This is a genomic window from Kribbella sp. NPDC026596, from assembly GCF_040638415.1.
GTDB lineage: Bacteria > Actinomycetota > Actinomycetes > Propionibacteriales > Kribbellaceae > Kribbella.
In genome coordinates this window covers 1-56,624 of record NZ_JBEZYF010000024.1, presented here as the reverse complement: position 1 = coordinate 56,624, position 56,624 = coordinate 1, and the positions used below count along the sequence as shown (strand labels likewise).

The window sequence follows — 56,624 nt, the reverse complement described above, 5'->3', positions numbered from 1 at the left end:
TGGGTCTGCGGTACCGGTCGCGCCACCGGCTCGGGCGGCATAGCCGTCCATTCGGTGGCCGGGGGGCGGGGTGACGTCCAGGGACGTCGCGGCCAGGAGGAGGTCGGTCACGTAACGGCTCCAGTCGCGGCCAGGAGGAGAACGGTCACTTGCGGGCTCCAGCGGTCGTACCGGTACTGATCTGACGGTGGAACGCTCGGCTAACCGCCAGCACCGGAGTAGTGAAATGGTCAATCCGGCCAACAGCCCCGAGAAGTCCCAGTGGTACCCCTGCGTGACCGCGATATTCGCCAGCCCCTGAGTCACCAGGTAACGCTTCTCGTCGGTGTTCAGTACCAAGGGAAGCAGGTACTCGTTTCACAGGCCCAGGAACTGGAATTCCGATACTAACCAGTCCGGGCCTGGCCAGTGGCAACATCGACAAAGTCGACTAGACCACTCCTCCGGGTCTACGGAGCCGGAATTGCGCCCGCCAACCGGGCGGTGATGTCCATCGGGTTGGTGATGGCGTTGCCCACAACTACGGCGTGGGCGCCGGCTTCGCAGACGGCGCGGACGTGTTCGGGGGTGCGGATTCTGCCTTCGGCGACGATGGGGCAGTCGAGTTTGGTGGCGAGTTGGCGGACGAGGTCGACGTCGGGTTCGGTCGGCGTACGGCCATTGGTATAGCCGGACAGGGTGGTCGCAACCAGGTCGGCGCCTGCGGCCCGGGCGGCCAGGCCGGCGTCGAGGGTGTCGACGTCGGCCAGGACCGGTGCGCCGAGCTCGTTGTGGATCCGGCGGATCTGCTGGTCCAGCCGCTGCCCGTCGGGTCGTGGTCTGAGCGTGCCGTCCAGGGCGATCAGGTCGGCGCCGGCGGCGACGAGGTCGACGGCGGACTCGTACGTCGGGGTGATGAAGACGCCGGCCGGATCACCGAGCTTGTGCAGGCCGATGATCGGCAGGCTGGTCACGGCCCGGATCGCGGCGATGTCGTCCGGTCCGTTGGCCCGGATGGCACCGGCACCACCGGCCTCGGCGGCCTGGGCCATCAGCGCCATCGCGGCGGGCGAGAAGAACGGGTTCCCGGAGCCTGCCTGACAGGAGACCACGAGTGTGCCGCGGGAAAGAGAGCTCATCGGTGGTGCAGCACAATCAGGTCGGCGTACGGGCCGACAGGCCCGGTCGCGAGTCGCTCCGCGCCGTCGAGCGAGTTCCCGGCGGCCGGCGTCAACTGCGCTCGGGGCGTCAGAGCCGCGCGTACGGGGGTCAGCAGTTGCTCGCCCGCGCCCGCGAACAGCCCGCCGACGCAGGCGACCGGCACAGGTCCCTCGCCGGCCAACTGCGCCACCGCGGCCTCGATCGTCTCCGCGATGTCCCCGGCCGCGCGTACGACGAGATCAGTGGCGACCAGGTCACCTTCCGTGGCACATCGCAGTACTTCGGGCGCGAAGCGGGCGACGTCATCGACCAGCGTCGAGGAGCGGTAGAGCGTGACTGGATCGAGCGTGGTCTCCGCGAGCTTGGTCACCGGACCGCGTCCGTCCCGCGCACGCTGCACGGCGACCAGACCGGCCCGGCCGATCGCGAACGCGCTGCCCGCGTCGCCGAACAGGTACCCGTGTCCGTCCAGCTTGCGCCAGGTGCCGTCCCGATCCACCGCGAGGCAGACCAATCCGGTGCCTGCGGCAACCACTACGCCGTACCCGCCGGGCAGCGCGCCGGCGTGCGCGGTCACCATGTCCTGGGTCAGCCGTACCTCGTCGGCGTCGAGCAACGCGCCGATCTCCGCGGCGAAAACCTCAGCTGCACCCGGCGCGGGCGGATAACCGGTCAAGCCGAGGGCAACCACCTCGACCGGCCCGCTCACCTCCGCCTCGGCCGCCGCGGCGCCAATGGCAGCCAGCATGTGGCGCGGAGCGTCCGGACCGTGGGTGTAGCCGGGTCCGGCGCCAGTACGACGCGATGGGAGGACTCGGAGTCTGAGGGCGGACTGTCCGCCGTCGATCGCGATGCGGGTCATGCGGTGATCCAGTGTGAGTAGTCCGACCAGGAATAGTGCAGCATTCACTGTTGCCCAGGAGACGCGGGCGGTAAAGCACCTTCAGTAGACCACTCGGCCGGTATGGCAGGCTGGCCGGAGATCCTCGGGAGGGAACGCTATGCGCTTTGGGCTCAAGGTCAATCCGGCCGGCTGGGACGATGCGTCGTCCTGGGCGACGATCGCGGAAGAGGCCGGCTTCGACGGGCTGTGGACCGGCGACAACCTGCGCAACCCGCGTGATCCCGCGATCGCGGTGCACGACGGGCCGACCATCATCGCCGGCTGGGCGGCGACGACGCGGCGGATCCGGGTCGGGCTGCTGATCGCGAACATGGTGTTCCGGCAACCGACCGTACTGGCCAAGCAGGCGACCACCCTTGACCACATCTCGGGCGGCCGATTCGACCTGGGTATCGGCTCCGGCGTCTGGCCGACCGACCACGGCATGGCCGGTACGCCGATCTGGTCCGCGCGGGAGCGGACCGACCGGCTGGCCGAGTTCGTGGCGGCCGTGGATCGGCTGTTGTCGGGGGACGTCGCCGACCACGACGGGCCGTACTACCCGTACTCGCTGGCCGCGATGACGCCCGGAACGGTGCAGGAACGGCTGCCGTTGATCATCGCCGCTAACGCTCCCCGCGCGCTCGCGGTCGTCGCGGCGCACGGTGACGGGTGGGTGACGTTCCCGGGCGCAGCGACCGAGGAAGAGTTCTACGCGAAATCGGTCGAGCGTGTGCACGCCCTGGACGCGGCCCTCGATGGGCGGACGATCCGGCGGCTGCTGCTCGCGTACGGGCAGATCGATCCGTGGGCGTCGGTGGACGGGTTCGCCCGGCTGGTCGAGCGCTACCAGGGCATCGGGTTCGACGAGCTGGTCGTCTACGCGCCGAAGGACCACGAGCGCGCGGTCTTCGACGCAGTGGCGAACAAGCTCGACGACTACCGCTAGACCACTCGAGGTGATCAGTCCTCGATGTTGGACATGACGTGTTTGATGCGGGTGTAGTCCTCCAGGCCGTACATGGAGAGGTCCTTTCCGTAGCCGGAGTGCTTGAACCCGCCGTGGGGCATTTCGGCGACGATCGGGATGTGGGTGTTGATCCACACGCACCCGAAGTCGAGCCGGCGGGCCATCCGCATGGCGCGGCCGTGGTCGCGGGTGAAGACGGACGAGGCCAAGCCGTACTCGACGCCGTTGGCCCAGCGCAGCGCCTCGTCCTCGTCGGTGAACCGCTGGACCGTGATCACCGGGCCGAAGATCTCCTGCTGGATGGCGTCGTCGTTCTGCCGGAGTCCCGAGACCACTGTGGGTGCGTAGAAGTAGCCGCGTTCACCGACGGCGGCACCTCCGGTGCGGACGGTCGCATGGTCGGGCAGGTTGCGGATGAAGCCGCTGACCCGGTGCAACTGGGCTTCGTTGTTCAAAGCGCCGTACGCGGCGGTGGGATCGTCAGGCATACCCGTGTGGGTGTGGTTGGCCCGATCGGTCAGCGCGTCGACGAAGTCGTCGTGGATACGTGGACCAGCCAGCACGCGGGTCGCCGCGGTGCAGTCCTGGCCGGCGTTGAAGTATCCCGCGTCCGCGATCGCCTGCGCGGCCTTCTCCAGGTCAGCGTCGTCGAAAACGACCACGGGCGCCTTGCCACCCAGTTCGAGATGGGTCCGCTTGAGCTGCCGGGCCGCGCTCGACGCGACCTCCATCCCGGCCCGGACCGAGCCGGTGATCGCGACCAACTGCGGGATCTCGTGGTCGACCAGCGCGCGGCCGGTGTCGCGGTCACCGCAGACCACATTGAGTACGCCGGGCGGCAGGAACTCGTTGCACAGTTCAGCGAGCAGGACGGTCGATGCCGGAGTGGTGTCGCTCGGCTTGAGCACGATCGTGTTGCCGGCGGCGAGGGCCGGCGCGATCTTCCAGACCGCCATCATCAGCGGGTAGTTCCACGGCGTCACCTGACCGACCACGCCGATCGGCTCACGCCGGATCCACGACGTGTGACCGGCCATGTACTCGCCCGCCGACCTGCCCTCCAGCACCCGGGCAGCACCGGCGAAGAACCGCAACTGGTCCACACACGGCGGCACCTCGTCGGTGGTGGTGATGGACAGCGGCTTGCCGGTGTTCTGGCTCTCGACCGCGATGAACTCGTCCGCGCGCCGCTCCATCGCGTCCGCGATGCGCAGCAACGCGAGCTGCCGTTCTGCGGGTGTGGTGTCGCGCCAGGTCTCGAAGGCTCGCGCGGCCGCGGTCATCGCCTGGTCGACGTCTTCCCGGCCGGACAGCGGTGCCCGGGTGTAGACCTCACCGGTCGCCGGCGCGATCACGTCGTACATCGCTCCACTGAGTGCGCCCACCGGCTTGCCGTCGACGATATTGGTGAGGCTCTGCTCCATGACGGTCCTTATCTGCTCGACTGATCGCCGAAGACGCACTCGCCCTCGACGTAAGTGGCCCGCACCCGGGCTTCCGCAATCTCGTCATGCGGTCCGGCGAACGGGTCGCGATCGAGGACAGCCAGATCCGCGAACGCCCCGACCTCGATCCGCCCGGTGTCGTCGGCGTGGTTCAGCCACGCACTTCCCGACGTGTACGCCGCCAGCGCCGTGGCCAGGTCCAGCGCCTGTTCGGGCAAGAAGACATCCATGTCCTGGTCCTGCCGACGATTCACGGCGACGTGTACGGCGGCCAACGGGTCCGGACTCGACACCGGCCAGTCCGAGCCGGCCGCGAGCCGGGCACCCGAGCGGGCCAGGTCGCCGAACGGGTACTGCCACCCCGTCCGCTCCGGCCCGAGGAACGGGATGGTCAGGTCGACCATTTGCGGGTCGTACATCGCCCACAGCGCCTGCAGATTCGCGGTGACTCTGAGCTGCGCGAATCGACCGATGTCGTCGGGGTGGATGACCTGAAGATGAGCGATGTGGTGGCGCAGGTCGCTGTCGCCGTTCTCGGTCAGCGCTGTCTCGAACGCATCCAAACCTTCCCGGACCGCCCGATCACCGATCGCGTGCAGGTGGACCTGGAACCCTTCGGCGTCGAGCCGGCTGACGTGATGGCCTAGCTCGACCGGATCCACGAACGACAGGCCGGCGTTCGCGGTCCGGCAGCCACAGCCGTCGAAGTAGGGCTCGAGCATCCCGGCGGAGAAGTTCTCCGCGACCCCGTCCTGCATGACCTTGACGCTGTCCGCGCGAAACCGCGGGAACTTGACCGCGTCCCGTCGTTCCACCAGCTCCGGGATCTGCTCGGCGCCACGCTCGCGTTGCCACCACAGCGCGCCGACCACGCGTGCGGTCAGGCGGCCTTCGCGCGCGAGTTCGACGTACGCCGGAGTCGCGTCGTCGATGTTGGCGTACGTACCGAGAATCGCGTCCTGCCAGCCGGTCACGCCGAGCGAGTGGAGGTAGGCCTGGGCGTCCAGCAGGGCGGCGACCATCTCGACGTGGGTCGTCGGCGGGACCAGGCGGCCGACGAGATCCATCGCACCCTCGTGCAGTGTCCCGGTCGGCGATCCGTCGGGTCCGCGCTCGATGCGTCCGTCGGCGGGGTCCGGCGTACGGGCGTCGATTCCCGCCAGGGCGAGCGCCCGTGAGTTGACCCACGCGCCGTGGTGGTCGGCGTTCACCAGGAAGGCCGGCCGATCGCCGGTGACCGGGTCGAGGTCGGCCGCGGCCGGTGCGGCGCCCGGGAAATCGGGCTGATGCCAGCCGCCGCCGAGGATCCACGGGACGTCCGGGTGCGTAGCGGCGTATCGCGCGATCGTCTCCTGGTACGCCGGTAGTCCTGACGCCGGTGCCAGGTCGCACCGGGCGCGTTCGAGACCGCCCTGGACCGGGTGGACGTGGGCGTCGACGAAGCCGGGGAGCAGGAGGCCGCCGGCCAGGTCGACCACCTCGGTGCGTGACCCGCGCAGCTCGGTGAGGTCGGTTCCGATCGCGGCGATCCGGCCGGAGCGGACGGCGACGGCCAGGCTTCTCCGGTACTGCGACCCGTCGAAGACCGAGCCGTTGACGAACAGCGTGTCCACTCCGCCGACCTCCCCGCGGTGCTTGTTGCTGGCCCCACCCCACCGCACCGGTCGACTGATTCCGCACCAGATGGCGCCATGAGCTGCTGACATCGACACACTAACGGCTCGGTGGGCACGAAATCACTTGCCTGATTGCATTTTTCCAGGCACGATGGCGGGCAACGGCCAGCCTGAGACGAGGGATACCCCATGCCGTCCGACACGCTCGACGACGCCGACTTCGCCCACCTGCAGCAGTCGGCCCGCGATCACCTGTGGATGCACTTCACGAGGCTTTCGAGCTACCAGTCCGGTGAGGTGCCGGTCATCGTCCGCGGCGACGGCGTCTACATCTACGACGCCCGCGGCAAGCGGTACCTGGACGGTCTGGCCGGCCTGTTCGTCAGCCAGCTCGGCCACGGCCGGACGGAGCTCGCCGAGGCGGCGGCCAAACAGGCCGCGGAGCTGGCGTTCTTCCCGCTCTGGTCCTACGCACACCCCAAGTCGATCGAGCTGGCCGAGCGCATCGCCGGCTACGCACCGGGCGACCTGAACCGGGTGTTCTTCACCAGCGGTGGCGGCGAGGCCGTCGAGACCGCCTGGAAGCTGGCCAAGCAGTACTTCAAGCTCACCGGCAAGCCCGGCAAGCACAAGGTGATCAGCCGCGCGATCGCGTACCACGGCACCAGCCAGGGCGCGCTGTCGATCACCGGTCTGCCCGAGCTGAAGGCGCCGTTCGAGCCCCTGGTCCCGAGCACGTTCCGGGTGCCGAACACGAACTTCTACCGCGCCCCGATCCACGGCGACGACCCGACCGCGTTCGGCCGCTGGGCCGCCGACCAGATCGCCGTCGCGATCGAGAACGAGGGCGCCGACACGGTCGCCGCCGTCTTCCTCGAACCGGTGCAGAACGCGGGCGGTTGCTTCCCGCCACCACCTGGCTACTTCGAGCGGGTCCGCGAGATCTGCGACGAGTACGACGTACTGCTCGTCAGCGACGAGGTGATCTGCGCGTTCGGCCGGCTCGGGCACATGTTCGGCGCCGAACGGTACGGCTACCTGCCGGACATGATCACCTGCGCGAAGGGCCTCACCTCCGGCTACTCACCGCTCGGCGCGATGATCGCGACCGACCGGCTGATCGAGCCGTTCCTGAACGGCGACACCACGTTCGCCCACGGCTACACCTTCGGTGGCCACCCCGTATCCGCCGCGGTCGCACTGACCAATTTGGACATTTTCGAGCGCGAAGGCATCAACGAGCACGTCCGGAGCCGGGAGGGGGATTTCCGGGCGACGCTCGAGAAGCTGCTCGATCTGCCCTTGGTCGGTGACGTCCGCGGCGCTGGGTACTTCTACGGGATCGAACTGGTCAAGGACAAGGCGACCAAGGAGACCTTCAACGACGAGGAGTCCGAGCGCCTGCTCCGCGGCTTCCTGTCCAAAGCCCTCTTCGACGCCGGCCTCTACTGCCGAGCCGACGACCGCGGCGACCCCGTCATCCAACTCTCCCCACCCCTGATCTGCGACCAGCCCCACTTCGACGAAATGGAACAAATCATCCGGGCTGTCCTCACCGAGGCCGAGTCGAAGCTGTAGATACTGGGGTCCAGCCCACGCGTGCTCCAGCGCTCCCACCCACCCAAGGGTGCGCGCTGCCGCGCTTCATCAACCCTGCGGTGCCGTCAACTCGCCGAGCGGCGATCACCGGGGTCCGGGCCCCCGGCGCGGACTGGCTGCCATCAGTCCGCGGGAACGCCACCAGCCCCGGGGTTGCCCGTTCAGTTGGAGGGTTGCCCACTGAGAATCTGAGTGGGCAACCCTCCACCTCGATGGGCAACCCCTAACCTGAGGGCTCCCGCTCGCCGCACGTGCCGGTCCGCGCGGGGCCCTGGGCCTGGGTTTGCGAGTCGGCAGTGGGGGAGGCCGGTGACGTGGTGGTCGCCAGCCCCGCGGCGGCGTACCGATCGACGGGTAGTGGTCGGGTGCCCGGTAGTGCAGCTGAGCGGGGCGATGGTGCGCGTACGCCGTACCGGGGTGCACTACCCGTTCATCGGTACACGCACCCGGGCGCGCGACTGGTGCGCTCGCGCCCGGGAGTGTGACAAGCCCTGGGGGCCGGGGAACGAGGGCGTCGCGCAGGGAGCCGTGGGCTTGGACAGGAACTGGTGGATGGGGACCTGTTGTTTCCTGTCTCAGCCCGCCAGAAGGTGCCCCACACCCGTGCCGGTGCTACTCGATCAGTAGGGTGACCGGGAGGTTTCCGCGGGTTGCGGTCGAGTACGGGCAGGCGCGGTGTGTTGCGTCCAGAAGTTGCCGGCGGGCCGGGTCGTCGAGATGATCCGGCATCTCGACTCGCAGAGTGGCGGCGAGGGCATACCCCGCCCCGTTCGGGACCAGACTGACCTCGGCCGTGACTGCGACGTCCTTGGTGTCGATTCCTCTGCTCTCCCCGATGAGACCCATGGTCGTCGAGAAGCACGCCGCCCAACCTGCGGCGAAGAGTTGCTCCGGGTTGGTGCCTTCACCGGTACCGCCCATCTCTTTGGGCGGTGCGAGCGCGAGATCCAGCCGGCCGTCTGACGTGACAGCCCGGGCATCACGTCCGGATGAGGTGGCGACGGCGGTGTACGTGGGGTTCATAGCTTTGTCTCCGAATCCACAAGGGGTGAACTACGTCGACCATCGCCCGCACATCCCACGGTCTCAATTACCTCTCAGGTGCAACCGGTGATCACCCAAGAGGTAATGGCTCGTCGGGAGATCAGCGTTCTAGCCTTGGGGGATCATGACGACGCAGCAGCTTGACGAACCGCGAACTGTCGGCGAACTCATCCGCTTCTGGCGCGTGCGCAGACACCTGAGTCAGCTCAGCCTCGCGCTGGACGCGGAGATGTCCACGAAGCATCTCGGCTTCGTCGAGACCGGGCGGGCGCGCCCGAGCCGCCAACTGCTGCTCCACTTGGGGCGACAGCTGGATCTCCCGATCGCCGAGCAGAACCGGTTGCTTCTGACTGGTGGATTCGCGCCCGTCTATCCCAACCAGCCGTACGAAGCTGAGGCGATGCGACCGATGCGCGACGCGCTGCGACAGCTGCTCGAGGCACACATGCCGAACCCCGCGTTGATCGTCGACGGACTGTGGAACCTGATCGATGCGAACCCGGCCGCGTCGCTGCTGTGGGACGGAGTGGATCCTCAGCTACTGGTCCCACCGATCAACCTGCTGCGCCTTGCTGTGCATCCGCAAGGGATCCCGAGCATCTCCTCCATGACGGCCGCCTGCAACACTCCACTCATTCAGCGCCTCAAACGGAGGAGTCGTGAAGATGCCGACGAGGCACTCGCTGCCCTTGTGAGTGAAGTGGAGTCCTATCTCCCGGACAAGCCCGTGACAGCCGAGATCCACCAGCCGATGGTGACGATCGACCTCCGCACAAGGCTCGGCGACGTACGGCTGTTCACCGTTATCGCCACCCTTGGGGCTCCGCTCGAGGTGACCGCCGCCAGTCTCGCCATCGAAACGTTCCTCCCAGCCGACGAGCCGAGCGCCGCCCGCCTACGCCAGCTCGCCGCCGCTCCCGCGGGCGACTGACCGAGTCGACGACACAGGCCCTACCTTTTCTTGGCGAGCCACCAGCCGGGCTGATCAAGGCGCAGGCTGTTCGCTCGTCGGTATCCGGATGAGCCGGTGAGCGCGTTCGTGTGTACGTCGTGGCTCCTCGACCCGCAGCTGGCCGAGTACTTGCCGGATGACTCCAACATCATGCGATTCCAGCGTCGCTTCAGCGTGCTCCCGCTGCTCCCTCCGGACGACCCGAGCGAGGGCGACCGCGAGATGATGCGACTCTGCTTGCAACTCTCTCCGCCGGCTGGTGCGCTGCGCGACGAGGATCTGGCGCGTGTGCCGCAGAAGACCACGCTGCACCGCGCGTTCGTCAGCCACCTGCGCTCGGGCAGACACTGGCACTCCCGTACGGGCGTCCTCCGCTCGAACGGTGACACGCCGATCGCATCCTGGTGAGCGCGCGACAGATGAGCGGCAGCTCGTGTCGCGGCATCCGCGCTTGGCGGAAGATTCCGGTCTCCTGGCGCACATTTGTTTCCGCAGACCCGACGTGGCGGGCGAGATGTTGCCTGGCGCAATCACGCCCGCGCGTGGGTTGATCAACCACGTCAGAAGTCGAAGCCTAGGCCCATTCGGTCGAGGGTGCGGAGCCAGAGGTTTCGTTTGCCGTTGTGGGTGTCGGCTCGGGACATGGACCAGCGGGTCAGGTGGATGCCGGCTGCGCGGAGGGGTTCGGGTGGGAAGGGGAGGGGGCGTTCGCGGACCATGCGGAGGGCGGTGCGTTCGGTGTCTTCGGCGTACAGGAGGTCGAGCATGACGTCGGCGCCGAAGCGCGTGGCGCCTACGCCTAGGCCGGTGTAGCCGAGGGCGTAGCCGATGTGGCCGGAGTGGGCCGTGCCGAAGAAGGCGCAGAAGCGGGTGCTGGTGTCGATCACGCCGCCCCAGCGGTGGGTGAAGTGCAGGCCCTCCAACTGGGGGAACGTCGTGAAGAAGTGCCGGCCGAGCATTGCGTGGATCGAGTGACGTTGCTCGAAGGCTGGATCGATGCGGCTGCCGAAGTGGTACAGCGGCAGATAGCCGCCCCACAGGATCCGGTCGTCGCGGGTCAGGCGGTAGTAATGGAAGAGGTTCGACGCGTCGCCCACACCTTGGCGATGTCGCCAGCCGATGGAGGCCAGTTGCGTGGCTGACAAGGGTTGTGTGAGCAGGACGAGGTCATAGACGGGCACGGTGTACAAACGCAGCCGCCGCAGCAGCGGGGGAAAGGCGTTCGTGGCCAGCCCGATCCGATCTGCGCGTACGGTGCCGGTTTCGGTCCACACCTGCTTGCTGTGCATCCGAGTCACGCGGCTGTGTTCGTGGATGCGTACGCCGAGTTCCAGGCAAGCCCGGCGTAATCCCCAGGCCAGGCGGGCCGGCTCGACCAAGGCGGTCCGATGAGGGTCGGACAATGCGCCAAGGTAGGTCGGTGAGTTCAGCTCGGCGCGGGCGGCCTCCTGGTCCAGGAGTGTGACGCCGGGACGCTCCTCGGCCTCCTCGGCCAGTTCGTCCAGGTGGTGCGGTGCTGTGGCAACAGTGAGCTCGCCAGTTCGTTGCCAATCGCAATCAATGCCAAACTGCTCGATGGTGTCACCAATGGCATCGAGGTTGTCGGCGCCCAACTGCTCGAGCTGATCGACTTCGTCCGGCCAGCGGGCCTGGCCGTTGCCGAAGCCGTGGGTGAGGCTGGCGTCGCAGAAGCCGCCGTTGCGCCCGCTGGCGGCGGATCCACAGGTGTCGCTCTCGAGCAGTACGACGTTGAGCGAAGGGTAGCGTTCCTTCGCTCGCAGCGCTGTCCACAGACCGGTGTACCCACCGCCGACCACCACCAGGTCGGCCGAGGTCGGTCCGAGGAGTGCCGGCGCGGCGTCCGGCGCGGACTTGTCATCGAGCCAGAACACCCTCGGCTCGGCGTCTGCGAGTGCTGCCAGTTTCATCGGACCCGTCGGCGCCGGGCGAGTTCGCCGCCTAGTACGAGGACGAGCGCCAGCAGGAACATCGCCGTACCGACGACGTTGATCTGCGGCGGGATGTCACGTTGTGCCGATCCCCAAACGAACATCGGGAACGTCACCGTGGTGCCGGCGTTCAGGTTCGTGATGATGAAGTCGTCGAAGGACAGCGAGAAACTCAGCAGCGCCGCGGCCACGATGCCCGGCAGGACCAGGGGGAACGTGATCCGCCAGAACGTCTGCCACTCGTTCGCGTACAGATCCATCGCGGCCTGTTCGAGCCGGTAGTCCATCCCGGTCAGCCGCGCCTTCACTGTGACGACGACGAACGACAGACAGAACATCACGTGCGCGATCAGCACCGTCCAGAACCCGAGCCGGCCGCCGAGCCCGCTGGAGACGAACAGCGCCAGCAGCGACGACCCGAGCACGATCTCCGGCGTGGCCATCGGCAGGAAGATGAACAGGTTGGTGCCGGACCGGCCGCGGAAGCGGTGCCGCACCATCGCGAACGCCATCAGCGTGCCGAGCACGGTGGCGATCACGGTCGCGAGCAGGCCGATCCGCAGACTGGTGCTGACCGCGTCGCACAGCCCGAACGGCCGGCACGGATGCTGCCAGTTCTCCCAGGTGAACCCATCGAACGTGTACGACAGCTTGCTCTTCGGCTGGTTGAACGACATCAGCATCACGACCATGATCGGCGCGAAGAGGTACAGCAGCACGAGCAGCGCGAACATCATGACCAGGTTCCGCCTGATCCAGCGCCCGGCCCTCATACCAGTTCCTCCGTCCCAGCCCGTCGTACGTAGACCAGCACCAGTACGACGATCGCCGCCATCAGCGTGACCGACAGCGCGGCCGCGGTCGGATACGCACCCGCGGCGAACAGGCGCTGGATGTCGTTGCCGATCATCCGCTGCTTCGGCGTACCGAGCAGCTGGGCGTTGATGTAGTCGCCGGCCGCCGGGATGAAGGTGAGCAGCGTGCCCGCGACCACACCCGGCATCGACAGTGGCAGCGTCACGGTCCGGAACGTGGTGAGCGGATTGGCGAACAGATCGCCGCCCGCCTCGATCAACTTCGGATCGATCCGTTCCAGGCTCGCGTACAGCGGCAGCACCATGAACGGCAGGAAGTTGTACGTGAGCCCGGTGACGACCGCGGTCGTGGTGGCGAGCAGCCGGCCGTCCTGGCCGAGGATGTGCAGCCACTTCAGCGTGTCGACGACGAAGCCGTTGTCGCTCAGCAGCAGCTTCCACGACAGGGTGCGGATCAGGAAGCTGGTGAAGAACGGCGCAATCACGAGCGCCAGCATCAGGTTCTTCCACCGGCCGGCCTTCATCGCGATCGCATACGCCAGTGGATACCCAAGGATCAGGCAGAACGCGGTCGTGATCAGCGAGTACCACAACGACCGGAAGAACGGCCGCGCGTAGTCCGCCATCGCGTCGGCGAAGTTCTGGAAGTGCCAGGTCATCTTGAACCCGGACTCGATCGAACCGTTCGGGTCGTACAGGCTGGCCGCGAGCAACGTCACCAGCGGTACGACGAAGAACAGCAGCAGCCAGAGTCCGCCCGGAAGGAGCAGCAGGTACGCCGTGAACCGCCGGCCGGACCGTTCGGTCTTGGCGGCCGGGGCCGCGGTGGCCGCACCCAGCTGGCCGACCGCGCTCATCCGGCACCACCCGCGTCGTCGACCTTCTCGACCCCCGCCTGCGCATCCTGACCCGCGTCCAGCACGAACGTGTGTGACGGCTGCCAGTGCAGGTCGACCGCGTCCCCGACGGCGAACGTGTCGCGGGCGCCGGTGTTCTGCTCGAAGGTCGTCAGCTCCTGATCCCACGGCAGCTTCGCCAGGTACTGCGTACTGACGCCGACGTAACTCACATCGGTCACGACCGCGCCGCGGAGCTGGTTCGACCCGTTGCTCTGCTCGGTGCCCGCTCGCGCCAGGAAGACCTTCTCGGGTCTGATGCCCATCCAGACATCGCCCTCGGTCACCCGGCACCTGGGCAGCGGCACGGTCACCTTGCGGCCGTGTACGTCGACCACCAGGTTCTGGTCGGCCTGGCCGATGATCGAGGCCCGGATCAGGTTGGACTGACCGAGGAAGTTCGCCACGAACGTCGTCGCGGGCAGGTCGTAGAGCTCGGTCGGCGTACCCATCTGCTCGATCACGCCGGCGTTCATCACCGCGATGGTGTCGGCCATCGTCATGGCCTCCTCCTGATCATGGGTGACGTGTACGAACGTGATGCCGACCTCGGTCTGGATCCGCTTCAGCTCCAGCTGCATCTGGCGGCGCAGCTTGAGGTCGAGCGCGCCGAGCGGCTCGTCCAGCAGCAGGACCTGCGGCCGGTTGATCAGCGCCCGGGCGAGCGCGACTCGTTGCTGCTGGCCACCGGACAGCTGGGCCGGCTTGCGCCTGCCGTAGGTGCTGAGCTCGACCAGGCCGAGCATCTCCTCGACCTTCGGCTTGAAATCCTTGACCCCACGGCGCTTCAGCCCGAACGCGACGTTCTCGAAGATGTCGAGGTGCGGGAACAGCGCATAGTTCTGGAAGACCGTGTTGACCGGCCGTTTGTACGGGCGCAGTCCGCTGATCTCCTGCTCACCCAACCGGATGCTGCCGCTGCTCGGATCCTCCAAGCCGGCGATCATCCGCAGCGTGGTGGTCTTCCCACAGCCGGACGGACCGAGCAAGGCGAAGAAGGTCCCGGCCGGCACGGTCAGATCCAGGTCGTCGACCGCACGATGCGCGCCGAAGAGCTTGCTGATCCCGGTGAGGACCAGATCGTCCGACCGAGGCGGTGGGGTGGCGGAGGTATCAGGCTCAGTCATGGTCAGCCCCCGATCGCGAGGTTGAAGTCGGTTTCGTAGAGGGCCGCCTTGGCCGTGTCCAGTGGCATGAACGCGGTGGTCTTGGCCAGCGTCGCCTCGTCGGGGAAGATCAGCGGGTCGTCGACCACGTCAGGATCGACCGTCTCCATCGCCTTCTTGGCTCCGGTGACCGGGCAGATGTAGTTCACCCAGTCGGCCAGCGTCGCGGCGACCTCGGGCTCGTAGTAGTAGTTCATCAGCTTCTCGGCGTTGCCCTTGTGGGTCGCCTTGTTCGGCACCAGCATGTTGTCCGACCAGAGGTTCAGACCCTCTTCGGGCACCACGAACTTGATGTCCGGGTTGTCGGCCTGCATCGCGATCACGTCGCCGGACCAGGCCTCGCAGGCGGCGATGTTGCCGGCGTTCAGGTCCTGCACGTAGTCGTTTCCGGTGAAACGGCGGATCTGCCCGGTGCCGACGACGTCCTCGAGCTTCTGCAGCGCCTTGCTCCACTCCGCGTCGTTGAACTTCTCCGGGTCGGCGCCGACCAGCTTGAGCATGAAGGACATGGTGTCCGGCATCTCCGACAGCAACGTGATCCGGCCCTTCAGGTCCTCCCGGCTGAGCAGGTCCGCGAAGCTGCCCACTGGCTTGGTGACCTTCGCGTTGTACGCAATCCCGGTCAGACCGCTCTGCCATGGGACGCTGTAATCGCGGTTCGGGTCCCAGCTCGGCGCCTTGAGCTTGGCCAGCAACTGCTGGTCGACGTTCGGAATCTTCGCGTGGTCGAGCTTCTGGATCCAGCCGAGCCCGATCATCCGGGCGGCCATCCAGTCGGTCAGCACGAAGATGTCCCGGCCGCAGGATTGGCAACTGCCGAGCTGGTCGCGCACCTTGGCGTAGAACTCGGCGTTGTCGTTGACGTCGGTGGTGTAGGTGACCTTGATGCCGGTCTGGGTCTGGAACTCCTCCAGCGTCGGCAGCACCGTCTTGCCGTTGACCTTCTCGTCGGACTCGTCCATGTAGCTCGGCCAGTTCGAGAAGTTCAGCGTCTTCTGTTGCGCCGACTCATCGGTGCTGATGCAGTCGCCCGCGGACTGCTTGGCCGCGGGGATCCCGCAGCCGGTGAGGGCCCCGCCCAGCCCGAGGGCGGACAACGACATCCCCTTCAGGACCGCCCGGCGCCGGATAACAGGCTGGTGACGAGGACTCATTGGACCCCCTAAGAAAGCGTCTTTCGCGGGCGATACTGTCAAACCGGATCGATATAGACAAGGGATTCCGAAGTTACTCGGCCATTTCGCAACGAATTCCGCTACGACGACTTGCTTACCCCCGGTGACACTGACAGGATCTCCGCGTGGCAGTGCGAACGGGGAACTCCGACAAGAACCAGACCCTGCTGGATGACACCTCGAAGGCGATCATCGAGCAGCTCCAGCTGGACGGACGGCGCTCGTACGCCGCGATCGGCAAGGCCGTCGGCCTGTCCGAGGCGGCGGTCCGGCAGCGGGTGCAGCGGCTGACCGAGGCCGGCGTGATGCAGGTTGTCGCGGTCACCGATCCGCTCGAGCTCGGTTTCGACCGGCAGGCGATGATCGGGATCAAGGCCGAGGGCTCATTGGAGCCGATCGCCGACGAGCTCGCGAAGATGGACGAGGTCGAGTACGTCGTGATCACGGCCGGCTCGTTCGACCTGCTGGCCGAGGTGCTGTGCGAGAGCGACGAGCACCTGCTGCAGGTGCTGTCGGAGCGGGTCCGGCAGATCGAGGGCGTGAAGGCGACGGAGACGTTCGTCTATCTGAAGCTGGTGAAACAGACCTATTCCTGGGGTGTGCGCTGAACCTCTGGTCCGCTGAGCCCGGCGATGCACGCCCTGCGCTTGGCGGTGACCGAGACGCCGACGTGGTGATCGTCGGCGCCGGGTACACCGGCCTGTGGACGGCGTACTACCTGGCGAAAGCCGATCCGGCGTTGCGCATCGTCGTACTCGAAGCGGAAAGGGCCGGCTTCGGTGCGTCAGGACGTAACGGTGGCTGGTGTTCCGCGCTGTTCCCGGTGTCGTCGCGGCGGTTGGCGTCGCTGCCCGGGTCGAGCCGGGACGCGGCGATCGAGCTGCATCGCGCCATGCAGGCGACCGTCAACGAGGTCGGACTCGTGACCGCCGCGGAGCAGATCGACTGCGATTACCACAAGGGCGGGACGATCGTGCTGGCCCGTACGCCGGTCCAGCTCGCGCGGGCTCGGGCCGAGGTTGCGCGCTCACACGACTGGGGACCTGGTGATCTTCGCTTCCTGGAGCCTGATGAGGTCGCCGCGAAGGTGCGGGCCACAAAGGTGCTGGGGGCAACCTTCACGCCGCACTGCGCGGCGGTCCATCCGGGCAAGCTGGTGCGTGGACTCGCTGTCGCCGTCGAGCGGCTCGGAGTGACGATCCACGAGCACTCGCCGGTGCACACGATCTCGGCCGGCCGCGCGATCACGTCGTACGGCGTGGTGCGGGCGGACGTCGTGGTCCGCGCGACCGAGGGATTCACGCCGGGGTTGGCCGGGGAGTCTCGCGCGGTGGCGCCGGTGTACTCGCTGATGGTCGCGACCGAGCCGCTGTCCGCGGAGGTATGGGATCGCATCGGGCTGGCGGATCGGCCGACGTTCAGTGATCAGCGGCATCTGATCATCTACGGGCAGCGGACCGCGGACGGGCGGCTGGCGTTCGGCGGGCGGGGTGCGCCGTACCACTTCCGGTCGCGGACCAAGCCGTCGTTCGACAGGTCTCCGGCTGTGTTCAAGGGATTGCAGGCGACGTTGCGCGAGCTGTTCGACCTGTCCGGGGTCCAGTTCACGCATGCGTGGGGCGGGCCGCTCGGGATACCGCGTGACTGGTGCGCCTCGGTCGGGCTGGATCGCGGGTCCGGCGTGGCGTGGGCCGGTGGGTACGTCGGGGATGGCGTGAGTACGGCGAACCTCGCGGGGCGGACGTTGACGGATCTGATCCTCGGGCGGGACACGGCGTTGGTCCGGTTGCCGTGGGTCGGGCATCGGTCGCGGCGGTGGGAGCCTGAGCCGTTGCGGTGGTTGGGGATCAATGCCGGGTTGCGGGCGATGACGTTCGCGGACACGGAGGAACGGCTGACCCGGCGCGAGAGTTTGATCGCCCGATGGATGGCGCCGCTGATCGGCGGCTAGTTACTTGATGGCTGCGGCTTCCTTGATGGCTGCGGCGGCTAGGTGGCCGGCTTCGGCGAGGAGAGTCGTGAGGGGGAGGCCGGTCAGCGGGAGGCTGGGGTGCGCCCAGTCGTTGAGGATCGGGTCCTCGGTGGTCAGGTGGCCGGCGAGTTCGGTCCGGCTGAGCTCGAAGACGTGCGCCGGGTTCCCGGTCAGGTCGACCACGGTCTGCATGAGCCGGCCCGCTTGGTCCTCCCACAACACGTCGCCGGCGTCCAGGTGGTCCGGCCGGATCAGCAGCAGCTCGACGTCCGTGTCCAGATCACCGTCGCCTCGCGCGACTGCGCCGTACACACTCGCGTGGACCGCCGGGATCCGCCAGCCGCTGATCTCGTCCGCGAGCCGGCTGATCAACGTACTGCGCAAGTCGGCGAGGAACTCCACCGCCGGGGCGACGAGGTGCTTGCGATTGAGGCGATAGAGCAACGAGTTGCCGAGATCGTCGACGTGGACCAGCCCGGTCGCCGCCAGCCGCTGCAACACCAGCCGCACGCCCGCGACACTGCCCGATCCGGCCAGCTTGTGGATCTGCCGCCCCGACAGCCCTTCCTCGCTCCGCGCGAGCACCAGCAGCACGGGCCCGTCCAGCGACGGCACGACAGTACTGATCGGACTCTTGAGATCCATGGTCAGCCCACCCTAGTAACCACCCGGGTGTGGACAGTAATCACCGTGACGAGTCAGGTTTACAGACCTTTGGGGCGGGCTCGGGAGATGGGGGTGGTGCGGAGTTCGGCGGTGAAGGCGTAGCGGTCGCCGCGGTAGAGGGCGGAGGTGTATTCGAGGACGCGGTCTCGGTTGTCGAAGCTGATCCCGTGCACGGCGAGACACGGTTGGGTGGTGGGGATGTCGAGCCAGTTGGCCGTCTTGGCGTCGGGCATCACCGGTTCGAGTCGCGACGTACCGCTGACCAGGTCGATGCCGTAGCGGTTGCTGAGCAAGTCGTACAGGGAGCCGTTCAGGTCCTCAGCCTGGAGGCCTGGGACGTACGTCGCCGGCATCGTCGTACGCTCGACCACCATCGGGTGATCGTCCGCGAGCCGGAGCCGGGTGAACGCGATGATCGGATCGCCAACCGGAATCCGCAACCGCCGCGCCACGGCCCGCTCGGCCTTCTGCTGCCGGAACTCCAGCATCGTGCTCCCCGGCCGCATCCCCCGCCGCCGGATGTCCTCGGAGAACCCGATCATCCCCAGCCACCGCGCCACCTTCGGCCGCGTCGTGTACGTCCCGCTGCCGTGCCGCCGAACCAGCAACTCCTCGATCACCAGTTCGTCCACCGCACGCCGCAACGTCATCCGCGCCACGTTCCACCGCACCGCCAACTCCCGCTCCGGCGGCAACGCCGCCCCCTCCGGCAAGTTGTCGATCAAACCCAACAACAACGCCCGAACCTCAGCAGCCTTCCCCGGCAACAACCCACCCATTGGTCTTCCCTAACACCCAACCCCTCCCCCCGTGAACCCCTTTCAACCCCAATCGCACTAGACCACCTCGCGCTGGGTCGCGTCCTGAGGGTCAAGCTCGCTCCTCGGAGGAAAACAAGCACACTTGATTCTTTTTCCGAGGCGTGCCAGTGTCGGCTGCACGAGCCTACCGAGGGAGTGCAGCGTGCAATTGGACGAAGTGCTGGCTGATCTGTGGGCCGAAAGTGCCGAGCTGGACCGGTTGGTCGGTGGACTGGCCGCCGAGGCGTGGGCGACCCCGACGCCGGCCGAGGGCTGGACGATCGCGCATCAGATCGCGCATCTGGCGTGGACTGATGAGGCTGCGCACCTGGCCGCGACCGATCCGGAGGGGTTCAAGGCCTCGTTGCAGAAGGCGGCGGCCAACCCGACCGGATATGTGGATGAGGGTGCTGCCGAGGGTGCGGCGTTGCCGCCAGACCAGCTGCTGCCGTACTGGCGCGAGACGCGTGCTGAGCTCGCCGAGGCGCTGAAGAAGGTCCCGGACAAGGAGAAGGTGCTCTGGTACGGGCCCCCGATGAGTCCGACCTCGATGGCGACCGCCCGGTTGATGGAGACCTGGGCACACGGCCAGGACGTGTTCGACGCGCTCGGGGTGCAGCGCCAGCCGAGCAACCGGCTGCGGCATGTCGCGCATCTCGCCGTACGCACCCGCGACTTCGCCTACCTGCTGAACGACCGCACTCCACCGGCCGACCCGTTCCATGTGGAACTCACCGGACCAGATGGCGACACCTGGACCTGGGGTCCGGAGGACGCCGCGCAGCGGGTGAGCGCGCCGGCGCTCGACTTCTGTTTGCTGGCGACGCAACGCCGGCACCGTGACGACCTCGCCGTACGCGCGGAAGGCGCGGACGCCGAGGAGTGGCTCGGGATCATCCAGGCCTTCGCCGGACTGCCGGGGAAGGGCCGCGAAGCCGGGCAGTTCGGATGACCGAGCCCCTCCGCATCGGCAACGCGTCCGGGTTCTACGGCGACCGGTTCAGCGCGGTCCACGAGATGCTCACCGGCGGGCCGCTCGACGTCCTCACCGGCGACTACCTCGCCGAGCTGACCATGCTGATCCTCGGCCGCGACCGGCTGAAGGACCCGTCACTCGGGTACGCGCGAACCTTCCTCAAGCAGCTCGAGACCGGCCTGGGCGAGGCGCTCGACCGCGGCGTGAAGATCGTCAGCAACGCCGGCGGCCTGAATCCGGCCGGCCTCGCACAGGCAATCCAGGAGCTCGCCGACCGCCTCGGCCTGCACCCCCACATCGCGTACGTCGAAGGCGACGACCTCCTCGCCCGAGCGTCCGAGTTGAACCTCGGCACACCGCTCACCGCCAACGCCTACCTCGGCGCCTGGGGCATCGCGGAGGCTCTCCAGGCCGGCGCGGACGTGGTCGTCACCGGCCGCGTCACCGATGCCTCGGTGATCGTCGGGCCGGCCGCCGCCCACCATGGCTGGAAGCGGACCCAGTACGACGAACTCGCCGGTGCCGTGGTCGCAGGACACGTGATCGAGTGCGGCTGCCAGGCGACCGGCGGCAACTACGCGTTCTTCAGCGAGATCCGCGACCTCGGCCGCCCCGGGTTCCCGATCGCGGAGATTCACGCCGACGGCAGCAGCGTGATCACCAAGCACGACAACACCGGCGGCGCGGTCACCGTCGACACGGTCAAGGCCCAACTCCTCTACGAGATCACCGGCGCGCGGTACGCCGGTCCGGACGTCACCACGCGTCTCGACACGATCGAGCTCGACGCCGACGGCCCGGACCGCGTCCGCATCGCCGGTGTCCGCGGTGAGCCGCCGCCACCGACGTACAAGGTGTCGTTGAACAGCGTCGGTGGGTTCCGCAACGAGGTGGACTTCGTGCTCACCGGGCTCCAACTGGAGGAGAAGGCGGAGCTGGTCAAGGCGCAACTCGAGCGGGCCCTGCCGAAGCGACCGGCCGAGTTGAAGTGGACTGTGGCCTGGACCGAGAAGCCGAACGCGGCTTCCGAGGAGGAGGCCAGCGTGTTCCTCCGGTGCGCGGTGAAGGACCCGGATCCGAAGGTCGTCGGCCGGGCGTTCTCCAGCGCGGCGATCGAGCTGGCGCTGGCGAGCTACCCAGGCTTCCATGTGACCGCGCCGCCCGGCGACGGTTCGCCGTACGGCGTTTTCCGGGCCGGGTACGTCGACGTCCACGAGGTGGAGCACGTCGTCGTACTGCCGGATGGGACGCGCAACGTCGTCGAGCCCGCGGCTGAAACGCAACCGCTCACGGAGGTCGACGACATCGCGTTGCCGATGCCGTTGCCGCAGCTTGCGTCCAGCGGGCGGCCGCGGACGCGTGAGGTCCCGCTCGGCCGGATCGCCGGCGCGCGGTCCGGTGACAAGGGCGGCGATGCGAACGTCGGTGTGTGGGTTCGGGAGGAGAAGACGTGGCGCTGGCTTGCGCACGCTTTCACGGTCGAGCTGTTCCAGGAGCTGCTCCCGGAGACGCGGCCGCTGACCGTGACGCGGTACGTCCTGCCGAACCTGTGGGCGGTGAACTTCGTCGTCGAGGGGTTGCTGGGTGAGGGGGTCGCAGCGCAGGCACGGTTCGATCCGCAGGCGAAGGCGGTCGGCGAGTGGCTCCGGTCCCGGTACATCGACGTACCGGAGGTGCTGTTGTGAACGACTTCCGGGAATCCGTCCGCCGGTTCATGGCGGCCGAAGTCCTGCCGCACCTGGATCAGTGGGAGCGCGACGGTGAGCTTCCCCGCGAGCTGCACAAGAAGGCCGGCCAGCTCGGGCTGCTCGGTGTGGCGTTCCCGGAGGCGGTGGGTGGGGGTGGCGGTTCGCTGCTCGACGCGCTGGCCGTGGTTGAGGAGATGCACTACGCCGGTGGGTCCGGCGGGCTGGTCGCGTCGCTGCTGACCTGCGGAATCGCCGTACCGCATATCGTTGCTGCGGGCAATCAACAGCAGCTCGACCGGTGGGTCCGGCCGACTCTCGACGGCGAGCTGATCGGCGCGCTGGCGATCACCGAACCCGACGGCGGGTCGGATGTCGCCTCGCTGCGTACGACGGCGCGCCGCGACGGTGACGTGTTTGTCGTGAACGGTGCGAAGACCTACATCACCTCCGGATGCCGCGCGGACTTCGTCACCACCGCGGTCCGCACCGACGGGCCGGGCGCCCACGGGATCAGCTTGCTGGTGATCGAGAAGGGCACGCCTGGCTTCGAGGTCTCCCGCAAGCTCGACAAGATGGGCTGGCTGTGTTCGGACACGGCCGAGCTGTCGTTCACCGACGTACGGGTGCCTGTGGAGAACCTCGTCGGGGCGCAAGGCACCGGCTTCGTCCAGCTCGCGGTGAACTTCGTCGCCGAGCGGCTGACGCTGGCAGTCCAGGCGTACGCCGGTGCGCAGCGAGCACTCGATCTCACGGTGGAGTGGTGCCGGGCCCGCGAGACGTTCGGCCGGCCGCTGATCTCGCGGCAGACCGTGCAGCACACGCTCACCGAGATGGCCCGCCGGATCGACGTCGCCCGGGTCTACGTGCACTCCGTGGCTGACAAGGCCAACAGGGGTGAGGACGTGATCGCCGAGACGTGCTTCGCCAAGAACACCGCGGTAGAGGCCGGGCAATGGGTCTGCGACCAGGCGCTCCAGCTGCACGGCGGTCTCGGCTACATGCGGGAGGCCGAGGTGGAACGCCAGTACCGCGACCAGAAGATCCTCGCGATCGGCGGCGGCACCACCGAGATCCTGACCGGCCTGGCCTCGAAACGACTGGGGTACACCACATGAGTAATCGCGAGGCGATGCTGGAGAAGCTGACCGCCTTGGACGCCGAGCATGCGAAGGCGCTGGCAGGCGGCGGCGAGAAGTACGTCGACCGGCACCACAAGCGCGGCAAGTTGCTGGCTCGGGAGCGGATCGAGTTGCTGCTCGACCCGGACTCGCCGTTCCTCGAACTGTCGCCGTTGGCCGGCTGGGGTTCGGACTTCACTGTCGGCGCGAGCCTGGTGACCGGGATCGGTGTGGTCAGCGGGGTCGAGTGTCTGATCAGCGCGAACGACCCGACCGTGAAGGGTGGCGCGAGCAATCCGTGGACCCTGCGCAAGGCGTTGCGGGCGGACGAGATCGCGCGGGCGAACCGGTTGCCGGTGATCAGCCTGGTCGAGTCCGGCGGCGCGGATCTGCCGACGCAGAAGGAGATCTTCATCCCCGGCGGGGCGATGTTCCGCGATCTCACCCGGTTGTCGGCCGAGGGGATCCCGACGATCGCGCTGGTGTTCGGCAACTCGACCGCCGGCGGTGCGTACATCCCGGGCATGAGCGACTACGTGGTGATGGTCGACGGTGGCGCGAAGGTGTTCCTGGCCGGTCCGCCGCTGGTGAAGATGGCGACCGGCGAGGACGCGGACGACGAGTCGCTCGGCGGCGCGTCGATGCACGCTCGCCAGTCCGGGCTCGCCGATTACTTCGCGGTCGACGAGCAGGACGCGATCCGGCTCGGACGGCAGATCGTGTCGCGGCTGAACTGGCGGAAGCTGGGTCCGTCGCCGGCTTCGTCGTACGACGAACCTCTCCACGACTCCGACGAGCTGCTCGACATCGTGCCCGGGGACCTGAAGATCCCGTTCGATCCGCGGGACGTGATCGCGCGGGTGGTGGACGGGTCGGTGTTCGACGAGTTCAAGCCGCTGTACGGATCGTCGCTGGCGACCGGGTGGGCTTCGCTGCATGGGTACCCGGTCGGCATTCTGGCGAACGCACGTGGAGTGCTGTTCAGCGAGGAGTCGCAGAAGGCGGCCCAGTTCATCCAGCTGGCGAACCGGGCGAACACGCCGCTGATCTTCCTGCACAACACCACCGGCTACATGGTCGGGCAGGAGTACGAGCAGCGTGGGATCATCAAGCACGGCGCGCAGATGATCAACGCGGTCTCCAACTCTCGGGTGCCGCATATCTCGGTGCTGATGGGGGCGTCGTACGGCGCCGGGCACTACGGGATGTGTGGTCGTGCCTTCGATCCCCGGTTCCTGTTCGCGTGGCCGTCAGCGAAGTCGGCGGTGATGGGACCGCAGCAGCTCGCCGGGGTGCTGTCGATCGTCACCCGCGCCGCCGCCGAGGCGAAAGGCCAGCCGTACGACGAGAATGCGGATGCCCAGATGCGTGCGTACGTCGAGGGCCAGATCGAGGCCGAGTCCCTGCCGATGTTCCTCTCCGGCCGCTTGTACGACGACGGCGTCATCGATCCCCGAGACACTCGAACAGTCCTGGGCATCTGCCTGTCCGCCATCCACTCCGCCCCGGTCGAAGGCACCTCCTCCTTCGGCGTCTTCAGGATGTGATGTCCGTGCTTACCTCAGTGCTGGTGGCCAATCGGGGCGAGATCGCCCGGCGGATCTTCCGCACGGCCCGCTCCCTCGGGCTATCCACGGTCGCCATTCACTCGACCGCCGACGCGGGATCGCCCCATGCGGCTGAGGCGGACGCGGCCGTACATCTGCCCGGGAACACGCCAAGCGAGACGTACCTCCGTAGTGAACTGATCGTTGAAGCGGCTCTGCGTGCCGGTGCGGACGCCGTGCATCCCGGGTATGGGTTCCTGTCGGAGAACGCCGGGTTCGCGCAAGCCGTGATCGACGCGGGGCTGACCTGGATCGGGCCGCCGGTGGACGCGATCTCCTCGATGGGGTCGAAGATCGAGGCGAAGAAGCTGATGTCGACCGCCGGGGTGCCGGTGCTCGCCGAGCTCACGCCGGCGGAGGTTTCGGCGGATGACCTGCCGGTGCTGGTGAAGGCGTCGGCCGGTGGGGGTGGGCGCGGGATGCGAGTGGTCTCGCGCCTGGAGGATCTGCCGAGGGAGATCGAGGCGGCGTCCGCCGAGGCGTTGTCCGCCTTCGGTGACGGGACGGTCTTCTGCGAGCGGTACCTCGCGGCCGGACGGCACATCGAGGTGCAGATCATGGCCGACGAGCACGGCACGATCTGGGCGGTCGGCGAACGCGAGTGCTCCATCCAGCGCCGCCACCAGAAGGTGATCGAGGAGGCGCCGTCCCCGCTCGTCGAGCGCGTCCCCGCCATGCGGGCCGCGTTGTTCGACGCCGCGCGGAAGGCAGCCGCCGCGATCAACTACGTCGGCGCCGGCACGGTCGAGTTCCTCGCGGACGAGGCCGGCAACTTCTACTTCCTGGAGATGAACACACGCCTCCAGGTCGAACACCCCGTCACGGAAGAGACCACTGGGTTGGACCTGGTGGCGCTGCAGTTCGCGGTCGCCGCCGGGGAGCGCCTCCCTGCCGATCCACCGCCGACGGTCGGTCACGCGATCGAGGTGCGGCTGTACGCCGAGGACCCAACCAACGACTGGCAACCACAAACAGGCACGCTCCAGCGCTTCGCACTGGAGCGTGGGGAAAGCGAAGGCGGAGGCGGCGCGAGGCTGGCCGTAGGCGCGCGAGTGTCTGGGGTGCGGGTGGACTCTGGGGTTGTGGACGGCTCGGAGGTCTCGCCGTACTACGACGCGATGCTGGCGAAGGTGATCGCGTTCGGGCCGGGCCGGAGTGTGGTGGCGCGGCGGCTGGCTGGCGAGTTGCAGCGGGCGCGGATTCATGGGGTGGGGACCAACCGGGAGCTGTTGGCGTGGATCCTGCGGCATCCTGTGTTCCTGGCCGGCGACACCGACACCGCGTTCTTCGAGAAGCATGGTGTCGGTGGCGGGGCGGAGCCTGATGTGGAGCGGGTGTCCGCGTTGGCGGCGGCGTTGGCGGATGCGGCTGGCCGGCAGGTGGAGGCCCGGGTGCGGGTGCCGAGTGGGTGGCGGAACCTCGCGTCTCAGCCGCAGCGGAAAAGCTACCGGGCCGGCGTGACGACGTACGAGGTCGAGTATCGGCTGACCCGGGACGGGTTGGTTGCTGAGGGCAACGTGCAGTTGGTCGACAGTGCGCCGGATCGCGTGGTGCTCGAGGTTGGCGGCGTACGGCGAACCTTCGAGGTGGCGGCGTACGACGGAATGGTGTGTGTGGACTCGTCGCTCGGGAGTGTCAGCCTCACCCCGGTGGAGCGGTTCACGGATCCGGCGCAGCAGGTGTCGGCGGGGTCGTTGCTCGCTCCGATGCCGGGGATCGTCATCCGAGTCGGCGTACAGGTCGGTGACGTGGTCGAACAAGGGCAGCCGTTGCTGTGGCTGGAGGCGATGAAGATGGAGCACACCATCGCCGCGCCGACCGACGGTGTGCTCAATGAGCTCAGGGTCGAAGCAGGTCAACAGGTCGAGGTCGGCGCCGTACTGGCGGTCGTTGGGGAGGAAGCATGAGCTTCATCGAGTCCGAGGAACGCCAAGCGCTGCGGAAGGCCGTGCGCGAACTGGGCAAGAAGTACGGCTACGACTGGTTCAACCAGCAGGCACGCAGCGGCGGGCATACGACCGAGCTGTGGCTGGAGGCCGGCAAGCTCGGCTACCTCGGCGTGAACCTCCCCGAGGAGTACGGCGGCGGAGGCGGCGGCATGGCCGACCTGTCGATCGTGCTCGAGGAGCTCGGTGCGGCCGGCTGCCCGTTGCTGATGATGGTGGTCTCGCCGTCGATCTGCGGCACCGTGATCGCCCGCTTCGGCACCGACGAGCAGAAGCAGCGCTGGCTGCCGGGCCTCGCCGACGGTACGACGATCATGGCGTTCGCGATCACCGAGCCCGACGCCGGTTCGAACTCACACGAGATCACCACGACCGCCCGGCGGACCGAGGACGGCTGGTCGCTGACCGGGCGGAAGGTCTTCATCTCCGGGCTCGACGTCGCGCAGGCGGTGCTCGTGGTCGGCCGGACCGAGGACGCGCGGACCGGCAAGCTCAAGCCGGCCCTGTTCATCGTCCCCGTGGACGCTCCCGGAGTGGAGTACCAGCAGATCGAGATGGACCTGATCAGTCCGGACAAGCAGTTCGCCCTGTTCCTGGACGACGTACAACTGCCGCGCGAAGCGCTCGTGGGGTCCGAGGACGCGGCGCTGATGCAGCTGTTCGCCGGGCTCAACCCGGAGCGGATCATGGCGTCCGCATTCGCGGTCGGGATCGCGCGGCACGCACTCGGCAAGGCGACCGCCTACGTCAAGGATCGTCAGGTCTGGAAGACGCCGATCGGCGCCCACCAAGGCATCGCGCACCCGCTCGCGCAGATCAAGATCGAGCTCGAGCTGGCCAGGCTGATGATGCAGAAGGCCGCCGCGCTCTACGACGCGGGCGATGACCTGGCCGCGGGTGAAGCCGCGAACATGGCGAAGTACGCGGCCGGCGAAGTGGCGGTCCGGGCAACCGACCAGGCGGTCCAGTCGCTCGGCGGCAACGGCATGACGAAGGAGTACGGCGTCGCCTCCCTGGTCGCCGCCGCGCGAGCGACCCGGATCGCCCCGGTGAGCCGGGAGATGATCCTGAACTTCGTCGCCCAGCACAGCCTCGGACTGCCCAAGTCGTACTGAGGTCTTCCACAAATACTCCCCAGTAGGCCAAAGTTCCTGCCACCAGCGCAGAGAGGGTGAAGGCCAATGATCATCACCAGCCAGTTCCCGCCCGTCGAGATCCTCGACGTACCGATCCACGACGCCGTGCTGGGCCGGGCCCAGGAGTACGGCGACCGACCGGCCATGGTCGACGGTGTGACCGGGAAGGAGCTCAGCTACGCCCAGCTGGACGGCATGACTCGCCGGATCGCGGCCGGGTTCGCCGAGCTCGGCATCCGGCGCGGCGACGTGATCGCGCTGCACAGCCCGAACACGATCCTCTACCCGGCGGTCTTCTACGGCGCCACCCGCGCCGGCGCGACGGTGACCACGGTCAACGCGCTGTACACGGCCGACGAGCTGCACAAGCAACTGGTCGACTCGAAGGCGAAGCTGCTGGTGACGATCTCGCTGTTCCTGCCGGTCGCGACCGCGGCCGTCGAGGGCACCGACGTCACCGAGATCTTCGTCTGCGACCAGGCCGAGGGCTACCGCTCGGTGCTGGAGCTGCTCGCGTCGACCGGTCCCGAGCCGGAGGTGACGATCGATCCGGCCGAGGACGTCGCCGTACTCCCGTACTCCAGCGGGACCACCGGCGCGGCCAAGGGCGTGATGCTGACGCACCGGAACATCGCGACCAACATCTCGCAGGCCGAGGTGATGATCACGCTCGGGCAGGATGAGCGGATCATCGCGATCCTGCCGTTCTTTCACATCTACGGCCTGTCGGTACTGATGAACCTGCCGCTGCGGCTCGGCGCGACCGTGGTGGTGCTGCCGAAGTTCGACCTGCAGCAGTTCCTCACCACGCTCGACGAGCAGAAGATCACCCGGGCGTTCGTCGCCCCGCCAGTGGTACTGGCGCTGGCGAAGCACCCGGCCGTGGACGGGGTCGACCTGTCCGCGCTGAAGCACGTGACGTCGGCGGCGGCCCCGCTGGACGGTGACCTGGCCGAGGCGTGTGCGAAGCGGCTCGGGCTGCACGCGGTGCTGCAGGCGTACGGGATGACGGAGTTGTCGCCGGGTACGCACGCCGTACCGCAGGATGACGTGGACCCGCCGGCCGGTGCTGTCGGCAAGCTCTTCCCGTCGACCGAGATGCGCCTGGTCGGTGCCGATGGCAACGATGTCGGCGACGAGGAGACCGGGGAGATCTGGATCCGCGGCCCGCAGGTGATGAAGGGGTACCTGGGCCGCCCGGCCGAGACCGACGCGACCATCGACCCGGACGGCTGGTTGCACACCGGCGACATCGGCAGGGTGGACGAGCGCGGCTACCTGTACGTCGTCGACCGGGTGAAGGAACTGATCAAGTACCACGGCTACCAGGTGCCGCCGGCCGAGCTGGAGGCGGTGCTGCTCACCGACGACCGGATCGCGGACGCGGCGGTCATCGGGGTGAATGCCGAGGGCAACGAGGTGCCGAAGGCGTTCGTGGTGCCGATGCCGGGTGCCTCGCTGACCGCTGAGGACGTGATGGAGTACGTCGCCGCGCGGGTGGCGCCGTACAAGAAGGTGCGGCAGGTGGAGTTCATCGACGCTGTGCCGAAGGCCGCGTCGGGCAAAATCCTCCGGCGTGAGCTGCGAGCCCGCGAGTCCGCCCGTGAGTGAGGTGCTCGATGGGTGAACTCGCTGCGCTCGCTCACGGCCTCAAAGCACCCCAGCAGGACCGCAGCCGGGCGACCCGGCAGCGGTTGCTCGAGGCGGCGGTCGAGTCGCTGGCCGAGGTCGGGTACGCCGCGACGACGGTGAGTGTCGTGGCGACCCGGGCCGGGGTGTCGCGGGGTGCGGCTCAGCATCACTTCCCGACGCGGGCGGATCTGTTCGCGGCGGCAGTCGAGTACATGACCGAGGTGCGGCTGGCGGAGATCCGTGCGCAGGCTGGACGGTTGCCTATCGGGCCTGGGAGGACCGAGGCGATCGTCGGGATGCTGGCGGACGTCTATACCGGGCCGCTGTTCCGGGCCGCGTTGCACCTGTGGGTTGCGGCGTCGACCGAAGAGGCGCTGCGGAAGCAGATCGTTCGGCTGGAGGCGCATGTAGGGCGCCAGGCGCACCGGGCGCTGCTGGAGGTGCTTGAGGTGAGTGAACAGACCCCTGGTGTGCGGGAGACCGTGCAGGGCGTGCTGGATATGGCGCGTGGTCTGGGGCTGGCTGATCTGCTGACGGATGACAGTGCGCGTCGGCGGGGCATCGTGCGGCAGTGGAGCCGCATCCTCGATCAGGCCCTGCGGGAGCCGGGTGTGTGACCGAAGGCGCGCCGGAAGGTGTCGATGAACGCACTGGTCGACGCCCAACCGGTTTGGTGAGCCACCTGGGTCACCTGATGTCCCTCGGCTAGCAACCTGAGTGCGTGGTGGAGTCTGAGCTGCGTGCGCCATTGGGGAAAGGTCATGCCGAGGTCCGCTTTGCACAGGCGGCTCAGCGTGCGCTCACTCGCCCCAACCTCACGGCCGAGCTCTGTCAGCGTCCTGGTGTCCGCAGGGTCGTCGCGTAGAAGGTCGCAGACGGAGGCCAGCCGTGGGTCGTTGGGTGTCGGCAAATACGTACGCCGCTGAGGCGACCGCCGCAGCTGATCCAGTAGCACCGCGTGAAGCCGCCGCCGCTCGGCGGCGCCCGCCTCGCCGACGCGGTGCTCGTCCTCGTCTCCTCGGTCCCCGTCTTCACCTGATGTGTAGGTGAGGATCAGCTCTCTGAGGAGCGGGCTGACCACGAGGGCTGACGGGGTGTACAGGTTGAGGGGGTTTTCGGTGAGGCCGACTGTGTGTAGGGCGGTTTCGCCGTAGGCGCGGTGTTGGTGGAGGGTGCCGGCGGGGACCCAGATTGCTCGGGTTGCGGGGGCTATCCAGCTGCCGGCGTCGGTGGTGACGGAGAGGACGCCGCGGCCGGCGTACACGATCTGGTGCCGATCGTGCCAGTGCGCCTCGATGCCGCCTCCGGCCGGGATCGGCTGGAAGCCGGTGTTCGCGGGACGTTGGCGGGTTTCCGGCATACATTGGCATTTTATCGGAAGCCGGACAGCCCGACCGGCCGCGACGATCGACGGTGTGTGGAGACTTCGACCGATCGGGCTGATGGCGATCGGGCACGCGTGCGTGGATGTGTACCAGGGCTGCGTGCCGGCCTTGGTGCCGTTTCTCGTCGCCGAGCGCGGGCTCGGGTACGTCGCGGTGTCCGGGATCACCTTGGCCGCGACCTTGCTGTCCTCGGTGGTCCAGCCGGTGTTCGGCGTACTGACCGATCGGCGGCCGCTGACCTGGCTGATCCCGGTCGCGATGACGACCGCGGGGCTGGGCATCGCGCTGCTCGGGGTCGGGCCGACGTACTGGCTGAATTGGCTGGCCGCGGCGCTGTCCGGGCTCGGCGTGGCGGCATACCATCCGGAGGCCGCGCGGATGGCGCGCGCCGTGAGCGGCGGCAGCCATGTCGGGATGAGCTGGTTCTCGGTCGGCGGGAACGTCGGGTTCGCGCTGGCGCCGGTGCTGGTCACGCCGATCATCGCGACCGGCGGGCTCTCGCTGACACCGCTGCTCATCCTCCCCGCGCTCGTCGGGGCAGCGATCACCCGGCTCGCACTTCGGTCCGCCCACCTGGTTGTCTCCAGCAACCAATCTGCGGCGGCCGGCGCCGACGACTGGTCGTCGTTCCTGCGGTTGTCGGCGATCATGGTCTGCCGGTCGATCGTCTTCGTCGGCCTCGGCACCTTCATCGCCCTGTACGCCGGCGAGCGGGTCGGCGCCGGGACCACGACCGGCGGGGTGGCGCTGTTCGTCCTCTTCGCGGCCGGTGCGTTCGGCACGTTGCTCGGCGGCCGGTTCGCCACCCGCTACGGGCGGGTCCGGACCCTGCGGACGTCGTACGCCGTCGCCGTACCCGCGATCGCAGGTCTGGTGTTCGTGCCCGGGCCGGCGTTCTTCGGCTTCCTCGCCGTCACCGCGATCGCGATGTCGATCCCGTTCTCGCTGCACGTCACGCTCGGCCAGGACTTCCTTCCCGGCCGCGTCGGCACCGCCGGCGGGATGACACTCGGCCTCGCGGTGAGCATCGGCGGCGTCGCCACGCCCATCCTCGGCACGATCGCCGAACACACGTCCCTGCGCCTCGCGCTCAGCCCACTCATCGCACTGGCGTTGACCAGCAGCCTGATCGGTTACGCCCTCACCGACCCCGCCCCGGAGTGACCTCACGCTCGACGCAGTGCGGTGCCTTCTCGACTCGCTGCGCGCTCGGCGATGCGGCGGTCGACCTTCGCAGCCAGGTGGTCGGGTGAGCATTCGGCCAGGTGGTCGCGGACGAGCAGGTGGATGAAGGAGTACTCACCACGCCCGGTGCGGGCGAGCACATACCGGTCGGCGGCGTACCGGAGGAAGGCCCGGCGGCGCCAGGGCAGGTAGCCGGTCCAGCGCAGCAGGAAGTCGTGGAGCAGCCGGGACATGGGGCCGGCGAACACCGGCGGCCGACGTCGCCAGGCCTTCGCGGCGACGGCACCAACGATCACGCCGGCGACCGCTTCGAGCTTGGGTGAGGCCAGGTCCGCGCCGAGAGCCAGTGCCGTCAGGAATGCGGCCGCGCTGCCGCCCAGGACCCACGGGTCCATCCGCCAGCCCTGTCCGGTCGTGGAGCTCACCAGATGGTCGGTCGGCAGCGACTTCACCATCCGGATGCCTTGAGCAACGAGCAGCCCGATCGCGAGCCCGGCTGCGAAGCTGCCACGATCGTCACCGAGGCTGAGCGTCAGCCAACTGGCGGCGACCACCACGACCATCCGGACCGCGAGCAGCAGCCGGCGCCGGTTGTCATGGAAGACGATCAATTCGACCACGTACGACGCGGCGATCGCGGCCGCCTCGATACCGAGCGCTAACCAAGCCGGGAGTAGCTCGACCAGACCCAGCGCGGCGACCGTGAGGATGACGGTGGTCGCCGTACCTGCGAGGAAGGTGATTGCCAGGAGCGGCACCCACTCCGGTCTGGGACCGTCGAGCTTCTGCCAGGGATGCGGCCGTAGGTGGACCAGGAGCAGTGCGGCTCCGGCCACGGCCAGTCCGGCGAGTACGCCGTACTGCGCAAGTGTCACGAGGGTCGCGCCCGCGGCGAGAGCGGCGAAGAGTGCGGGCAGGCAGACCGTGTGCGCGAGGTAGTCGACCTCGTGCAGCGGCAGTCCGTACCAGCCGTTCGGGGTGAGCCACCTGGGTACGACGGTCCGGTCGCCGGCGCGACTGCGGGTCCACCATGCGAGGCACCACAAACGGCGGACCGCAGTCTTGGTGTCGTACTGGCGAGCGGTCGAGCGGTCCCGGGCCAGGACCTCGCAGATGTAGGTGTCGAACAGTTCGCGGCGCAGGTCCGCGACGCCACCGGCGACAACCTCTTCCGGCGCTCGGCCGCGGTAGGCGAGGACCATCACGTTCAGCATCAGCGGCGAGTTGACCAGGTCCCAGAGGGCATCGTCTTGCTCGATCGCTGCGCGGGCTCCGTCCAGCTCTGGTCCGACTGCGGCGAAGTAGTCGAGCACCTGCTGTCTGGTGAGCGGTCTGATGTGCACAGCGCCGTACAGGCTGAGCTGGTCGGGGAGAAGCTCGTAGTCCTGGCTGCGGCAGGTGACTGCGAGCTTGCCGATCAGATAGCGACGGCGGAGCTCTTCGAGGACCGGTGCGAGCTTGGAGCGGTTGGGCTTGGCGATCTCGTCGAGGCCGTCGAGGAGGAGAGCGAGGCGGCCGCGGCGCAGCCAGATGCGACCGACGGCGGCGGGGATGCCGTAGCGAGTGCTGAGCTCGAACAGGAACCAACCGACGAAGCCGGCCAGGATGGGACTGTCGGCCGGATCGTCGTCATCTTTGCGAGACGGTTGTGCGGTCCAGCCGGCCAGGTCGACGAGGACGGGGATCGGCTTGCTTTCGTCGGTGTGTGCTTGCTCGGACAGGTTGCGGGCGAGCTCCAGCAGCAGCGTGGTCTTGCCGGCACCTGGTGCGCCCAGGATCAGCATGGAGTCCTGGAGTTCGTCGAAAACGGCGGCGATGTCGGTCTCGTCGGGCACTTGGCGCGGAGTGCTGTCGAGCGGCTGCACGAGCAGGTCGTACGGGCGCATCACGGCTTCCGGGCGTTCGTCGAGGGCGAGCGCTATGCGGGTGCGGGACGCGAGCGAGCCGGCGTGACGCTGGGACAGGTAGCGGTCGATGCGGGCCAGGGCATTCGGCCGGTTCCGCGGCTGGTCAGCACTTCGGCCGGAGACGGTCGGCAGGCGACGGCTGCGGAACTCGAAGAGGGCGGTGACGATCGCGACGAGCCAGAGGAATCCGATCAGCGGCCAGGTCCAGCCGGCGTACGGCTCCAGGAATGCCGGGGCTGTGCCGCCGGTGCCGACGTTGATGGCGATCGGCAACAACACCAGGGTGAGCGACACGGTCACCACGAGCACGACGGCCCGCACCATCCCATCCCGAATCCTCACCCCCGGAGCGTAGTGGTCCCCTAGCCCATCGTGCCCGCCTGCGCGCGCGCCGCTGACCTGGCCACCTCCCGGACCGTGGACGCCCGCCCACCCTGCCGGGACCGCGGACAACCGGCCACCCTGCCGGGACCGTGGACAACCTGCCACCTGCCACCTGCCCGGACCGTGGACAACCTGCCACCCTGCCGGGACCTTGAACAGGAAGTGGCGGGTGTGAATAAGCAATAACCTGTCCAAGCCCACCAGAAGGGGTGTCCGGTCCCGGGAGCTGGCGGTGGTCCGCCTGGTGGATCGCGGGCTGGGGGAATTGTTGTCAGATCACATACATTGATCACTGATATGACTACTGAGCGGATCGACCGGGCGAGTGTGGGGCTTCGGTCGGAGCGAGGGCCGATCCTGCTCGCGGTGATGCTGAGTATCGGGCTGGTCGCGATCGACGCCACCATCCTCGCCACCGCCGTACCGTCGATCGTCGACGACCTCGGCGGGTTCACCCAGTTCCCCTGGCTGTTCTCGATCTACCTGCTGGCCCAGGCGGTCTCGGTACCGATCTACGGCAAGCTCGCCGACCTGCGCGGCCGCAAGCCGATCATGCTGCTCGGTGTCGGGCTGTTCATCCTCGGCTCGGTGCTGTGCGGGTTCGCGTGGAGCATGCCGGCGCTGATCGCGTTCCGGCTGGTCCAAGGACTCGGCGCGGGTGCGATCCAGCCGATCGGGATGACGATCGTCGGCGATATCTACACGGTCGCGGAGCGGGCCAAGGTGCAGGGCTACATCGCCAGCGTCTGGGGCATCTCGTCGTTCGTCGGCCCGACGCTGGGCGGTGTGTTCTCCGACTACATCTCCTGGCGCTGGATCTTCTTCGTGAACATCCCGCTCGGCATGGCGGCCGCGTGGGTGCTGGTCCGCCGCTTCCAGGAGAACGTCGTCCAGAAGACCAGCCACCAGATCGACTACAGCGGCGCGGTCCTGCTCGCGGTCGGCGGCTCCCTGCTGCTGCTCGGCCTGCTCGAGGGTGGCGTCATGTGGACCTGGGACTCCAGTGCGAGCATCGCGATCCTGGCCGGGGCCGCGGTCCTGCTGACCGTCTTCGTCATGGTCGAACGTCGTGCCGCCGAGCCGATCCTGCCGCTGTGGGTGCTCGGCCAGCGCGTGCTGAACTCGGCCAACTCGGCCGCCCTGCTGATCGGGCTGTTGATGATCGGCCTGTCGACGTACGTCCCGCTGTATGCCCAGAGCGTGCTCGGTACATCGGCTCTCGTCGCCGGGTTCGCGTTGGCCGCGATGACGCTGGGCTGGCCGATCGCGGCATCGCTTGCCGGGCGCATCTATCTGCGGCTCGGGTTCCGTACGACGATGCTCTTCGGCGCGATCATCGTCGTCCTCGGGTCGGCTCTGCTGCTCACGGTCAACTCCGGCAGCGCCGTACTTCATCTGGCCGCAGCCTGCTTCGTGATCGGCATCGGCCTCGGCTTCTCCGCGTCGCCGTCGGTCGTGGCCGCGCAGTCGTCGGTGGACTGGACGACACGTGGTGTGGTGACTGGCGCCAACATGTTCGCCCGCTCGGTCGGTAGCGCGGTCGGTGTCGCCGTTTTCGGTGCCGTCGCCAACGGTGTGGTCGCGGCTCGCCTCGGCGACAGCCACGCGGACCTGGAGAAGCTCCCGAGCAACGTGCTCGCTCCCGCGATCCACGACGTGTACTACGGTGCCGCGGCCGCCGCCGTACTCCTCGTCGCCGCCGTCCTCTTCATGCCCAACAGAATCACCGAACGCCCCGTCGCCAACCGCTGATCTAGTGCGGGTGCCAAGTGCGGCACCGGAACTCGTGTGGCGGCAGTGGGCTTCGGTAATGCTTGAGCCGCATCGCCCTCGGCGCACTAGGTTGGCGTTATGCGTGCGGTCGACTGTGTGGGTGCCTTGATTCGTGACGAGCAGCATCGCGTTTATGTGCAGCGTCGTACAGCGGAGCGGCGATTGTTCCCGGGGATCTGGGACATCGTCGGCGGACATCTCGAACCCGGGGAGACACCGGAGCAGGCGCTGGCGCGTGAGGTCGAGGAGGAGACCGGGTGGAAGGTTCGCGATGTGCTGTGGACCGTGGCCGACTGGGAGTGGGAGTACGAGGGCCGCGTACGGCGTGAGCTCGACTACCTGATCACCATCGACGGCGACCTCAGCCGGCCGCGGCTGGAGGCCGGCAAGCACGACGCGGGGGCCTGGGTCGGGGCGGACGACCTGGAGCTGATGATGGTGAACCGCACCGACGGCGACCGCCGGCTGCGGGATCTGGTCGCACACACGGTCCGGACCCGGTTCACTGACCGCCTTCGGCTCGAACCGATCACCGGACCGAACGGGGTCGTGCCCGGACATGTCGCGGACCTGGTCAGCCTGTTCGCGGACCCAGTGGTGGCTCATTGGTACGACGATTCCTGGTCGCCCGAGGAGGCGGCCCGGCGAGCCGCCGAGTTCCAGACCGCGTGGGACCGCGACGGCGTGAGCAAGTGGATCGCCTACGAGCGCGACACACAGCACGGCCCCGATAGCCGGCCAGGCTCGGACGGCGCGGGGGCAGGCTCGGGCGGCGCGGGCGGCGCGGGGCCGGGCTCGGGCGGTGTGCTGGCTGGTCGGGGCGGGTTGTCCCGGATAGCGGCCGACGCGCCGGTGGCCTCGGCGATTGCCGAGCTGGTCGGGCCGGAGTGGGCGGTCGATCGGCTGGAGCTGGGGTGGGCTCTGGTCGCGTCGGCGCGGGGTCGTGGGCTGGCGACCGAGATCGGGCGGGCCGGGTTGGAGTTCGCGTTCGGGACGCTGGGCGCTGCCGCAGTGATCGCGTTCACCGAGCGACACAACCGTGCGTCGCGGGCGGTGATGGAACGGCTGGGCATGACCTACGCGGGCGAGATCACCGCGGAGGGCTGGGTCGAAGGCTCACCTGACGTCCAGCCCAATGCTCCTTTCGCCGTCTATGTCACAGGACCCGAGGCGGCCGGGGTCAGCCGACCTTAGGCGGACCGGGTCAGCGGACCCGAAGCGGACATCTAGCGGTCCAGGGCGGTCACGAAGCGGGTCAGGAGGTCCGCGAAGGACTCGCGCTCGGCTGCGGTCCAGTCGTGCATCGCGTCGGCGAAGCGCTCCCGGCGGTATGCGTGCACCACCTCGAGCTGCTCCAGACCCGCAGCGGTCAACACCAGGTTCGTACGACGTCCGTCGCGCTGATCGGCCTCCCGCCGTACCAGGCCTGCCGCGACCGCCGCGGCCACCAGCTTGCTCGCCCGGGGCTGATCCACGCCGAGGGCAACCGCCACACCGTTGACGCCGAGCGGGTACGGATCGGCCGCCTCGATCGCGTCGAGCACTTCCTGCACCGGGTCCGGTCCGCCGGCCTGCACCGCGAAGGTCCGGCGGGTCTGGCGCCTGCGGACGGCGATCATCGCGGACTCCACCGCGGTCACCGGATCGGTCTTGTCCACACGACCTCCCGAAACATATGCTCATTGACATGTATATGTCAGATGACAACAAGCCTATCGGATGGTGGCTGAAAGAGGTGGACCGACTGCTCGAGGACTCGTTCGAGCGGGTCCTCGCAGCCGACGGACTGACTCGTCGGCAGTGGCAGGCACTGAACGCGGCCGCCGGGCCGGAGTCGATCGCCGCCGCGCTGGCGCCGTTCCTGACCGGCGACCCGGCCGAGCTCGCGGCGGTCACCGATCCCTTGGTCGAACGCGGCTGGCTGAGCGGCGACGAACTCACCGCCGCCGGCCTGGAGGCACTGGAGGCGCTCACGGCGAAGGTCCAGGCTCTGCGCAGGCGGGTGACGGCCGGAGTCAGCGATCAGGAGTACGGCGCGACTGTCGGCGTACTGCGGAGGATGACCGAGAACCTTAGGGGCTCCGTTGTGTGACCGCCCAGGCGCGACGGTCACACAGCGGAGCCGGCCACCTCAGGGGGAGGCTCCCGGTGAGGTGTCGGGAGCCTCCGGTGTCCTACCGCCCAGGACACTCGACCCTGCCTGGCCCGAGGTGTCGGCCAGGAGGTGGTTGGAACGGCTGGGCGGCGGCGATACAGGGAGTCAGCCGCCAAGCCCAGCCGGGCCGGTGGGCGGTGCGGTCCGGAGCTGAGGAGTGCCCCGGACCGCACCTGGGGTTTGTCCGGGACTGAGGAGTGCCACGGACCTTTCCAGAAGCTGCCCCTGAACGTGAGGAGACTCCAGGGTGCAGCGGACCGGGTCTGAGGAGGACCCGGAAGTATGCGGGTGTTTCAGTCGGTGCTGTCGAGCGGGCCGAGCAGGTCGTTGGTGACTCGGAGGCCGGCGAAACGGCGCCGCATCGCCTGCTCGTAGCGGGCCGCCAGCGGCGCCTCCGCGACGTACTGCGCGATCACGTGCTCGCCGAACCAGACCCGAACTCTGCGCCGGTGCTGCCTCGCCGTCATTTCCGCGATGCTCACTACCTCTCACCCCGTAACTCTGAGCCCTTGCAACCAGTTGGACTTACTGGTTGTCATGGCAGTAATGGTGCACGAGCCCAGCGTGACCGCTCTAGGACCTGGACCGGACCTTTGCCGGACCTCTTCCGGACCTCTCGCGGACATCTGGGGGACAGCACCTTGTCGTGGGGCACGAGTCGAGACAACGTCTTTCCTGACGTGAACGGGAGGAACGATGGCGGGGAGGTACACGCCAAAGACGGTCCTGGCGCACCTGATCCAGCGCCGGAACCAGACCTACTCCGAGATCGTCGCCGAGTTCGTCGAGCTGGGTGGAACCATCACCGAGCGGCACCTGCGGCGCCTCGCATCGGGCGAGCGCGCAGGCACCACTCCACAGACCCGGCGCACCCTGCAACGCATGTTCGGAAAGCCCGTCGAGGAGCTCTTCGCCCCGTACGTCCCCGAGCAGGCAGCCCAGGTGGTGCCGGCACCTGCCGCGGGTGGACGGATCACGACAGGTAATGAGATGGAGGTTCTCGACATGGCTGCCAGCCGCGCGAGGGCATTTGCCCTCGCGGCCCAGTCCGGTCTCGGAAGCGAGGCCATGGAACAGGTGTACGACGACGTGCGCCACGTCGCGAAGGCGTATCCGCAGCGGCCGCTGCCCGAGATCCTCGGCCAGCTGGTCGAGACCCAGGACCTGGTCTTCGCGCTGCTGGAGAGCCGGCAACGCCCGGAGCACCTGCGGCAGCTGTACTTCCTCGGCGGCGTGACCGGTGGTCTGCTCGCCAAGGCTTCCCACGACCTCGGCAACCCCCATGCTGCCCTGACACAGGCGCGGACCGCGTTCCTGTGCGCCGACAACGCCGACCACCATGGCCTCCGTGCCTGGGTGCGCGGCCTGCAATCCCTGGTCTCCTACTGGGCCGGCAACCCCCACGACTCGGTCCGGTACGCGCAGCTCGGCGCGGGGTACGCCGAGCAGGCCAACAGCACCACCAGCGTCTGGCTGCCGGTCAGCGAGGCCCGGGCCTGGGCCGCGCTCGGCAACCCCGAAGCCACCCGGGCCGCGCTCGAGCGGGCCGAAGAAGCCTGGAACTCGGTGCGCAACGACGACCTGGACGAGATGGGCGGCCTGTGCACCTTCGGCCGCAACCGGCAGCTGTACTACGCCGCCGACGCGCTGGCCTGGCTGCCTGGTGAAGTCGAGCAGGCCGAGCGGTACTCCAGCCAGGCGGTGGACGCCTACAACGACCAGAACCACCCGGAGTGGGCCTTCGGCGACGCTGCCGGCAGCCAGGCCGCGATGGCGATCACCCGGATCGCGAGCGGTGAGCTGGACGGTGCGGCAGACGCGCTCGCGCCGGTGCTGGGCCTGCCTGCCGAGCGCCGGATCAACGGCGTGGTGCACTCGGCCCGCCGGGTCCACCAGGCACTGCGGCAGTCCGGCCGCGCGGACGACGCCCGGGAGTTGCAGGAAGAGATCGAGACCTTCACGCGCACCCCGATGCAGACGTTCTCCCGATAGCCTGCGCCAATGGAGCCCCTGCCCGGCCACCTGACCACCGTGCGCGAATTCCGGACCTCCGACCTCGATGACTACCTGTCCATCGCCGGCGACGACCGAGTGACCGCCTGGATGGCGTTCGACAGCTACGACCGCGCGAAGGCGGCCGAGGTCCTGGCCGGCATCATCGAGCGGTCCGCACGCGCGGATCGCCCCGATCACATGCTCGCCGTCACCCGCCAGGGCGACGATCACGTGATCGGCTTCGCCCGGATCGCGCCGAGCGGTCCGTGGGGGGCCAAGCTCGGCTACGCGATCCACGCCGACCACTGGGGCTGCGGCTACGCCACGGATGCCGCCCGAGTGATGCTGCGCTTCGCGTTCACCACGCAGGGGCGGCACCGCGTCACCGCCGCCATCGGCCCGGAGAACGAGGCGTCGATCGCAGTCGTCAAGCGCCTCGGCTTCAGCTACGAAGGCCACCTCCGCGACCACGTCTTCACCAACGGCCAGTGGCGCGATTCCCTCCTCTACTCCCTCCTGGAACACGAGTACGTACCCGGCTAGAGGCACACTGGTCGTATGGCCGCCACCCTTACAGGACCGCTGGATCCGCTGCGGGACGGGCTTGCGCGGATGATCATGACGAAGGTGGCGGGTCCGGATCCGCGCGCTGAACGTAACCGGGTGCACAACACCCCCGGTCCGCGCTGGTTCGCACCGGACCGCCCGATCCGCCGGGTACACGGCGATGCGTCGATGTTCGCCGGCGGACTGCGGGCCCTGCTGCTCCAGTCACTGCATCCGTTGGCCATGGCCGCGGTTTCGGCACACTCTGGGTACCGCGGCGACCCGTGGGGGCGGTTGCGCCGGACCAGCTACTTCCTGGCCATCACGACGTACGGCGCGATCCCGGACGCCGAGGAGGCGATCGCGCGTGTGCAAGGGGTGCACCAGCGAGTCCGGGGGACCAGTCCGGACGGGGTGAAGTACCGAGCGTCCGACCCACACCTGCTCAAGTGGGTGCACGTCGCCGAGGTGGACAGCTTCCTGGCCGCACACCAGAGGTACGGAGCCAACCCGCTCAACGCCGCAGAGCGGGACCTGTACGTCGAGGACGCCGCACTCGTGGCCCGCAAGCTCGGTGTGGTCGATCCGCCGACCACAGTGGCCGGGCTACGCCAGATGCTGACCGAGTACCAACCGGAACTGCGTGGGACGACCGAAGCGCGCCAGGCTGCCCGCTTCATGCTCGTGCACCCGCCGGTGCCCTGGGCCGCCCGCCCGGCGTACGCCGTACTCACGGCTGCCGCCGTCGGACTGCTGCCGTGGTGGACCCGGTGGCCGCTGCGGCTGCCCTACTTCCCGTTGGCCGAGCGGACTGTCGTCCGAGCGGCCGGCGACGGCCTGACCAGGACGATCCGGTGGGCGCTGACGTCTCCAACACTGGGAGAAATCGCCCCGGAGGCGTGACTCGCCGGTAGGTTGTTCTCGTGCCGCTGCGTCCTCATCGCCCGCTCCCCCTGGCCACGCCGGCGGGAGTCGAGGTGCTGACCAGAATTCTGACCCAGGGCCCGATCCCGCGGGTGGAGATCGCGCGCCGGACCGGCCTCTCCCAGGCGGCCGTGACCAAGGCGGTCGCACCGCTGATCGAGACCGGGTTCGTCACCGACCAGCCGGCGGTCCCGGCCGAGGTGGACAACCAGCTCGGCATCGGACGCCCGGTCAGCCCGCTGACCGTCGTACCGAGCAGCGTGTCGGTGATCGGGGTGAAGGTGACTCCGACCGACCTGATCGGGGTGACGACGGACTTCACCGCCGGGATCCTGACCGTCCGGCACGAGAAGCTCGACGACACCGCGCCCGAAGTGGTGATCGACCGGTTGGCCGAGTTGGTGAAGGCGCTGATCGGCTCGCTGAAGTCCGGTGAGGCGATGGCCGGACCGCTGATCGGGATCGGCGTCGCGGTCTCCGGTGACGTCGACGCCGCGCATGGCGTGGTGCGTGACTCGCCGCTGATGGGCTGGCGTGGCGTTCCGGTGGCGGAGTTGCTCGGTCAGAGGCTCAAGGTGCCGATCGTCGTCACGAACGACGTACGCGCGCTGACCGTGGCCGAGCACTGGTTCGGCGTCGGGGTGAACGCGGACTCGTTCGCGGTCGTGACGATCGGCTCCGGGATCGGCTGCGGCCTCTACATCAACGGTGAAGTCGTGTCCGGCGCGTACGGCGTCTCCGGAGAGCTCGGCCACCTCCCGCTGGCGCCGGGCGACCTCGTCTGTACCTGCGGCCGGCGCGGTTGCGTGGAAACTGTTGCCTCGTCGGACGCGATTCTCACCCGGACCCGGGAGACGACCGGGCGGGCGGACCTGGATCTGGCTGGTGCGATCAAGCTGGCGCACGAGGGTGACGAGCACGCACGGGAGGCGTTCGACCGGGCCGGTGAGGTGATCGGGTCCGCGCTGGCCGCGATGGTCAACCTGGTCGGGCCGGAGCTCGTGGTGATCGCGGGCGAGGGCGTGGCGGAGTACGACCTGTACGAGGAGCGGATGCGGCAGGCGTTCGCGGACCACGCGTTCGGCGCCGCCGGGGACTGCCGGCTGATGCTGCGCTCTCACACGTTCGACAACTGGGCCCGCGGAGCTGCCGCGACCGTGATCCGCTCGTACGTCCGCGGTGAACCACCGCTGCAACGCTAGACAGTGCTCGGCGGCGTGCTGGAGGTTGGGCCCGTGAGCGAGTTCGCGTGCCCAACCTCAGCGCGGGTGGTCAACTGCGGGCGGCAGCGAGGATCTTGCGCCAGACCTTTTTGTACGACTCCAGGCCGTCTCCGGCCAGCGGACCGCTCGGACCGGCGGTGATGGAGACCCGCTCCGGGATCGTTCCCCAGACCGGGACGCCCTCCTCGGCGTACTGCTGCATCGCGTCCTGATAACTGCGGGTATAGGTCCGGGCCGAGCAGATCACCAGGCCGACCGGGATACCGTCCGGCACCAGGTCGAGCACGGCTTTCACCCGTGGCGTCTCCACCCCGCCCACCCGGGTCGGGATGATCACGATCCGGGCCCGCTCGAGCGCCTTGTTCAGCAGGCGCTCGTGGGACGGGGGCATGTCGACGATGCCGATGCCCTCCGGCGGCACCTTGTCCAGTGCCTTGGTCAGGAGGCGCTCGGTCGGCGCCTCGGCGATCTCGATCCTGGCCAGGTTCTGGTCGTCGGACGCATCGATCCAGTCGGCAGCGCTGCCTTGTGGATCCGCATCGACCAGGGTGGCTGTACGACGGTTGGAAGATGCCAGCGCGGCCAAGTACACCGACGTGGTTGTCTTCCCGACCCCGCCCTTCAGTGCAGCTGTCACGATGATCATGAGAGTGAACTTACCCGGTTTTGTCCGAAATCCGGCGTGTCGTCGGCGTTGCTCGTTCACATCGTGATAGTTGCCCCCGGCCCATGAGAACAAGCTCAAGGGAGCTTCAGCCCGGAATCCTTCCGGCAGGCTCCGGACTCTTACCCCTGTACGGACCCACACCGGGACAGAATCTGGAGATCATCATGACCGTTGCCCTCGCCCTCGCCATCGCCGCCGGGGTGGTGATGCTGTGTACCTGCAGCGTCGTCGTACTGCGCAAACGAGGCCGCGCGCGTGGCTGATTCGACCTGGCCCGACGACCAGCTGATCGTTGCCGCACAGCGCGGCGACGTGGACGCGCTCACCGCGCTGGTGTCCGGCTCGCATCCGACCGTACGGCGATTCGCCCGATCCCTGTGCGCCACTCCCGAGGACGCCGAGGACGCGGCGCAGGAGGCATTGATCATCCTGTACCGCAAGATCGGGATGCTCCGGGCCACCGGGGCGCTCACGTCGTGGATGTTCCGCATCGTCCGGAACGAGTGCCTGCGCCGCGCACGTCTGATGCTGCGGGACCACCCGGCGACGCGGGAAGCCGCCACGTTGTCGGCCGAGGACGAGGTGCTGCAACGCATGGAAGCGGCCGAGGTGGCGAGTGTGATCGCCGCTCTGCCCGCCGACCAGCGGTGTGTGCTGATCATGCGCGACGTCCAGGGCTACAGCGGGCCGATGGTCGCCCGCGCGCTGGGGCTCAGCACCGCCGCGATGAAGTCACGGCTGCACCGCGCCCGCAAGACGGTCCGGGATGCCTTGTGAGCGGGGGCACGGACTTCGCGAGTACGTCGTTGCCCCGTCACCTGATCCGTGGCGCGATCGGCTTCGGCGGGGTGATCGGTGCGTTCGCACTCGTGCCGGTGGTCGGGCCGGTCAGTCTCCTGCTCTTGCCGATCGGTGTCCTCGCACTCCGCGGCTGCCCGATGTGCTGGACCGTCGGCCTGATCCAGACGATCTCCCGAGGCAGACTCGAGCGCTCCTGCGACAACGGTCAATGCCATCTGACCACCGCCACACACAAGTAGCGGATCCACCAAGCCGAGCGAAGCGGACCCACGAGTCAGACACGATGGACTAAGGAGGCTTTCTCCCCGATTGGGGGGTAAAAACCTCCTTGGTCCGGGACCTGACGGCCGGCGCCCCGTAACCACACTTCTTCACCCCACCGCAGCCCTCCGGGGTTCCGCGCGGGGGAGAACTACTTGCCGAGCCAGGTGTTGACCTTTGACTGGTTGTCGTTGACCCATTTTTCCCCGGCGGCGTCGGGGGTCAGTTTGTCGACGGCGATCATGCGGGCTACCGCGTTCTGGTCTTCGTTGGTCCACTGGAAGTTCTTGACCAGGTCGTACGCCGGGCTGCCGGAGTCGGCGAACTTCTTCGAGACGATCTTGTCCAGGTCGTACGGCGGGTAGTCGCAGGCGACCTTGGCCGGGTCGGCGTCGCAGCCGGCCGTGTACGCGGGCAGGTTCACCTTGACGAGCTTGATCTCGTTGAAGAACCACTGCGGCTCGTAGAAGTACGCGAGTAGCGGCTTCTTGTTCTTCTCCGCGTCCCGGAACGCCTGGATCAGCGCGGTCTCGCTTCCGCTCTGCACGACCTTGTAGTTCAGCGCAAGGTTCTTCACCAGCGCCTCGTCGTTCGTCACGTACGACGGGTCGCCGTCGAGCAGTTGCCCCTCGCCGCCGGACTCCGACGTCTTGAACATCGCGGCGTACTTGTTGAGGTTCTTCCAGTCCGTGATGTCCGGGTGCGCGGCCGCCATCCACGGCGGCACGTACCAGCCGATCACGCCTTTGACCCCGGTGGACCCGGCCTCTACCGCGACCTTGTCGGTCTCGATGTACTTCTTCTTCAGGTCCTCGTGACCCCAGTTCTCCAGGTTCACGTCGACCTCGCCGGTGGAGAAGCCCTGCCAGGCGATCTCCTCCTTGAGGTTCTTCTTCACCACCTTGCAGCCGAGGTCCTTGGTCGCCACGTACGCGACCACGGCCGCGTTCGCCTCGTAGCCGACCCACGGGCTGACGGTCAGGTTGAAGGTGCCGCACTCCTTGCCACCCGCGGCCGGCTGCTTGTCCTCGCCGACCTTCGCCCCACCGCACCCGGACAAGGCGAGCGCCACCGCCGTCAGGACACCGGCGTACCGGAGCTTCTTCACCGCTTGTCTCCTCTACCTTGGAAATTCTGGGTACGGCGTGCCGCCGCCTGCGTGATGCGGTCGAGCAGAACGCCCAGCAGGACGATCGCGAGACCGGCCGCCAGACCCTTGCCGTACAACTCACTCTGCGCGAAGCCCGCCGCGACGTCGTACCCGAGCGCACCGGCGCCGACCAGGCCGCCGACGACGACCATCGCGAGTACGTAGATCAGGCCCTGGTTGACCGCGAGGGTAATGGCCCGGCGGGCCACCGGCAGCTGCACCTTGCTGATCACCTGCCAGCCGCTCGAGCCGACCGAGTTGGCCGCCTCGACAGTCGCGACCGGGACCGCCTTGATGCCGTCGGCAACGATCTTGGTGGTCACCGGGACGGCGTACACGACGGCGGCCGCGATCGCGGTGAACCGGCTGGTGCCGAACAACGCCAGGAACGGCACCAGGTACACGAACGGCGGCATCGTCTGCCCGGCGTCCAGCACCGGCCGGATCCAGGTGTCGACGCGCCGGTTGCGCCCGGCCCATACTCCGAGCGCAAGACCGACGGCGACGACCACGACCGTCGCGAGCAGCGTCGAGGCCAGCGTGATCATGCTGTCGTGCCAGACCCCGGTCGCGACCAGCAACCCCGAGCACACCACCGCCGGGACGGCCGCCCGCCACCTCCCGAGTACGGCGGCCAACGCGACGACGACCGTGGTCACGAGCCACCAAGGTGACCCGGTCAGCAGAGCTTCCAGCGGGTTGAGCAGCCCGTTGGTGACCGCGTCGCGAACGCCGTACGTGAAACCGCCGAAGACGTCCTGCACCCAGTTCGTCACGTCGGTCGCGATCACCGCGATCCGCGAGCCGATGTTCGCCCCGGTGGGGAACTCGGCCGCCCACACGTAGGTCCGGGAGAACCAGATCGCCACCAGCACCCCGGCCGCTCCCACGCCGAGCAGGATCCGCCGGCGGACGTTCGCCGTACGCCAGGGCCGATCGCCGGCCGCAGTGGTGACGCGGTCGAGGACGATCGCGAGCACCACGATCGCCAGGCCGGCGTTGAACGCCACGCCGACGTCCAGCGTCTGCAGCGCCTTCAGCACGGTCTGGCCGAGGCCGGGGGCGTCGATCAGCGCGGCCACGGTCACCATCGACAGCGCGGCCATGATCGTCTGGTTGATGCCCACGACAACGGTCGAGCGCGACATCGGCAGCAGGACCTTCGTCAGCGTCTGGCCGCTGGTGGACCCGAGCGACCGGGACGCCTCGACACTCTCCGGCGGCACCGAGCGGATCGCGTGCGCGGTCAACCGGACGGCCGGCGGCGCCGCGTAGATCACCGTCGCGATCGTGGCCGCGGCCGGGCCGATCGCGAAGAACAGAGTCAGCGGCGCGAGGTACACGAACGTCGGCAGCGTCTGCATCAGGTCGAGGACCAGCGTCGCGACCCGGAACGCACGGTTCGACAGCCCGGCCCAGATCCCGAGCGGGATCGCGACCAGCAGGGACAGCAACACGGCCGCGATCGTCAGCGCGAGCGTGTCCATGCTCTCCTGCCACAACCCCTGCAGCCCGACGAACCCGAGCCCGGCCGCGGTCAGCACCGCGACCTTCCAGTTGCCGAACGCCCAGGCCAGGTACGCCGACACCGCGACGACACCGAGCCAGCCGATCACCGGCACCGGCCGGTCGTACGACGGCTGGGAGATCAGGTTCTGCAGCAGGACGACGACGTGGTCGACGGCCACCCGGATCGCGTCGAACAGCGCGTTGCCCTGGCCGACGTCGTCACGGTGCTCGGTCAGCCAGCGGTGGAACGCGGTCGTCTCCTGACCGCCGAGGGTCAACGTGTCGATACCGCGCAGGACGAAGTACGCGGCGACCCAGACGACGAGCAGGACTCCGACGACCACACTGCGGCGGGGCCGTCGGACCTCGATCTCGACCGACCCGGTGATCGACGCCATCAGTTCGTGTCCGCGACGACGGCGAGGATCTCCTCGTCGCCGATGACCCCGAGCAGGGTGCCGTTGGCGACCACCTTGACCGGGCGGTCCGCCTCGAGCACAAGCCGGGTCGCTTCCCGGACCAGCACGTCCGGGCCGAGCTCGGGTCCGTCCAGCGGCTCGTCGGGCTTCGGGTCGCGAACGATCCAGCGCAGGGTGAGTACGTCCGCCCGCTGCACGTCCCGTACGAACTCGCGGACATAGTCATCGGCGGGCGCCCCGACCAGTTCGTCGCCGGTGCCGAGCTGGACGGCGGCGCCGTCGCGCATCAGCAGGATCCGGTCGCCCAGCTTGAGCGCCTCGGACAGGTCGTGAGTGATGAACACCATCGTCTTGCCGACCTCACGGTGCAACCGGACAACCTCGGTCTGCATCTCGCGGCGGATCAAGGGGTCGAGCGCGGAGAACGGCTCGTCGAACAGCAGTACGTCGGGGTCGCTCGCGAGCGCCCGCGCCAGGCCGACCCGCTGCTGCATGCCGCCGGAGAGCTGCTCGGGATAGAAGTGCTCGTTGCCGGCCAGGCCGACCAGGTCGATGACCTCCTGTGCCCGGCGGCGGCGGTCCGGCTTGCTCTCGCCGCGGATCTCCAGGCCGTACGAGACGTTGTCGATCACCTTGCGGTGCGGCAGCAGCCCGAAGTGCTGGAACACCATCGAGAACTTGCTCCGCCGCAGCGCCCGCAGCCGCTTCTCGTCGGCCGCCCGCAGATCCTCACCCTCGAAGAACAGGCTGCCGGCGGTCGGCTCGATCAAACGCGTGAGGCAGCGGACCAGCGTCGACTTGCCCGAACCGGACAGCCCCATCACCACGAACACCTCGCCCGGCGCGACGTCGAAGCTGAGGTCGCGGACGGCCGCCGTACATCCGGTCTTGGAATAGAGCGCGGCGCGGTCCAGCGCGGCGAGGTCGGGCCGGTGCGGGACGCGCTGGGCCTTCGGGCCGAACACCTTCCAGAGGCCCTGGATGGACAGCAGTGCGTCGTCGTCCTGCACCCCGGGATACTCGAGCTGAGCGGTCACAGGTTCACCCTCGCATCCCCGCCACGCGGTTTCGTCGTGAACCGCGACTGTATCCAACCCCCAGTTCGCCGGCGCTGTCGCGGGTGTCTGTTCCGTCAGCTAGGACTGTACGGCGGTGCTTCTCCCCAACCCCAGTGGGGAACGGGAGCCTTTGGTGGTGGGGTTGCACCGGGCTGGGAGTTGGCCAGCGCGATCCGGGTGCCCCACTCGATGTAGGCGACGAACGCCGAGCGGAACTCGGGATCGTCGGGCAGTCCGGCCGGATCCGCACTGGCGGCGATCAGGGCTGCCCAGCGGGACCGCTGCTCCTCGGTCAGCGTGAGGCCGAGGTGGTGCGACAGCATGGCCGGGTAGCCGCCGAGCTCGTCGGTGTACCGGCTGTGGCCGCGGAAGACCTCGCCCAGCCAGATCGCCACGTGCTCGCGATGCTGGTCACTCATGTGCGCGAACACCGGCGCGAGCACCGGATCGTCGAGCACCTTGTCGTAGAACACCTCGGTCAGCCGCCGCAGCGCCTCATGCCCGCCGGCCCACTCGTACAGCGTCGGAGTAGTCACGTAATTATGTAATCACGTGAAGAGGGCATGAGCGACCGCCACCAACTCGACGTCCATCCGGGTCTCGCCGCCCTCGACGTCCCAGAGCACGTTCTGCAGGATCCGCGCCGCCGTCCACCCGATCGCAGGGTCGCGCTCGATCCCGGTGACCTCGAGCATCAGGTCGAACCGATCCCGGATCGCTCGATCGAGATCGCCGGTCGCGACGAGGTCGTCCCAGCGGTTCCATAACACCGGGAAGACGTCGAAGCCGGGGTCGCCGGCCAACGGCTTGGGATCGATGACGAGCCAGGGCTGCCGCTGTGCCGCCATCACGTTGCCGTAGTGCAGATCCCAGTGCAACAACCGGTCCCCGGCATGCGGCAGCATCTCCGCCACCCGCGCGCTGAGGCGCTGCATCAGGGCTCGCTCGTCGGAATCGGCCAGCGACGGGATCAGCCCGGGTGCGTCGTCGACCATCTGCCCGGCGATATCAGCGAGCCGGCGAATGCCGGGCGGCGCCGGCACAGCGTTCAACCGGCTGAGCAGCTCAGCCAGGGTCCGGGTCGCCTCGACATGATCGGGTACGTCGTTCAGCGTGCGCGGCTCGAGTCGTTCGAGCAGGAGCGTCGATGTCGCCGGGTCGTCCTCCAGCACCTCGACCACGTCGTCACGGCTCCACGTCCGCAGAGCCAGCGCCTCGTCCTCGCTCTCGTCGTTGACCGGCTGAAGCTTCAGCATCGCCTCGGCGCCATCACGACGTACGACGGGAAGGATCAGCGAGGCGGCTCCGTTCAGCGGTTGACCGGTGACCGTGAGGTCCCATTGGTCGAGGTAGTGCGCCGCTGTGGTGGGCAGGGCGCGCAGCCACTCGCCGTCCCGCTCGGAGTGACTCTTGATCAGCTGCGCCGGAACCACCAACTCGATCACCCTCGGCAGAGTAGGTGGTTCGGCCGCGATGTGCTTGGGTTTTCCCGTGAGCGAGGTGGAGCGCAGGCACCGGCGAGTGCAGCGCATGGTGGCGGTCATTTATCTGGGGATCCCGTTGGTGCTGCTCGGGGTCGTCGCGTGGATCAGCACGGCCGGACCGGCCGCGGCCTGGATCGGCTGCGTCATACCGGTCGGCATGCTCGTCGCCGGCTTGGTACTCCGGCGCCGGCACCGCTATCAGCCGCGCTGGTGGACCGGTGTGGCCGGACTGTTCGGCGGAATCGCCGGTCTGGTCGTCACACTCTTCCCACTGGTGACCGGAGTCTGGTGGCCCGCGATCCTCGCGCTTCCAGGGCTCATCGTCGGTGTGGTCGCCGGTCTGGCACTGGCCCGGTACGCCGATCGCGTGTTGCTCGTGCCCGTCGTACCTGAGCTCGCGGAGACGCCGTACGAGCTGGTCTTCCGGCTCCGTGGGCTGCCGTTGGCCGCCGTACTGGTCGGGGCGGACTCGGTGACCATCCAGTCGCACCCGGTGCCGCGCTCGGCGGAGCAGTTCCGCACGTATCCGCTGACCGAGGTGACCGGGACCTTCGAGTTCGCGCTGTCGGGGGCCGAACGGCTCAAGTTCCCGATCGCGGTGAACCACGCGGTGGCCACGCCCGGCCCGGCCGTCATCCTGCAGGCCTCGGGTGAGGACTGGGTGCTGCCGACCAATCAGTCCGAGACGCTGATCGACGTACTCACCCGCCGAAAGCCCCACTGACCCCGCGGCCGTCGGTCCAGCGCATCGCCAGCGCGAACCCGAGGTCCGTGTACTGCGCACCAGGATCATCCATGCTTCGTACGATGCCACCCGGACCAGGCTGGTTCGTTCAGGAGGCCGAGGCTTCGCGTTGTTTGGTTTCGGATTTCTCGGCTTGCCAGCCGTCTTCGTTCTTGCCTAGGCGCCAGTAGCCGGAGAGGGAAACGCGGTCTCGGGGGAGGGATCGGTCGGTGAAGAGGTTCTTGCGGATGCGGAAGACGAAGCCGGCTTCGCCGTGGACGAAGATCTGGGCGTCGCCGGGTGGGAAGGTGAGGGCCTCGACCGCGGAGACCAGGGCGTCGCCGCGGTCGCCGTCGGTGGTGGCGCGGTGGAACCAGGTCACGTCGACGTCACCCGGGCCGCTGAGCTTCTGCTCCTCGGTGTCGTCTTCCACCTCGAGCAGGACGGTCGCGCGCGCACCCGGCGGCAACTGCTCGACTGCCGCACCAATCGCCGGCAGGGCGCTCTCGTCACCGACCAGGAGGTGCCAGTCGGCCGCCTCGTCCGGCCCGTACGCACCACCCGGACCGTTGAACCACAGCACGTCGCCGGGCTGAGCCGCGGCGGCCCACGGCCCGGCCACACCCTCGTCGCCGTGGTGCACGAAGTCGATGGTGAGTTCCTTGCTGTCCTCGTCCCAGTTCCGCACCGTGTACGTCCGCATGGTCGGCCAGTGCTCGGCCGGGTACGTCTCGCGGACCACGCCCATGTCGAGGGGCTCCGGGTACTCCAAGCCGGGCTTGCAGAACAGCAGTTTCACGTAGTGGTCGGTGAAGCCGTTGTCGACGAAGTCGTCGGAGGTGAGCACGACCCGGATCATGTGCGGACTGATCCGCTCGGTCCGGCGTACGACGCCGCGCTTGCAGACGCGGTTACGGCGGGGTGCGGGGCTGGTCACGCGACCACAGTCCTCTCGGCGGAAGTTAGGGCTACCTAAGTCAGGCTAACCCACTTCCGCAACTCAGCGGCCGCGGACGCTGGTTCGGGTCATTCAACTGACGGGGGCCGATTGTTAACCGGCAGGCCATGTACAGCCTGTGTCGACGACCGCTACGGTCCGCACGCTGGTCCAATGGGCCAGGTCTTCGGTACGCCGCGGCGCCCGGCGCACACCGTCACGCGGACGGACCGGCTCGGACGAGCGATCTCGCTCGGCGACGTACTGCCGGAGAGTAAAGCGATCCTGTTCACCGGGCCGCCCGGGATGGGCAAGAGCCGGGAGCTGGACCAGGCCCAGGAACTTGCCGCGCGCAACGGTTGGACCGCGATCCGGGTCGAGGCCTCGGCGCGGGACCCGCTGGAGAACCGGTTCACCCGCGCGATCAAGGCGGACCTCGACAAGCTGCGCTCGCGGTTCGGGCACCGACGGGTGCGCAAGCTGCGCAAGACGGTCCGCGACCTGACCCAGCGCGCCCGCAACACCCAGCACGGCGCCGAGGTGCGGGTCGGGGCCGCGCCGGTGCAGTTCATCGCCAAGCGGCAGTGGGACGTCACGCCGCAGGACGACATCGGCACCACGCTGAACGACTTCGGCGACCAGCTCGGAGAGCTTGCCGCGAGCAAGGATCAGCCGGTCCTGCTGCTGGTCGACAACGTCGACGCCGCGTCCCCGCGGGACCTGGCCGGCCTGAACGAGCTCGCCGTACATCTGGAACAGAAGGGCCGCCCGGTGTGGCTGGTCGCAGCCGGCGGCGCGATGGCCACCAGCCGGCTGATGGCCGCGTCCGACCGGATGTCCGGGATCGCGACCACGGTCACCAATCAGTTCGACATCCGTGAAGTCGGACCGCTGTCGGACAACGAGCTCCGGCCGTTCCTGACCAAGCCGCTCGACGATGCGCGGATCGGCTACCAGTCCGCGGCGATCGACAACCTGCTCCGAGCCGCCAACGGTGATCCGAGCCGGCTCCGCGCCCTCGCCGAGACGGCACTCGCGTACGCCGACCGCGACGCCGGCATCACTATCGCCGCGGCGGCCGCGGCGGCGTCGCAGGTCGGCAAAGAGTCCGTGGTGCTCTACCAGGGCCGCTGGAACCAGTGCAAGGACGCGCAGAAGGACCTGCTCGCCAAGGTCGCTGCCCAAGGCCCGAACGGGTTGTCGATGCCGGCGGAGACGCAGGCCGCCGGTTCCGGCTGGCGCGAGGTCGACAAGGCGCGCCAGCTCCTCGTCGCGCGCGGTCTGCTCCGCGAACACGACGGCGAGCGCGTCACCATTGCCGAGGCCGGGTTCCAGGACTGGGTCAACGACTACCTCGAGCAAACGCCGGCACCGGCCGGCCCGATCCAGGCCACCCAAGCCATCGCGCAGCACGGCGCGGGGATCGCGCCGGCGCATCCGACCGGCGATCGCGCCCTCGTCAGCAAGGTGTTCGGTACGGCGCGCACCCCGGTCCACCCGGTCGACCGGGTGGATCAGAACGCCCAGCCGATCTCTCTCGACAAGCGGCTGCCGACGAGGACGTCCGTACTGTTCACTGGGCCGCCGGGGATGGGGACGAGCCACGAGCTGGACCGGGCGCAGGCGCTGGCCGGCCGGCGGGGCTGGACGGCGATCCGGCTGGATGCGTCCCCGCGCGAGCCGTTGGAGAACCGCGTCGTACGCGCGGTCAGCCAGGACATGGATCGGTTTCGCCGACGGTTCGGGTCGGGCGAAGCGCGGAAGTTGAAGAAGGCCCTGGGTGAGTTGGCTGTTCGGACCCGGAACGCGCAGCACGGTGCTGAGGTCCGTGTCGGTGTCCCGGGCGGGTTTCAGGTTGTCGGCAAGCGGCAGTGGGACGCGGCGCCTCGGGACACTGTCGGTAGCACGCTCAACGAGCTCGCCGATCATCTTGGAGAACTGGCCGCCAAGAAGGGCGAGCCGATCATGCTGATGGTCGACAACCTCGATGTCGCCTCGGACCGGGATCTGGTCGCCCTGACCGAACTGTCCGCGCACCTGGAGCGGCGGGGTCAACCTGTGTTCCTGGTCGGGGCCGGTGGTGAGCTGGCAACCGCCCGGCTGCTGGGCGCGTCTGGTGGGCAGGCCGGGATCGAGACCAAGGTCGCGCACCGCTTCGACGTACGGGAGGTCGCGCCGCTGACCGAGGCGCAGCTGCGTCCCGCGCTTGCCGAACCGCTGCGCCAGGCCGGCATCCCGTACGAGGCGCAGGCTGTGGACAGTCTGGTCAAGGCTGCCAACGGGAACCCCAGCCGGCTTCGTGCGCTCGCGGGTTCGGCCCTCGAGTTGGCGGATCCGCAGGCCGGGATCACCGCCGGGGTGGCGAAGGCGGCGACGGCTCAGCTGAATTCCCGCTCACGGGCCCTGTACGAGGCCGCCTGGCACAACTGCTCCGACGCGGAGAAGGAACTGCTGGCGAAGGCCGCCGTACGCGGTCCGCGAGGCTTATCGATGCCCGCCGAATCCGGACCGTCGGCCCCCGGCCGCTGGGACCTCGACAGCGCCGGCCAAGGCCTGATCTCCCGCGGCCTCCTCCGCAGATCCGGCCACCACGTCACCGTCGCCGACCCCGGCCTCCAAGACTGGGTCCAAACCCGCCTAGGCCAATCCGCCGCCCAATCCGGCATAGCCCACCCCACCACACCCCAACCCCAGCTCACCTCCGCAGCCGAACGCCCGGACGGCCGCCACGCCCTCACCCGAGACCACGGCGGCCGCACCATCAACGCTAAGCGCTGACCTACTGGGCGAACTCCGGATCATTCACATCCGCAACGTAGAACCCGAGATTCTCGCCAGCCTTCAGCTGCTGACGATCTCCTGACGCGAAGATCAGATCCCGTTCGTTGAACTGCTCAGCCGTGGCGCAGTGCAGTGCGTCGTAACCTCGGAGGGCTTCCGACGAGGTGAGCACCGCGGCTCGGCGAATCAGCCGCTCAGTCGGCTCGGCGGCGTACAACTCACTCCAGAGCCGGTCGACCACACGCAGCGCCTGCGCCTCCTGCTTGGCAGTGATCCGATTGCACCTCGCCGCCTGTGCGAGGGCGGCCGCCGCCTCCACATACAGCAGTTGACTGGACATCACATCGTCCGCGTCCTCCCACAACCGACGACAGGCGGAGGACGACGGCTCGTCGATCACCAGCGGGACGAAGGCCGACGTGTCGAAGTAGCAGATCACCGTCGCTGGTCCCCGATCAGATCGCTGACGATGCCCTCGGTTTTGATCGGCGGCGGCGCCGGGCGCTTGTGCCGGAGCGGCGGCCGGACGTGGCCCTCCGCCACCAACTGCTGCAGTCTGGTGGGTCCCTCGACCGGGATGATTCGGGCGATTGGCTTGCCGTGGTCGGTGACGGTGATCGTGTGTCCTTCCCGCACCTGCGCGAGATGGCGGCTGAGACCGTCTCGAAGCTCCCGGATCCCGATGTCCATCAGTAGTCCTCCTGTGGCCACTTTTCCTCCCTCAATACTAGCCACAATCTGTGTCTCCTCTCACTGTGGAGGCACAGGCAGCCGGCGCGAAGGGCAGATGGTGGGGCAGGGCGGGGCAGATGGTTAGGGCCAGATGGAGGGGATCCATTCGGGGTGGTCTATGAAGGGGTTTCGGTTGTGTTGGTAGGTGGTGTAGATGACTTCGTTGCGGCGTTTTTCGAAGGCGTCGGGTGGGTCGGCGGCGGCCCAGGCTTTGAGGACTGAGAGTTTGCCGATGTAGGGGGCGCTGCCGTTGTTGACGGAGTTGTTGACCTCGAGGTTGGCGAAGCCGTCGCCGCCTTCGTAGCGGACGGCCATGTAGAAGATCATCCGGGCGATGTCACCGCGGACGGCCGCGCGCGGGGCGAACGAGTCGGAGTCCGCGGTGCAGCCGGAGCACTGCGACACCGCCGTACCGCCGTTGTCGAAGTCGAGGTTGCCGCGGGCCGCGTTGACCGACACGTCCTCGGGACGCAGGTGGTGGACGTCGGTGCCCGGTCCGGTCGCCGTACCGAAGTCGCCGTGGGACTTGGCCCAGACATGCTCGCGGTTCCAGTCGTCGGCGGCGCTGCCGTTGCTGCTCTTGCTGATCGAGCGGCCGGAGTAGATCTCGATGACGTTGTTGCTGTTGGCCGGGTCCTGGTCGGTGTCCTTGAGCGCGGTCCAGACCTGGTCGTAGGTGAGCTTGGTCTGGCTGGAGATGATCGTGTGCAGCGCGGCCTTCAGCGCGGGACCGGTCTTGCCCTCCGCGCCGGCGTAGTAGTCACCCGGATCCGGTCCTGGATCCGACGAGCCGCCGCCGCTGAAGGCGGTCGCGTCCTTCAACCCCGGATGCGAGAAGTACGCCGCCAGCGTGCCGGTCACCGTGATCTGCTGACCGACCAGTCCGGGGTTGCTCTGCAGTCCGTACGACGCTCGGAACGCGGTCGGGATCTGGACGTACAGCATCGACGACGTACTGGTCTGGCTCGCCGAATCGGCCAGCGCGAGCGCGTAGTCGTTCGGGAAGTTGCTGCGGACAACGGTCGTGGTGGCGGTCGGCTGACCGACCACGTAGCCCGTGACCGAGGCACTCGATCCGTCCTGCCGGCCGATCGCCGTACTGACGGTGATGGGCGTGGCGGCGGTCGACGGCGTGATGCCGAAGCCGAGCAGCGCGAGTACGGCGGTGACGATCAAAGCCGGGCGGAACCAACGGGATGCAAGCACGGCGACTCCCAGGGGCGGGTGGGGACCGGACGCCCGTCAGTCTGCCCGCCAGGCCGGGCCACTGAACATCTCAATCGTGCGAACACGGGATGAAGGTTGAACCGGTGGGGGGGGGGTGGCGGGGCTGGGGGGGGCGGCCCCCCCAGGGGGTGCGGGCGCCCCGCCACGGCAGCGGCGCCCCCCCCGGGGGGGTGCCCCAGAAGTCACAATGAAAAAACAGAAAAACA

The 56,624-nt window shown here is 68.4% G+C and carries 53 protein-coding genes (1 of these 53 running past the window's edge); 26 read left to right on the top strand and 27 right to left on the bottom strand.

Translation table 11 applies throughout. The features are described from left to right. The 3 genes from AB0E63_RS21190 to AB0E63_RS21180 all read right to left on the bottom strand — a co-directional run. A protein-coding gene (locus tag AB0E63_RS21190) for a hypothetical protein (protein ID WP_360368614.1) crosses the window boundary here: on the bottom strand, positions 1-111 show its beginning. It extends 1,131 nt beyond the left edge of the window; the window shows 111 of its 1,242 coding nt (coding positions 1-111); its start codon is at positions 109-111; the stop codon falls past the left edge of the window. A 338-nt stretch (positions 112-449) separates the two neighbouring features. Continuing rightward, complete coding sequence (locus tag AB0E63_RS21185; protein WP_360368611.1) at positions 450-1,118, bottom strand: putative N-acetylmannosamine-6-phosphate 2-epimerase; 669 nt, start codon at positions 1,116-1,118, stop codon at positions 450-452. Next, positions 1,115-2,002 (bottom strand): BadF/BadG/BcrA/BcrD ATPase family protein, encoded by an 888-nt coding sequence (locus AB0E63_RS21180; protein WP_360368608.1) that lies wholly within the window; start codon positions 2,000-2,002, stop codon positions 1,115-1,117. Before AB0E63_RS21180 ends, AB0E63_RS21185 begins: the two co-directional genes overlap by 4 nt. A gap of 139 nt (positions 2,003-2,141) precedes the next feature. Between AB0E63_RS21180 and AB0E63_RS21175 the strand changes: the two genes are divergently transcribed. Then, positions 2,142-2,972: an LLM class flavin-dependent oxidoreductase gene (locus AB0E63_RS21175; RefSeq protein WP_360368605.1), complete on the top strand. Its 831-nt coding sequence runs from the start codon at positions 2,142-2,144 to the stop codon at positions 2,970-2,972. 14 nt (positions 2,973-2,986) lie between these two features. Here the strand turns inward: AB0E63_RS21175 and AB0E63_RS21170 are convergent, their stop codons facing one another. Both AB0E63_RS21170 and AB0E63_RS21165 read right to left on the bottom strand, forming a co-directional pair. Then, positions 2,987-4,417 (bottom strand): gamma-aminobutyraldehyde dehydrogenase, encoded by a 1,431-nt coding sequence (locus AB0E63_RS21170; protein ID WP_360368602.1) that lies wholly within the window; start codon positions 4,415-4,417, stop codon positions 2,987-2,989. An 8-nt stretch (positions 4,418-4,425) separates the two neighbouring features. After that, entirely contained in the window at positions 4,426-6,144 is a 1,719-nt protein-coding gene (locus AB0E63_RS21165) for an amidohydrolase (RefSeq protein ID WP_360368599.1), read from the bottom strand. Positions 6,145-6,243: 99 nt separating this feature from the next. Between AB0E63_RS21165 and AB0E63_RS21160 the strand changes: the two genes are divergently transcribed. Then, a complete protein-coding gene (locus AB0E63_RS21160) occupies positions 6,244-7,632 on the top strand; it encodes an aspartate aminotransferase family protein (protein ID WP_360368596.1) in 1,389 nt (462 codons plus the stop codon). 633 nt (positions 7,633-8,265) lie between these two features. Here the strand turns inward: AB0E63_RS21160 and AB0E63_RS21155 are convergent. Beyond that, on the bottom strand, positions 8,266-8,676 hold the full coding sequence (locus tag AB0E63_RS21155; protein WP_360368593.1) for an organic hydroperoxide resistance protein: 411 nt from the start codon (positions 8,674-8,676) through the stop codon (positions 8,266-8,268). Between the two features lie 145 nt (positions 8,677-8,821). Between AB0E63_RS21155 and AB0E63_RS21150 the strand changes: the two genes are divergently transcribed. Next, positions 8,822-9,628, top strand: coding sequence for a helix-turn-helix transcriptional regulator (locus AB0E63_RS21150; RefSeq protein WP_360368591.1), 807 nt, complete (start codon positions 8,822-8,824; stop codon positions 9,626-9,628). Positions 9,629-9,694: 66 nt separating this feature from the next. Next, complete coding sequence (locus tag AB0E63_RS21145; protein WP_360368765.1) at positions 9,695-10,057, top strand: hypothetical protein; 363 nt, start codon at positions 9,695-9,697, stop codon at positions 10,055-10,057. Positions 10,058-10,209: 152 nt separating this feature from the next. Here the strand turns inward: AB0E63_RS21145 and AB0E63_RS21140 are convergent, their stop codons facing one another. The 5 genes from AB0E63_RS21140 to AB0E63_RS21120 are packed head-to-tail and all read right to left on the bottom strand — an operon-like array spanning position 10,210 to position 15,629. Continuing rightward, positions 10,210-11,577, bottom strand: a complete 1,368-nt coding sequence (locus tag AB0E63_RS21140; protein ID WP_360368588.1) for an FAD-dependent oxidoreductase — start codon at positions 11,575-11,577, stop codon at positions 10,210-10,212. Next, on the bottom strand, positions 11,574-12,371 hold the full coding sequence (locus AB0E63_RS21135; RefSeq protein ID WP_360368585.1) for an ABC transporter permease: 798 nt from the start codon (positions 12,369-12,371) through the stop codon (positions 11,574-11,576). Before AB0E63_RS21135 ends, AB0E63_RS21140 begins: the two co-directional genes overlap by 4 nt. Beyond that, positions 12,368-13,270, bottom strand: coding sequence for an ABC transporter permease (locus AB0E63_RS21130; protein ID WP_360368582.1), 903 nt, complete (start codon positions 13,268-13,270; stop codon positions 12,368-12,370). The genes AB0E63_RS21135 and AB0E63_RS21130 overlap by 4 nt, the downstream gene beginning before the upstream one ends. After that, positions 13,267-14,436: an ABC transporter ATP-binding protein gene (locus AB0E63_RS21125; RefSeq protein ID WP_360368580.1), complete on the bottom strand. Its 1,170-nt coding sequence runs from the start codon at positions 14,434-14,436 to the stop codon at positions 13,267-13,269. Before AB0E63_RS21125 ends, AB0E63_RS21130 begins: the two co-directional genes overlap by 4 nt. A 2-nt stretch (positions 14,437-14,438) precedes the next feature. Beyond that, positions 14,439-15,629: a spermidine/putrescine ABC transporter substrate-binding protein gene (locus tag AB0E63_RS21120; protein WP_360368577.1), complete on the bottom strand. Its 1,191-nt coding sequence runs from the start codon at positions 15,627-15,629 to the stop codon at positions 14,439-14,441. Between the two features lie 146 nt (positions 15,630-15,775). Here AB0E63_RS21120 and AB0E63_RS21115 point away from each other — a divergent pair, with 146 nt between their 5' ends. After that, complete coding sequence (locus AB0E63_RS21115; protein ID WP_360368574.1) at positions 15,776-16,258, top strand: Lrp/AsnC family transcriptional regulator; 483 nt, start codon at positions 15,776-15,778, stop codon at positions 16,256-16,258. 62 nt (positions 16,259-16,320) lie between these two features. Then, on the top strand, positions 16,321-17,601 hold the full coding sequence (locus AB0E63_RS21110) for an FAD-dependent oxidoreductase (RefSeq protein ID WP_360368572.1): 1,281 nt from the start codon (positions 16,321-16,323) through the stop codon (positions 17,599-17,601). Here AB0E63_RS21110 and AB0E63_RS21105 read toward each other — a convergent pair whose 3' ends face one another. Both AB0E63_RS21105 and AB0E63_RS21100 read right to left on the bottom strand, forming a co-directional pair. Beyond that, positions 17,602-18,267 (bottom strand): hypothetical protein, encoded by a 666-nt coding sequence (locus AB0E63_RS21105; protein WP_360368569.1) that lies wholly within the window; start codon positions 18,265-18,267, stop codon positions 17,602-17,604. It lies immediately after the preceding gene. A 59-nt stretch (positions 18,268-18,326) separates the two neighbouring features. After that, positions 18,327-19,067, bottom strand: coding sequence for a GntR family transcriptional regulator (locus tag AB0E63_RS21100; RefSeq protein ID WP_360368567.1), 741 nt, complete (start codon positions 19,065-19,067; stop codon positions 18,327-18,329). A 184-nt stretch (positions 19,068-19,251) separates the two neighbouring features. Here AB0E63_RS21100 and AB0E63_RS21095 point away from each other — a divergent pair, with 184 nt between their 5' ends. From AB0E63_RS21095 to AB0E63_RS21060, 8 genes are all read left to right on the top strand, one after another. Continuing rightward, on the top strand, positions 19,252-20,040 hold the full coding sequence (locus tag AB0E63_RS21095; RefSeq protein ID WP_360368564.1) for a TIGR03084 family metal-binding protein: 789 nt from the start codon (positions 19,252-19,254) through the stop codon (positions 20,038-20,040). After that, on the top strand, positions 20,037-21,749 hold the full coding sequence (locus AB0E63_RS21090; RefSeq protein ID WP_360368561.1) for an acyclic terpene utilization AtuA family protein: 1,713 nt from the start codon (positions 20,037-20,039) through the stop codon (positions 21,747-21,749). Before AB0E63_RS21095 ends, AB0E63_RS21090 begins: the two co-directional genes overlap by 4 nt. Next, on the top strand, positions 21,746-22,867 hold the full coding sequence (locus AB0E63_RS21085) for an acyl-CoA dehydrogenase family protein (RefSeq protein ID WP_360368558.1): 1,122 nt from the start codon (positions 21,746-21,748) through the stop codon (positions 22,865-22,867). Before AB0E63_RS21090 ends, AB0E63_RS21085 begins: the two co-directional genes overlap by 4 nt. Then, positions 22,864-24,417, top strand: a complete 1,554-nt coding sequence (locus tag AB0E63_RS21080; RefSeq protein WP_360368555.1) for a carboxyl transferase domain-containing protein — start codon at positions 22,864-22,866, stop codon at positions 24,415-24,417. Before AB0E63_RS21085 ends, AB0E63_RS21080 begins: the two co-directional genes overlap by 4 nt. A 5-nt stretch (positions 24,418-24,422) precedes the next feature. Beyond that, positions 24,423-26,384 (top strand): biotin carboxylase N-terminal domain-containing protein, encoded by a 1,962-nt coding sequence (locus AB0E63_RS21075; protein WP_360368552.1) that lies wholly within the window; start codon positions 24,423-24,425, stop codon positions 26,382-26,384. After that, on the top strand, positions 26,381-27,538 hold the full coding sequence (locus tag AB0E63_RS21070; protein WP_360368549.1) for an acyl-CoA dehydrogenase: 1,158 nt from the start codon (positions 26,381-26,383) through the stop codon (positions 27,536-27,538). The genes AB0E63_RS21075 and AB0E63_RS21070 overlap by 4 nt, the downstream gene beginning before the upstream one ends. A 66-nt stretch (positions 27,539-27,604) precedes the next feature. Then, positions 27,605-29,170, top strand: coding sequence for an AMP-binding protein (locus AB0E63_RS21065; RefSeq protein ID WP_360368546.1), 1,566 nt, complete (start codon positions 27,605-27,607; stop codon positions 29,168-29,170). Positions 29,171-29,178: 8 nt separating this feature from the next. Beyond that, a complete protein-coding gene (locus AB0E63_RS21060; protein ID WP_360368543.1) occupies positions 29,179-29,808 on the top strand; it encodes a TetR/AcrR family transcriptional regulator in 630 nt (209 codons plus the stop codon). Here the strand turns inward: AB0E63_RS21060 and AB0E63_RS21055 are convergent. Continuing rightward, positions 29,781-30,551 carry a helix-turn-helix transcriptional regulator gene (locus AB0E63_RS21055; protein WP_360368540.1) on the bottom strand — a complete coding sequence of 257 codons (771 nt, stop codon included), beginning with the start codon at positions 30,549-30,551 and terminating at the stop codon, positions 29,781-29,783. The genes AB0E63_RS21060 and AB0E63_RS21055 overlap by 28 nt on opposite strands. Positions 30,552-30,606: 55 nt before the next feature. Between AB0E63_RS21055 and AB0E63_RS21050 the strand changes: the two genes are divergently transcribed. After that, positions 30,607-31,740, top strand: coding sequence for an MFS transporter (locus AB0E63_RS21050; RefSeq protein WP_360368537.1), 1,134 nt, complete (start codon positions 30,607-30,609; stop codon positions 31,738-31,740). A 2-nt stretch (positions 31,741-31,742) separates the two neighbouring features. Here the strand turns inward: AB0E63_RS21050 and AB0E63_RS21045 are convergent, their stop codons facing one another. Beyond that, a complete protein-coding gene (locus AB0E63_RS21045) occupies positions 31,743-34,010 on the bottom strand; it encodes a signal transduction protein (RefSeq protein ID WP_360368534.1) in 2,268 nt (755 codons plus the stop codon). Between the two features lie 339 nt (positions 34,011-34,349). Here AB0E63_RS21045 and AB0E63_RS21040 point away from each other — a divergent pair, with 339 nt between their 5' ends. Together AB0E63_RS21040 and AB0E63_RS21035 are read left to right on the top strand one after the other, a co-directional pair. Next, on the top strand, positions 34,350-35,804 hold the full coding sequence (locus AB0E63_RS21040; protein WP_360368532.1) for an MDR family MFS transporter: 1,455 nt from the start codon (positions 34,350-34,352) through the stop codon (positions 35,802-35,804). A gap of 99 nt (positions 35,805-35,903) precedes the next feature. Beyond that, positions 35,904-37,019, top strand: a complete 1,116-nt coding sequence (locus tag AB0E63_RS21035) for a GNAT family N-acetyltransferase (protein WP_360368530.1) — start codon at positions 35,904-35,906, stop codon at positions 37,017-37,019. 32 nt (positions 37,020-37,051) lie between these two features. On the opposite strand, the gene AB0E63_RS21030 is transcribed toward AB0E63_RS21035, so the two are convergent. Next, positions 37,052-37,483: a MarR family transcriptional regulator gene (locus tag AB0E63_RS21030; RefSeq protein ID WP_360368527.1), complete on the bottom strand. Its 432-nt coding sequence runs from the start codon at positions 37,481-37,483 to the stop codon at positions 37,052-37,054. A gap of 29 nt (positions 37,484-37,512) precedes the next feature. Between AB0E63_RS21030 and AB0E63_RS21025 the strand changes: the two genes are divergently transcribed. Then, positions 37,513-37,917 carry a MarR family transcriptional regulator gene (locus tag AB0E63_RS21025; RefSeq protein ID WP_360368524.1) on the top strand — a complete coding sequence of 135 codons (405 nt, stop codon included), beginning with the start codon at positions 37,513-37,515 and terminating at the stop codon, positions 37,915-37,917. Positions 37,918-38,273: 356 nt separating this feature from the next. On the opposite strand, the gene AB0E63_RS21020 is transcribed toward AB0E63_RS21025, so the two are convergent. Beyond that, complete coding sequence (locus AB0E63_RS21020) at positions 38,274-38,447, bottom strand: hypothetical protein (protein ID WP_360368521.1); 174 nt, start codon at positions 38,445-38,447, stop codon at positions 38,274-38,276. Between the two features lie 229 nt (positions 38,448-38,676). On the opposite strand from AB0E63_RS21020, the gene AB0E63_RS21015 reads away from it, so the two are divergent. The 4 genes from AB0E63_RS21015 (at position 38,677) to AB0E63_RS21000 (ending at position 42,647) form a co-directional block, all read left to right on the top strand. Continuing rightward, entirely contained in the window at positions 38,677-39,972 is a 1,296-nt protein-coding gene (locus AB0E63_RS21015; protein WP_360368518.1) for an XRE family transcriptional regulator, read from the top strand. Positions 39,973-39,981: 9 nt separating this feature from the next. Then, a complete protein-coding gene (locus tag AB0E63_RS21010) occupies positions 39,982-40,518 on the top strand; it encodes a GNAT family N-acetyltransferase (RefSeq protein ID WP_360368515.1) in 537 nt (178 codons plus the stop codon). Positions 40,519-40,533: 15 nt separating this feature from the next. Continuing rightward, complete coding sequence (locus AB0E63_RS21005) at positions 40,534-41,424, top strand: oxygenase MpaB family protein (protein WP_360368512.1); 891 nt, start codon at positions 40,534-40,536, stop codon at positions 41,422-41,424. A 74-nt stretch (positions 41,425-41,498) separates the two neighbouring features. Further along, positions 41,499-42,647, top strand: coding sequence for an ROK family transcriptional regulator (locus tag AB0E63_RS21000; RefSeq protein WP_360368509.1), 1,149 nt, complete (start codon positions 41,499-41,501; stop codon positions 42,645-42,647). A gap of 70 nt (positions 42,648-42,717) precedes the next feature. Here AB0E63_RS21000 and AB0E63_RS20995 read toward each other — a convergent pair whose 3' ends face one another. Then, positions 42,718-43,314 carry a ParA family protein gene (locus AB0E63_RS20995; protein ID WP_360368506.1) on the bottom strand — a complete coding sequence of 199 codons (597 nt, stop codon included), beginning with the start codon at positions 43,312-43,314 and terminating at the stop codon, positions 42,718-42,720. 276 nt (positions 43,315-43,590) lie between these two features. Between AB0E63_RS20995 and AB0E63_RS20990 the strand changes: the two genes are divergently transcribed. Further along, positions 43,591-44,112 (top strand): sigma-70 family RNA polymerase sigma factor, encoded by a 522-nt coding sequence (locus AB0E63_RS20990; RefSeq protein ID WP_360368503.1) that lies wholly within the window; start codon positions 43,591-43,593, stop codon positions 44,110-44,112. After that, positions 44,109-44,375 carry a hypothetical protein gene (locus tag AB0E63_RS20985; protein ID WP_360368500.1) on the top strand — a complete coding sequence of 89 codons (267 nt, stop codon included), beginning with the start codon at positions 44,109-44,111 and terminating at the stop codon, positions 44,373-44,375. The genes AB0E63_RS20990 and AB0E63_RS20985 overlap by 4 nt, the downstream gene beginning before the upstream one ends. Positions 44,376-44,548: 173 nt before the next feature. Here AB0E63_RS20985 and AB0E63_RS20980 read toward each other — a convergent pair whose 3' ends face one another. From AB0E63_RS20980 to AB0E63_RS20960, 5 genes are all read right to left on the bottom strand, one after another. Next, positions 44,549-45,505 (bottom strand): ABC transporter substrate-binding protein, encoded by a 957-nt coding sequence (locus tag AB0E63_RS20980; RefSeq protein WP_360368497.1) that lies wholly within the window; start codon positions 45,503-45,505, stop codon positions 44,549-44,551. Then, positions 45,502-47,454, bottom strand: a complete 1,953-nt coding sequence (locus AB0E63_RS20975; RefSeq protein WP_360368494.1) for an ABC transporter permease subunit — start codon at positions 47,452-47,454, stop codon at positions 45,502-45,504. Before AB0E63_RS20975 ends, AB0E63_RS20980 begins: the two co-directional genes overlap by 4 nt. After that, complete coding sequence (locus AB0E63_RS20970) at positions 47,454-48,512, bottom strand: glycine betaine/L-proline ABC transporter ATP-binding protein (protein ID WP_360368491.1); 1,059 nt, start codon at positions 48,510-48,512, stop codon at positions 47,454-47,456. Before AB0E63_RS20970 ends, AB0E63_RS20975 begins: the two co-directional genes overlap by 1 nt. A gap of 95 nt (positions 48,513-48,607) precedes the next feature. Continuing rightward, positions 48,608-49,069: a group II truncated hemoglobin gene (locus AB0E63_RS20965; protein WP_360368488.1), complete on the bottom strand. Its 462-nt coding sequence runs from the start codon at positions 49,067-49,069 to the stop codon at positions 48,608-48,610. Positions 49,070-49,081: 12 nt separating this feature from the next. Then, positions 49,082-49,978: an aminoglycoside phosphotransferase family protein gene (locus AB0E63_RS20960; RefSeq protein ID WP_360368486.1), complete on the bottom strand. Its 897-nt coding sequence runs from the start codon at positions 49,976-49,978 to the stop codon at positions 49,082-49,084. 46 nt (positions 49,979-50,024) lie between these two features. Here AB0E63_RS20960 and AB0E63_RS20955 point away from each other — a divergent pair, with 46 nt between their 5' ends. Next, on the top strand, positions 50,025-50,741 hold the full coding sequence (locus tag AB0E63_RS20955) for a hypothetical protein (RefSeq protein WP_360368483.1): 717 nt from the start codon (positions 50,025-50,027) through the stop codon (positions 50,739-50,741). A 109-nt stretch (positions 50,742-50,850) separates the two neighbouring features. Here the strand turns inward: AB0E63_RS20955 and AB0E63_RS20950 are convergent, their stop codons facing one another. Next, positions 50,851-51,678 carry a siderophore-interacting protein gene (locus AB0E63_RS20950; protein ID WP_360368480.1) on the bottom strand — a complete coding sequence of 276 codons (828 nt, stop codon included), beginning with the start codon at positions 51,676-51,678 and terminating at the stop codon, positions 50,851-50,853. A gap of 174 nt (positions 51,679-51,852) precedes the next feature. Between AB0E63_RS20950 and AB0E63_RS20945 the strand changes: the two genes are divergently transcribed. Then, positions 51,853-54,456: an AAA family ATPase gene (locus AB0E63_RS20945; RefSeq protein WP_360368478.1), complete on the top strand. Its 2,604-nt coding sequence runs from the start codon at positions 51,853-51,855 to the stop codon at positions 54,454-54,456. Position 54,457: 1 nt separating this feature from the next. On the opposite strand, the gene AB0E63_RS20940 is transcribed toward AB0E63_RS20945, so the two are convergent. The 3 genes from AB0E63_RS20940 to AB0E63_RS20930 all read right to left on the bottom strand — a co-directional run bounded on the left by AB0E63_RS20940 (position 54,458) and on the right by AB0E63_RS20930 (position 56,397). After that, the gene (locus AB0E63_RS20940) at positions 54,458-54,898 is read right to left on the bottom strand and encodes a type II toxin-antitoxin system VapC family toxin (protein ID WP_360368475.1); all 441 of its coding nucleotides are present in this window, start codon (positions 54,896-54,898) and stop codon (positions 54,458-54,460) included. After that, positions 54,895-55,149 carry a type II toxin-antitoxin system prevent-host-death family antitoxin gene (locus AB0E63_RS20935; RefSeq protein WP_360368472.1) on the bottom strand — a complete coding sequence of 85 codons (255 nt, stop codon included), beginning with the start codon at positions 55,147-55,149 and terminating at the stop codon, positions 54,895-54,897. The genes AB0E63_RS20940 and AB0E63_RS20935 overlap by 4 nt, the downstream gene beginning before the upstream one ends. A 123-nt stretch (positions 55,150-55,272) precedes the next feature. Continuing rightward, entirely contained in the window at positions 55,273-56,397 is a 1,125-nt protein-coding gene (locus AB0E63_RS20930; RefSeq protein WP_360368469.1) for an endonuclease, read from the bottom strand. Positions 56,398-56,624: the final 227 nt, after the last annotated feature.

Coding starts and splice junctions, on each gene's coding strand:
- AB0E63_RS21090 (WP_360368561.1), top strand. CDS start 20,037: ATGACCGAGCCCCTCCGCATCGGCAACGCGTCCGGGTTCTACGGCGAC.
- AB0E63_RS21010 (WP_360368515.1), top strand. CDS start 39,982: ATGGAGCCCCTGCCCGGCCACCTGACCACCGTGCGCGAATTCCGGACC.
- AB0E63_RS21055 (WP_360368540.1), bottom strand. CDS start 30,551: ATGCCGGAAACCCGCCAACGTCCCGCGAACACCGGCTTCCAGCCGATC.
- AB0E63_RS21040 (WP_360368532.1), top strand. CDS start 34,350: ATGACTACTGAGCGGATCGACCGGGCGAGTGTGGGGCTTCGGTCGGAG.
- AB0E63_RS21105 (WP_360368569.1), bottom strand. CDS start 18,267: ATGGATCTCAAGAGTCCGATCAGTACTGTCGTGCCGTCGCTGGACGGG.
- AB0E63_RS20945 (WP_360368478.1), top strand. CDS start 51,853: ATGGGCCAGGTCTTCGGTACGCCGCGGCGCCCGGCGCACACCGTCACG.
- AB0E63_RS21080 (WP_360368555.1), top strand. CDS start 22,864: ATGAGTAATCGCGAGGCGATGCTGGAGAAGCTGACCGCCTTGGACGCC.
- AB0E63_RS21175 (WP_360368605.1), top strand. CDS start 2,142: ATGCGCTTTGGGCTCAAGGTCAATCCGGCCGGCTGGGACGATGCGTCG.
- AB0E63_RS21035 (WP_360368530.1), top strand. CDS start 35,904: ATGCGTGCGGTCGACTGTGTGGGTGCCTTGATTCGTGACGAGCAGCAT.
- AB0E63_RS21140 (WP_360368588.1), bottom strand. CDS start 11,577: ATGAAACTGGCAGCACTCGCAGACGCCGAGCCGAGGGTGTTCTGGCTC.
- AB0E63_RS21155 (WP_360368593.1), bottom strand. CDS start 8,676: ATGAACCCCACGTACACCGCCGTCGCCACCTCATCCGGACGTGATGCC.
- AB0E63_RS21065 (WP_360368546.1), top strand. CDS start 27,605: ATGATCATCACCAGCCAGTTCCCGCCCGTCGAGATCCTCGACGTACCG.
- AB0E63_RS21130 (WP_360368582.1), bottom strand. CDS start 13,270: ATGAGCGCGGTCGGCCAGCTGGGTGCGGCCACCGCGGCCCCGGCCGCC.
- AB0E63_RS21005 (WP_360368512.1), top strand. CDS start 40,534: ATGGCCGCCACCCTTACAGGACCGCTGGATCCGCTGCGGGACGGGCTT.
- AB0E63_RS21100 (WP_360368567.1), bottom strand. CDS start 19,067: ATGGGTGGGTTGTTGCCGGGGAAGGCTGCTGAGGTTCGGGCGTTGTTG.
- AB0E63_RS21135 (WP_360368585.1), bottom strand. CDS start 12,371: ATGAGGGCCGGGCGCTGGATCAGGCGGAACCTGGTCATGATGTTCGCG.
- AB0E63_RS20975 (WP_360368494.1), bottom strand. CDS start 47,454: ATGGCGTCGATCACCGGGTCGGTCGAGATCGAGGTCCGACGGCCCCGC.
- AB0E63_RS21185 (WP_360368611.1), bottom strand. CDS start 1,118: ATGAGCTCTCTTTCCCGCGGCACACTCGTGGTCTCCTGTCAGGCAGGC.
- AB0E63_RS21180 (WP_360368608.1), bottom strand. CDS start 2,002: ATGACCCGCATCGCGATCGACGGCGGACAGTCCGCCCTCAGACTCCGA.
- AB0E63_RS21060 (WP_360368543.1), top strand. CDS start 29,179: ATGGGTGAACTCGCTGCGCTCGCTCACGGCCTCAAAGCACCCCAGCAG.
- AB0E63_RS21120 (WP_360368577.1), bottom strand. CDS start 15,629: ATGAGTCCTCGTCACCAGCCTGTTATCCGGCGCCGGGCGGTCCTGAAG.
- AB0E63_RS21015 (WP_360368518.1), top strand. CDS start 38,677: ATGGCGGGGAGGTACACGCCAAAGACGGTCCTGGCGCACCTGATCCAG.
- AB0E63_RS20995 (WP_360368506.1), bottom strand. CDS start 43,314: ATGATCATCGTGACAGCTGCACTGAAGGGCGGGGTCGGGAAGACAACC.
- AB0E63_RS21150 (WP_360368591.1), top strand. CDS start 8,822: ATGACGACGCAGCAGCTTGACGAACCGCGAACTGTCGGCGAACTCATC.
- AB0E63_RS20935 (WP_360368472.1), bottom strand. CDS start 55,149: ATGGACATCGGGATCCGGGAGCTTCGAGACGGTCTCAGCCGCCATCTC.
- AB0E63_RS21160 (WP_360368596.1), top strand. CDS start 6,244: ATGCCGTCCGACACGCTCGACGACGCCGACTTCGCCCACCTGCAGCAG.
- AB0E63_RS21125 (WP_360368580.1), bottom strand. CDS start 14,436: ATGACTGAGCCTGATACCTCCGCCACCCCACCGCCTCGGTCGGACGAT.
- AB0E63_RS21170 (WP_360368602.1), bottom strand. CDS start 4,417: ATGGAGCAGAGCCTCACCAATATCGTCGACGGCAAGCCGGTGGGCGCA.
- AB0E63_RS21020 (WP_360368521.1), bottom strand. CDS start 38,447: ATGACGGCGAGGCAGCACCGGCGCAGAGTTCGGGTCTGGTTCGGCGAG.
- AB0E63_RS21165 (WP_360368599.1), bottom strand. CDS start 6,144: ATGTCAGCAGCTCATGGCGCCATCTGGTGCGGAATCAGTCGACCGGTG.
- AB0E63_RS21025 (WP_360368524.1), top strand. CDS start 37,513: ATGTATATGTCAGATGACAACAAGCCTATCGGATGGTGGCTGAAAGAG.
- AB0E63_RS21070 (WP_360368549.1), top strand. CDS start 26,381: ATGAGCTTCATCGAGTCCGAGGAACGCCAAGCGCTGCGGAAGGCCGTG.